At 41.6% G+C, this 57,671-nt stretch carries 50 protein-coding genes (1 of these 50 running past the window's edge); 28 read left to right on the top strand and 22 right to left on the bottom strand.

Annotated elements, in window-relative coordinates; all coding sequences use genetic code 11:
• Both KVT11_RS09810 and KVT11_RS09805 read right to left on the bottom strand, forming a co-directional pair.
• Window positions 1-220: the beginning of a DUF4188 domain-containing protein gene (locus tag KVT11_RS09810; RefSeq protein WP_116306554.1), read on the bottom strand. Its footprint begins 269 nt before the window's first position; the window shows 220 of its 489 coding nt (coding positions 1-220); its start codon is at window positions 218-220; its stop codon lies off the left edge, out of view.
• 4 nt (window positions 221-224) lie between these two features.
• A complete protein-coding gene (locus KVT11_RS09805; RefSeq protein WP_060832788.1) occupies window positions 225-776 on the bottom strand; it encodes a PadR family transcriptional regulator in 552 nt (183 codons plus the stop codon).
• A gap of 182 nt (window positions 777-958) precedes the next feature.
• On the opposite strand from KVT11_RS09805, the gene KVT11_RS09800 reads away from it, so the two are divergent.
• The 5 genes from KVT11_RS09800 (at window position 959) to KVT11_RS09780 (ending at window position 7,387) form a co-directional block, all read left to right on the top strand.
• Entirely contained in the window at window positions 959-1,852 is an 894-nt protein-coding gene (locus tag KVT11_RS09800) for a hypothetical protein (protein ID WP_116306552.1), read from the top strand.
• A gap of 101 nt (window positions 1,853-1,953) precedes the next feature.
• Window positions 1,954-2,832 (top strand): hypothetical protein, encoded by an 879-nt coding sequence (locus tag KVT11_RS09795; protein WP_116306550.1) that lies wholly within the window; start codon window positions 1,954-1,956, stop codon window positions 2,830-2,832.
• Between the two features lie 344 nt (window positions 2,833-3,176).
• The gene (locus KVT11_RS09790) at window positions 3,177-5,036 is read left to right on the top strand and encodes a beta-glucoside-specific PTS transporter subunit IIABC (RefSeq protein ID WP_116306548.1); all 1,860 of its coding nucleotides are present in this window, start codon (window positions 3,177-3,179) and stop codon (window positions 5,034-5,036) included.
• A gap of 4 nt (window positions 5,037-5,040) precedes the next feature.
• Window positions 5,041-6,507 (top strand): glycoside hydrolase family 1 protein, encoded by a 1,467-nt coding sequence (locus KVT11_RS09785; protein ID WP_116306546.1) that lies wholly within the window; start codon window positions 5,041-5,043, stop codon window positions 6,505-6,507.
• A 31-nt stretch (window positions 6,508-6,538) separates the two neighbouring features.
• Window positions 6,539-7,387, top strand: a complete 849-nt coding sequence (locus KVT11_RS09780) for a PRD domain-containing protein (protein WP_008347382.1) — start codon at window positions 6,539-6,541, stop codon at window positions 7,385-7,387.
• Between the two features lie 92 nt (window positions 7,388-7,479).
• Here the strand turns inward: KVT11_RS09780 and KVT11_RS09775 are convergent, their stop codons facing one another.
• Window positions 7,480-8,658 (bottom strand): response regulator aspartate phosphatase, encoded by a 1,179-nt coding sequence (locus KVT11_RS09775; RefSeq protein ID WP_008347380.1) that lies wholly within the window; start codon window positions 8,656-8,658, stop codon window positions 7,480-7,482.
• A gap of 416 nt (window positions 8,659-9,074) precedes the next feature.
• On the opposite strand from KVT11_RS09775, the gene KVT11_RS09770 reads away from it, so the two are divergent.
• On the top strand, window positions 9,075-9,287 hold the full coding sequence (locus KVT11_RS09770; RefSeq protein WP_019743644.1) for a hypothetical protein: 213 nt from the start codon (window positions 9,075-9,077) through the stop codon (window positions 9,285-9,287).
• A gap of 31 nt (window positions 9,288-9,318) precedes the next feature.
• Here the strand turns inward: KVT11_RS09770 and KVT11_RS09765 are convergent, their stop codons facing one another.
• The 4 genes from KVT11_RS09765 to KVT11_RS09750 form a co-directional block, all read right to left on the bottom strand.
• Window positions 9,319-10,080, bottom strand: a complete 762-nt coding sequence (locus tag KVT11_RS09765; protein ID WP_008347378.1) for an ABC transporter ATP-binding protein — start codon at window positions 10,078-10,080, stop codon at window positions 9,319-9,321.
• Between the two features lie 13 nt (window positions 10,081-10,093).
• Window positions 10,094-12,421 carry an FtsX-like permease family protein gene (locus tag KVT11_RS09760; RefSeq protein ID WP_116306544.1) on the bottom strand — a complete coding sequence of 776 codons (2,328 nt, stop codon included), beginning with the start codon at window positions 12,419-12,421 and terminating at the stop codon, window positions 10,094-10,096.
• Complete coding sequence (locus KVT11_RS09755) at window positions 12,418-13,671, bottom strand: MFS transporter (protein WP_217609002.1); 1,254 nt, start codon at window positions 13,669-13,671, stop codon at window positions 12,418-12,420. Before KVT11_RS09755 ends, KVT11_RS09760 begins: the two co-directional genes overlap by 4 nt.
• Before the next feature lie 69 nt (window positions 13,672-13,740).
• Entirely contained in the window at window positions 13,741-14,391 is a 651-nt protein-coding gene (locus KVT11_RS09750; protein WP_008347371.1) for a TetR/AcrR family transcriptional regulator, read from the bottom strand.
• Between the two features lie 160 nt (window positions 14,392-14,551).
• Between KVT11_RS09750 and KVT11_RS09745 the strand changes: the two genes are divergently transcribed.
• From KVT11_RS09745 to KVT11_RS09715, 7 genes are all read left to right on the top strand, one after another.
• Window positions 14,552-15,664 (top strand): CdaR family transcriptional regulator, encoded by a 1,113-nt coding sequence (locus KVT11_RS09745; RefSeq protein WP_116306542.1) that lies wholly within the window; start codon window positions 14,552-14,554, stop codon window positions 15,662-15,664.
• Window positions 15,665-15,781: 117 nt separating this feature from the next.
• Window positions 15,782-17,053: a GntP family permease gene (locus KVT11_RS09740; RefSeq protein ID WP_116306540.1), complete on the top strand. Its 1,272-nt coding sequence runs from the start codon at window positions 15,782-15,784 to the stop codon at window positions 17,051-17,053.
• 29 nt (window positions 17,054-17,082) lie between these two features.
• Window positions 17,083-18,222, top strand: a complete 1,140-nt coding sequence (locus KVT11_RS09735) for a glycerate kinase (protein ID WP_116306539.1) — start codon at window positions 17,083-17,085, stop codon at window positions 18,220-18,222.
• A 93-nt stretch (window positions 18,223-18,315) separates the two neighbouring features.
• Window positions 18,316-18,654, top strand: coding sequence for a zinc ribbon domain-containing protein YjdM (locus KVT11_RS09730; protein ID WP_017359922.1), 339 nt, complete (start codon window positions 18,316-18,318; stop codon window positions 18,652-18,654).
• A gap of 294 nt (window positions 18,655-18,948) precedes the next feature.
• Complete coding sequence (locus KVT11_RS09725; RefSeq protein WP_223255600.1) at window positions 18,949-19,908, top strand: ABC transporter ATP-binding protein; 960 nt, start codon at window positions 18,949-18,951, stop codon at window positions 19,906-19,908.
• Window positions 19,905-20,855, top strand: coding sequence for an ABC transporter permease subunit (locus tag KVT11_RS09720; protein WP_008347358.1), 951 nt, complete (start codon window positions 19,905-19,907; stop codon window positions 20,853-20,855). Before KVT11_RS09725 ends, KVT11_RS09720 begins: the two co-directional genes overlap by 4 nt.
• Before the next feature lie 26 nt (window positions 20,856-20,881).
• A complete protein-coding gene (locus tag KVT11_RS09715) occupies window positions 20,882-21,310 on the top strand; it encodes a DUF4064 domain-containing protein (RefSeq protein ID WP_007497283.1) in 429 nt (142 codons plus the stop codon).
• 45 nt (window positions 21,311-21,355) lie between these two features.
• Here KVT11_RS09715 and KVT11_RS09710 read toward each other — a convergent pair whose 3' ends face one another.
• The 7 genes from KVT11_RS09710 to KVT11_RS09680 all read right to left on the bottom strand — a co-directional run bounded on the left by KVT11_RS09710 (window position 21,356) and on the right by KVT11_RS09680 (window position 30,950).
• Window positions 21,356-22,684, bottom strand: coding sequence for a CitMHS family transporter (locus KVT11_RS09710; RefSeq protein WP_017359919.1), 1,329 nt, complete (start codon window positions 22,682-22,684; stop codon window positions 21,356-21,358).
• 294 nt (window positions 22,685-22,978) lie between these two features.
• The gene (locus KVT11_RS09705; RefSeq protein WP_116306534.1) at window positions 22,979-25,045 is read right to left on the bottom strand and encodes a beta-galactosidase; all 2,067 of its coding nucleotides are present in this window, start codon (window positions 25,043-25,045) and stop codon (window positions 22,979-22,981) included.
• 23 nt (window positions 25,046-25,068) lie between these two features.
• Window positions 25,069-26,277: a glycoside hydrolase family 53 protein gene (locus KVT11_RS09700; RefSeq protein ID WP_039962843.1), complete on the bottom strand. Its 1,209-nt coding sequence runs from the start codon at window positions 26,275-26,277 to the stop codon at window positions 25,069-25,071.
• An 11-nt stretch (window positions 26,278-26,288) separates the two neighbouring features.
• Window positions 26,289-27,131, bottom strand: a complete 843-nt coding sequence (gene ganQ, locus KVT11_RS09695; RefSeq protein WP_007497274.1) for a galactooligosaccharide ABC transporter permease GanQ — start codon at window positions 27,129-27,131, stop codon at window positions 26,289-26,291.
• A 1-nt stretch (window position 27,132) separates the two neighbouring features.
• Complete coding sequence (locus KVT11_RS09690; protein ID WP_116306532.1) at window positions 27,133-28,371, bottom strand: carbohydrate ABC transporter permease; 1,239 nt, start codon at window positions 28,369-28,371, stop codon at window positions 27,133-27,135.
• Between the two features lie 145 nt (window positions 28,372-28,516).
• Window positions 28,517-29,782 (bottom strand): galactooligosaccharide ABC transporter substrate-binding protein GanS, encoded by a 1,266-nt coding sequence (ganS, locus tag KVT11_RS09685; protein ID WP_116306530.1) that lies wholly within the window; start codon window positions 29,780-29,782, stop codon window positions 28,517-28,519.
• A 172-nt stretch (window positions 29,783-29,954) separates the two neighbouring features.
• On the bottom strand, window positions 29,955-30,950 hold the full coding sequence (locus tag KVT11_RS09680) for a LacI family DNA-binding transcriptional regulator (RefSeq protein WP_025208261.1): 996 nt from the start codon (window positions 30,948-30,950) through the stop codon (window positions 29,955-29,957).
• 172 nt (window positions 30,951-31,122) lie between these two features.
• Here KVT11_RS09680 and KVT11_RS09675 point away from each other — a divergent pair, with 172 nt between their 5' ends.
• Window positions 31,123-32,022 (top strand): LysR family transcriptional regulator, encoded by a 900-nt coding sequence (locus KVT11_RS09675; RefSeq protein ID WP_017359912.1) that lies wholly within the window; start codon window positions 31,123-31,125, stop codon window positions 32,020-32,022.
• Window positions 32,023-32,037: 15 nt separating this feature from the next.
• Here KVT11_RS09675 and KVT11_RS09670 read toward each other — a convergent pair whose 3' ends face one another.
• The 3 genes from KVT11_RS09670 to KVT11_RS09660 form a co-directional block, all read right to left on the bottom strand.
• A complete protein-coding gene (locus KVT11_RS09670) occupies window positions 32,038-33,714 on the bottom strand; it encodes a hypothetical protein (protein ID WP_210552270.1) in 1,677 nt (558 codons plus the stop codon).
• Window positions 33,715-33,796: 82 nt separating this feature from the next.
• Complete coding sequence (locus KVT11_RS09665) at window positions 33,797-34,207, bottom strand: hypothetical protein (RefSeq protein WP_210552269.1); 411 nt, start codon at window positions 34,205-34,207, stop codon at window positions 33,797-33,799.
• Window positions 34,208-34,219: 12 nt separating this feature from the next.
• Entirely contained in the window at window positions 34,220-35,731 is a 1,512-nt protein-coding gene (locus KVT11_RS09660; protein ID WP_411231025.1) for a lipase family protein, read from the bottom strand.
• A gap of 86 nt (window positions 35,732-35,817) precedes the next feature.
• Here KVT11_RS09660 and KVT11_RS09655 point away from each other — a divergent pair, with 86 nt between their 5' ends.
• The 6 genes from KVT11_RS09655 to KVT11_RS09630 all read left to right on the top strand — a co-directional run bounded on the left by KVT11_RS09655 (window position 35,818) and on the right by KVT11_RS09630 (window position 42,593).
• Window positions 35,818-36,318 (top strand): DUF1433 domain-containing protein, encoded by a 501-nt coding sequence (locus KVT11_RS09655; protein ID WP_210552267.1) that lies wholly within the window; start codon window positions 35,818-35,820, stop codon window positions 36,316-36,318.
• A gap of 97 nt (window positions 36,319-36,415) precedes the next feature.
• Window positions 36,416-37,351: a nucleoside hydrolase gene (locus KVT11_RS09650; RefSeq protein WP_050826769.1), complete on the top strand. Its 936-nt coding sequence runs from the start codon at window positions 36,416-36,418 to the stop codon at window positions 37,349-37,351.
• 116 nt (window positions 37,352-37,467) lie between these two features.
• The gene (locus KVT11_RS09645; protein WP_038475582.1) at window positions 37,468-38,301 is read left to right on the top strand and encodes a MurR/RpiR family transcriptional regulator; all 834 of its coding nucleotides are present in this window, start codon (window positions 37,468-37,470) and stop codon (window positions 38,299-38,301) included.
• 185 nt (window positions 38,302-38,486) lie between these two features.
• Window positions 38,487-40,031 (top strand): gluconokinase, encoded by a 1,545-nt coding sequence (gntK, locus tag KVT11_RS09640; protein WP_017359904.1) that lies wholly within the window; start codon window positions 38,487-38,489, stop codon window positions 40,029-40,031.
• A 24-nt stretch (window positions 40,032-40,055) separates the two neighbouring features.
• Window positions 40,056-41,384: a GntP family permease gene (locus KVT11_RS09635; protein ID WP_017359903.1), complete on the top strand. Its 1,329-nt coding sequence runs from the start codon at window positions 40,056-40,058 to the stop codon at window positions 41,382-41,384.
• Between the two features lie 108 nt (window positions 41,385-41,492).
• Entirely contained in the window at window positions 41,493-42,593 is a 1,101-nt protein-coding gene (locus KVT11_RS09630; protein ID WP_411266121.1) for a DNA alkylation repair protein, read from the top strand.
• 21 nt (window positions 42,594-42,614) lie between these two features.
• Here the strand turns inward: KVT11_RS09630 and KVT11_RS09625 are convergent, their stop codons facing one another.
• The gene (locus KVT11_RS09625) at window positions 42,615-43,952 is read right to left on the bottom strand and encodes an amino acid permease (protein WP_116306522.1); all 1,338 of its coding nucleotides are present in this window, start codon (window positions 43,950-43,952) and stop codon (window positions 42,615-42,617) included.
• A gap of 318 nt (window positions 43,953-44,270) precedes the next feature.
• On the opposite strand from KVT11_RS09625, the gene KVT11_RS09620 reads away from it, so the two are divergent.
• Entirely contained in the window at window positions 44,271-45,785 is a 1,515-nt protein-coding gene (locus KVT11_RS09620) for a methyl-accepting chemotaxis protein (protein ID WP_116306520.1), read from the top strand.
• A 36-nt stretch (window positions 45,786-45,821) separates the two neighbouring features.
• Here the strand turns inward: KVT11_RS09620 and KVT11_RS09615 are convergent, their stop codons facing one another.
• Window positions 45,822-46,805, bottom strand: coding sequence for a Gfo/Idh/MocA family protein (locus KVT11_RS09615; RefSeq protein ID WP_116306518.1), 984 nt, complete (start codon window positions 46,803-46,805; stop codon window positions 45,822-45,824).
• A gap of 144 nt (window positions 46,806-46,949) precedes the next feature.
• Complete coding sequence (locus KVT11_RS09610; protein WP_007498034.1) at window positions 46,950-47,309, bottom strand: MerR family transcriptional regulator; 360 nt, start codon at window positions 47,307-47,309, stop codon at window positions 46,950-46,952.
• A 311-nt stretch (window positions 47,310-47,620) separates the two neighbouring features.
• Between KVT11_RS09610 and yidA the strand changes: the two genes are divergently transcribed.
• On the top strand, window positions 47,621-48,433 hold the full coding sequence (yidA, locus tag KVT11_RS09605; protein WP_008345739.1) for a sugar-phosphatase: 813 nt from the start codon (window positions 47,621-47,623) through the stop codon (window positions 48,431-48,433).
• Window positions 48,434-48,468: 35 nt separating this feature from the next.
• Here the strand turns inward: yidA and KVT11_RS09600 are convergent, their stop codons facing one another.
• On the bottom strand, window positions 48,469-49,476 hold the full coding sequence (locus tag KVT11_RS09600; RefSeq protein ID WP_008345737.1) for a helix-turn-helix transcriptional regulator: 1,008 nt from the start codon (window positions 49,474-49,476) through the stop codon (window positions 48,469-48,471).
• A gap of 125 nt (window positions 49,477-49,601) precedes the next feature.
• On the opposite strand from KVT11_RS09600, the gene KVT11_RS09595 reads away from it, so the two are divergent.
• The 3 genes from KVT11_RS09595 (at window position 49,602) to KVT11_RS09585 (ending at window position 52,856) form a co-directional block, all read left to right on the top strand.
• Window positions 49,602-50,309, top strand: a complete 708-nt coding sequence (locus tag KVT11_RS09595; protein ID WP_116306516.1) for a class I SAM-dependent methyltransferase — start codon at window positions 49,602-49,604, stop codon at window positions 50,307-50,309.
• Complete coding sequence (locus KVT11_RS09590) at window positions 50,306-51,403, top strand: saccharopine dehydrogenase family protein (RefSeq protein ID WP_116306514.1); 1,098 nt, start codon at window positions 50,306-50,308, stop codon at window positions 51,401-51,403. Before KVT11_RS09595 ends, KVT11_RS09590 begins: the two co-directional genes overlap by 4 nt.
• Window positions 51,404-51,584: 181 nt before the next feature.
• Window positions 51,585-52,856, top strand: a complete 1,272-nt coding sequence (locus KVT11_RS09585) for an MFS transporter (RefSeq protein WP_116306512.1) — start codon at window positions 51,585-51,587, stop codon at window positions 52,854-52,856.
• Window positions 52,857-52,954: 98 nt separating this feature from the next.
• Here the strand turns inward: KVT11_RS09585 and KVT11_RS09580 are convergent, their stop codons facing one another.
• Window positions 52,955-54,775 (bottom strand): acyltransferase family protein, encoded by a 1,821-nt coding sequence (locus KVT11_RS09580; protein WP_210552266.1) that lies wholly within the window; start codon window positions 54,773-54,775, stop codon window positions 52,955-52,957.
• 239 nt (window positions 54,776-55,014) lie between these two features.
• On the opposite strand from KVT11_RS09580, the gene KVT11_RS09575 reads away from it, so the two are divergent.
• The 3 genes from KVT11_RS09575 (at window position 55,015) to deoC (ending at window position 57,651) form a co-directional block, all read left to right on the top strand.
• A complete protein-coding gene (locus KVT11_RS09575; protein WP_168948360.1) occupies window positions 55,015-55,890 on the top strand; it encodes an aldose 1-epimerase family protein in 876 nt (291 codons plus the stop codon).
• Window positions 55,891-55,950: 60 nt separating this feature from the next.
• Window positions 55,951-56,895, top strand: a complete 945-nt coding sequence (locus tag KVT11_RS09570; RefSeq protein WP_007498020.1) for a DNA-binding transcriptional repressor DeoR — start codon at window positions 55,951-55,953, stop codon at window positions 56,893-56,895.
• 84 nt (window positions 56,896-56,979) lie between these two features.
• Complete coding sequence (gene deoC / locus KVT11_RS09565) at window positions 56,980-57,651, top strand: deoxyribose-phosphate aldolase (RefSeq protein WP_007498018.1); 672 nt, start codon at window positions 56,980-56,982, stop codon at window positions 57,649-57,651.
• Window positions 57,652-57,671: the final 20 nt, after the last annotated feature.

The following is a 57,671-nucleotide window of genomic DNA, read 5'->3' as shown; positions in this document are numbered from 1 at the left end:
TCATGGTGGTGGTGCGTAAACCGAAGTAATTTTCTGTCCCGAGAAAACCAAGTTCTTCTTGATGTGTATAAAGTTCTTTGATCATCCCCGGCATCGCCTTAAATACTGGCAGCCATTGATGGACAGCCCAGCGTTTATTGATTCTCATTCCGATGATGAACACAACAATCGGCTCAGAATTGTCTGTTGTATACCTGCCAGCACGTATATTTTTTTTCATTTGTTCACCCTTCTTTCTTCATCGATTCACAGGTCTCCACGCACCAATCAATTCCAGCCTGCGCCACTTTCTTTCCGTAATCTAACGTATACAGCCAATACTTCGCATCAGCTTCATCTGGATATAGCTCTTGAATGTTTTGTTCAATCGCAACATATGTCTCATAACGGATACGGAGCTGCCTCTCATAATCCTGTAAAAGCACCAATTTTTTCTCAAACGAAAGATATTGACCAAAAAATAACTTTAATAACACCTCATTTCGTTCTGATGGTACTTGATCGAGCGGCTGTGCCAGCCATTGCCTCAACGTGTCCAGCCCTTTTTCAGTTAGGTGATATTCCCGCTTGTCTGAGCGGCCAGTTGTAGAAGTGGGTGAAACCTTCGCAAGCCCTTCCTCGACTATTAACTTTAAAGCTGGATAAATTTGTCCATAACTAATTTTCCAAAAGTGATGCAAGCTCCTATCAATTAATTGCTTCACTTCATACCCAGACTTACAATCTGTCGTTAAAATCCCCAAAATCGCATACGTCGTATCATTGTATTTTTTCATTGATCAACACACCTATCTAAAAGATATATCATTTAGATATATAATAAACGATGTATAACTGCAGATACAAGAGGTATGAGAAAAAAATAAATGCTAGAAAGGAGGTGAAGAGATCACTGATTTGTTAATCAATGAGATGAATCCTTCATATAGAATGAACGATCATAGTTTGGAGGGGACATATGAGTAAATCGAAAATCTGGATCATGACTATTCTGGCGGTACTACTGATTGGTGGAGGCGGCTGGATAGCCTATCAAGCAATCGCACAAAAGAGTGGTTTGAATCATCCCTACGCCTTTGCATATAAGACTCATGATCGTGTGAACTGGTTCAAGGTAACGGAGAGAAACGGAAAAGTAACAGGCCAGCTGAACGAAACCATTTTAGAGGAAAATCCGAAAAGGCATTATGATCCCAATCTATTTATCAACAAATATCAATTAACTGGGAAATCAATTGAAAACGGTTACGAATTTTATGTGAAGCAAGGGAAAGAAACGGTCACATATGAAGTTCACCTTGCCGAAAAAGATCTTTCTGTGAAAAAACAAGGTGAAAAGCACAGCATCACATACAAAGCAGTTGATCAAAAAAACCTACGTGCTGTTCAACAGGACATTCATACTCGATATGAGAAACTGATGGATGACACGGAAAATAGATTTCATGATTATGTACGAAACTTCATTAAGAAAGTAACAGGCGCTTATGGTTATCTGTATACAGCAGAGGATGGTTCATACCAACTATTTTTAAAAGTAAAACGAATGTATATGCAGTCTGAATGGGCAGGTTCTTTTCTAATGAGAAAGGTTCCAGGAGATGGTGGTGAACCATATAAAGAAACGAAACATACAGCCGGTGGAGTTTCAGATGGGATGATGTTTGATTTGAGTACTTATCCTGCAATTGAAAAGGGTTTTATTTTAGGGGAAACTGACCGAGACGCAACATACATTAAATTTCCTTTTAAAATGGCAGGCGGGACAATAGAATTTAAAGCGGTCACGAAAGAGGAATATCAAGAACAAACGGAAGCATTCAAAAAGAAGGCGAAAGAATGGCAAAAGTAGATCGTGTTGGAACAGATGATTGTTGTGAATGGCATTTCAGGACGATCAGAATAAATAGGGATCATGAAGGTTTTTCAAAACATATTTGAGTGGAGGTACCTATGAGTAAATTGAAAATGTGGGTCGTGTCTATCCTGGCAGTACTCGTCTTAGGTGGAGGCGGCTGGACAGCATATCAAGCAATCGCACAAAAGAATTCATTGAATCATGCCTATGCATTTGCGTATAAAACGAAGGATAAAATGAGCTGGTTTGAGATATCTGAGAATAAAGGCAAAGTAACGGGGCATTTGAATGAAAAGTATATAGAAGAAGTAAGGTGGGATCCGCAAATCTATAAAAAACAATTTGTCGTATCTGGCAGTTCAAAAGAAAATGGGTATGAATTCAAAGTCACACAAGGTAAAGAAACGATCGTATACGAAGTTCACTTTTCAGGAAAAGACCTTTCAGTAAAAAAACAAGGCGAAAAGAAAAGTATGATATATAAGGCAATCAATCAAAAAAAGCTAGATAAATATCATAAAGAGATTCAAAAACGATATGATTATCTATTCGATACCGCTGAAGATAGGTTTTATGATAGTATGAGAAACTTCAAGGAGAAAGTGGCAAAGGTATATGGCTTTCTCTATACGGCAAAGGACAAACAATTATTTTTACAGGTGAAAACCATGCATATTGAGATTGGATGGACCGGCTCCCTTCTAATCACAACTGTTCCTGAAGAAGATTGTAAGTCTTATAAAGAAATGAGATTAGAAGTCTCGGGTGAAACGGATGGAAGAACTTTTTTTATGGGCTATGAGCCTTCAATTGAAGATGGAATCATTATAGGTTCCACTGATCGAGATGTAAAATCAATCAAACTTCCATTTAAAATGACAGGCGGTACTGTAGAGTTAAAAGCAGTTACGAAACAGGAATACCAAAAACAAGCGAAAGCATTCAAAAAGCAGGCGGAAGAAAGAAAAAAATAGATGATAAGAAACCAGATGAGTGAACTTATCTGGTTTTTTATTAATAAAGAGTTCTTATTGATGATAAAAAATATTGGTGTATAAAAAAAGTGAGAAAGGTTGCTTCAACTAAATTAAAGAAAATTAATTTAGGTATATAGACCTTAATAATTTTTAGAAAAATAAATGTTGACGCTTTCATATAATCAATATATACTAAAAACAAATCCAATATAAATAAATTAGACATGTGACTGGTCATGCAGGCAGGATCTAAAAACGATGAATTTCTTTAATTTGTCGTTTTAGATCCTTTTTTTATTGCCAAAATATAGGTCTCATGTATGAGAAAAGGAGGAGAAAAAATGGATTACACACAAGTCGCCAAAGACGTTTTACAGCATGTAGGTGGTAAAGAAAACATTGCGCACCTTGAGCACTGCTCAACAAGACTTCGCTTCACACTAATTGATCAGAAAAAAGCAGATGTGCCAGCATTAGAAAAAACACCAGGTGTCATAGCTGTCAGAATGTCAGGACAATGCCAAGTGGTCATTGGAAATGACGTGATTGAAGTGTATCAACAGGTAACAAATTTAATGGGAGGCAGCTCGTCTGGGCAAGGCGTGCCATCCAATCAGCCAAAAGAAAAAAGAAAAGTAGGCACAGTTCTATTAGATTTCATTGTGGGTGTCTTCCAGCCGCTTGTTCCGGCTATCGCAGGCGGAGGGATTTTAAAATCATTTCTTCTCCTTTTCTCTTTATTAGGCTGGGTGGATGCAAAAGGCCAAACCTATCAAATACTGAACATGGTGGGTGACGCACCACTATACTTCCTGCCATTACTAGTCGCTGTCACAACGGCAAATAAACTAAAGGTAAACCCACTGGTCGCATTATCAGCAGTCGGTGCACTCCTTCTTCCGAACATGACAGCCATGCTTACTGAAGGTGCGCAATTAATGTCATTCGACGTAAAAAATATAGCTTATGCGTATCAAGTGTTTCCAGCAATCCTTTCTGTATTGCTTTACGCTCAAATGGAAAAATTCTTCACACGATTTTCACCAAAACCAATTCGGATTTTCTTTGTCCCAATGATGTCATTAGTCATTACTGTACCCGTTACGTTACTGTTATTAGGACCACTTGGTTTTACAGCAGGACAAGGGTTTTCATCCGTTATTCTTGCGATGTTTAATACAGTAGGCTGGGTAGCTGTCGCAATTTTAGCAGCGGTACTCCCGTTTATGGTTGCATCAGGCATGCACAAAGCAATGGTCCCTTATGCAGTGACAACGATGGGGAACCTCGGGAAAGAAGCACTTTATTTACCAGCATCACTTGCGCATAATATTGCGGAAAGTGGAGCATGTTTCGCAGTGGCACTACGCACGAAAGACAAGGTACTCAGATCAACAGCCATTTCGGCAGGAATTTCAGCATTTTTTGGCATCACAGAGCCTGCTTTGTATGGTGTGACACTTCAAAATAAACGCGTACTTGGAAGTGTCATGATTGGTTCATTTGTTGGTGGGATATTCATTGGATTAGTTGGTATACAAGCATTTGTACTTGTTGGCCCTGGGTTAGCCAGTATGTCGATGTTTATATCAGATGAGCTTCCACGAAATCTAATGTTTGCTGTCATTGGAGCTGTCATTTCCTTCGTTGTTGCTTTTATCGCTGCTTTTGTATTAGGTAAGGATAAAAAAGTAGAAGAAAAGACAAATGATCAAGAAGCATTTGCTGAACAAATTGGAGCAGGGGAAACTTTCAAAAGCCCTGTGATTGGTCAAATGATCTCTCTAGCTGAAGTAAAAGATGATATTTTCTCTTCAAAGGTCATGGGAGACGGAATTGCCATTGTTCCTTCAGAAGGAGCGTTATATGCACCAGTAGAAGGTGAGGTCACCTTGCTATTCGAAACAAACCATGCACTTGGTATGAAAACGGACAAAGGGGTGGAAGTATTATTCCACATTGGCATTGATACTGTACAGTTGGAAGGACAGTATTTTTATCCAAAAGTGCAGGCAGGAGATCGTGTACAAGCAGGGGATTTACTCATTGAATTTGATGTAGAAAAAATCATGGAAGCAGGATACGATCCAGTTACGCTTGCTGTCATCACGAATACAGATCAATATGATATTAAGGTACAGCCATTACAAGAGGTCAATCGCCAAGATACATTGATGGTTATCACCCAATTAGGAGGCTAAACATATGACGACAATAAAAGGTTTTCCAAAAGGATTTTTATGGGGCGGCGCCATTGCCGCCAACCAAGCAGAAGGCGCTTGGAATGTAGATGGAAAGGGCCCATCTGTTGCTGATATTGCGATGTACCGGTCTAATTTGAGTGTAGAAGATTATGAAGGGCATCTAGCTGTTACTTCTGAAAATATAGATCGAGCGATGAAAGACCCAGATGATAAAAAGTATCCAAAACGCAGAGGTGTTGATTTCTATCATCACTATAAAGAGGATTTGGCTCTATTTGCTGAAATGGGTTTTAAAACCCTTCGCATTTCTATTGCATGGAGCCGTATCTTCCCAACTGGAGAAGAGAACGAACCAAATGAAAAAGGACTCCAATTTTACGATCGTTTATTTGCAGAAATGAAAAAACACAACATAGAACCGATTGTGACGCTGTCACATTATGAAATGCCGTTAGCACTGAGCGTGAAATATAATGGCTGGGTTGAAAGAAAAGTCGTTGATCTCTTTGTTAAGTTCGCCAATGTATGTTTTGAACGCTATAAACATGATGTGAAATATTGGCTGACCTTTAATGAAATAGATAGTATTCACCGCCACTCTTTTATTACAGCAGGAATTATTCCTGATCGCTGCCCAGAAGGGAAAGAGGAAGAGACGGTTTATCAAGCACTCCATCATCAATTCATTGCCTCTGCACTCGTAACAGCAGATTGTCATCGCATCATACCAGGCAGTCAAGTAGGGTGTATGCTGACAAAATTAACAACGTATCCGCACACTTGTCATCCGAATGATGTGGAGCGGGCATTGAAACAAAACTTAGAAAACTATTTCTATTCAGATGTTCAGGTATTTGGTGAATACCCTCCGCTTATCAAGCGCATGCTTGAGAGAAAAAACATTCATATCCAAATGGAATCAGATGATCTTTCTATTTTAAAAGAAAATACAGTAGATTTTATCTCGTTCAGCTACTATATGTCTTTAACTGAATCAGCTGATGAAGGATTAGAAAAAACGGATGGAAATACCATCCGTGGGGTCAAAAATCCTTACCTTCCATCTACTGATTGGGGATGGCAAATTGATCCGGTTGGTCTGAAAATTTCTTTAATAGAATTATATGATCGTTATCAAAAACCACTGATCATTGTAGAAAACGGCATGGGTGCAAAAGATGTTGTTGAAAGTGATGGATCAATTCACGATGATTATCGTATTAACTATTTCAAAGAGCATTTCCGCCAAATGAGAGAAGCGGTGGAAGAAGGCGTTGACCTCTTCGGATATACGAGCTGGGGCTCAATTGATATTATTAGTGCAGGTACATCACAGATGTCAAAACGATACGGGTTCATTCATGTAGATCAAGATGACGATGGAAACGGTACATTAAAACGTTCTCGTAAAGACTCATTTTATTGGTATAAAAAGGTCATTGAAACAAATGGTGAATCGCTTGATTGAAAAACCACAATCATGAAAACAGGTGATGACGATGTTTAAAATCAAAAAAGTTTTAAACTCGAGTGTGGTTCTGGCTGAAGATCAGAACCAACAGGAGATGGTTCTATTCGGCCGGGGGATTGGTTATGGACAAAAACCAGGTCAAATGATTGAAGAAAAGAAGGCAGATCAAGTGTTTATGTCTGTCGATAACATGAGAGCGAAGGAGTTTCTCCAACTATTAGATTCAATGCCACAAGAGTTTATCGATTTAACTCAGCATATTGTTCAATATGCTGAAAAACGCTTAAACTCGAGTCTGAATTCTGGTGTCTATTTTACCTTGATGGACCACTTGAATTTTGCAGTAGAACGGCACAAGAAGAATATTAATATTACAAATCGAGTATACTGGGAAATCAAAAACTACTATACCGAAGAATTTGAAGTAGGTAATTATGCGCTTGAGTTAGTCAACAATACATTGGGCATACAATTACCAAAGGAAGAAGCGGCCAATATCGCCTTCCATTTAATTAATGCGTTAGGTGAAGAGTCCGATTCCAAAGATGGCATGAAGTATGCCAAGATGATCGGAAGTATTGTGAATCTCGTCCGCTATACGTTGAATATGAAAATGGATCAAGAGAATATTCATTACAGCCGATTTATTACACATGTGAAATTCTTTGTTGAAAGATTTTACGCAAATAAATTATTATCAGATCAAGAAAATGAGTTGTTTGAACAAATTGCACACTTGTATCCTCAAGCGATGGATGTGGCTTTCAAAATCAAAGATTATATTAAACAGGTGCACAGTATTGTTATTCCAAATGACGAACTTACGTATCTGGCGGTACATATTCACCGCCTCATTTCTTATCAAGAACTAAAATAAATGTGGACCACTTGCCTTGTAATGAGGCAAGTGGTTATTTGTATTGTACGGTTTATGTTCCAATAGGTCGTTCTGTTGGGTTAAGATTTGTATCATTTAACGAATTGTAAGACACCGTTTGTCCGAAAACAACGATGGCTAAAGCGAAAATGAGTAAACTCACTTTTTTCATCATAATTCCTCCAATTAAGTGTAGTGTGTTCCAATTGATAGGCATCCTTCAAAAAGAGATATGCTTGGTGAATTGAACCCAGCTCTTCAAAGTGTTTGGCAGCTAGTGCACTTAATTCACGGGCACCTTCAACATCCTTTAATTCTTTCAGAATACTGATGTCATCGAAACAGGTTTGAGCTTTTTTGGATATGTCTTCAGTGAAATATAGGTGATAGAGAAAATTCATTTTTGCTGTATAGATGGGGTTTCTGTCTATTTCTTGTTTTTGTTTGACTAATTCAAAATAATAGAGAGCTTGCGACTTTTCATCAATGGAGAGCAGCTCTTTTAGTAACATAAACATGGAGTGTTCGAAATAACAAGATGAAAGGTAGTCATCATCACTAAGAGCCTTTTCTAGGGCATCAATACATTTTTTTGATTCTCCAGCTTCGGCATATAGAATACTGATATTGTGATAAAGCTGTGATGCTAGAAAATGATCGTTTAATTGATTTGAGATGTGTAATGCTTTTGTGTAGTAATTCTCAGCTCTTTTGAAATCGCCAATATCCATGAAGTTGGTGGCTGCGATCACAAAAGCTGCTGCCAGTCTTCTTTCATAGCCATCATGACCTTTGAAAATATCGATGGCATTCTGAATATAATGAAGTGAAATCAGGCTTTGGCGAAGCATCATATATAGGTTTGCGACCTTCGTATGGAATTCTGCTACTTCTATTTCATCAGGAATGTTTTGCAGTTTTTTCTCAGCAATTTTAAACAGTCCGATGGCTGATGCATAGTCTCTGTTATATGAAGCGTAAAGGGCTTTATATAGGTAAAAATAGTATTCAATTAAGTCGTTTGTTTTAGAAGGGTATTCTAGCACTGTCGGTTCATTCAGTTTTTTACCCCTTCGTTCATATAACATGAGCTTAAACTTGCCTTCTAGCAATGAATAGTAGGTCAAGACCTCCTGATTCTCTTCCATCTCTTGAAGTAATTCCTTTAATTCTGTGTAGATTGTCTTTGCATTGTGTACATCATGCTTACGAATGGCAATTCGCCAATCATTTAAACGGTTCCCCACCTGTTCAGCTGAAATGATCGTCATGGAAATTTCACCTCTTTAACATCCTTTCGCCTGTTTCAATAAAAAACGATATCACAATTTTTGGTAAAATATAATCGTTTCAGAGAGGTGATTGACAGGAGGTAATAAAAAGGACCTTATGTCATGAGATGTACGTTATTGTAATGATCATTGATTGTTTATTCAAATGAGTAAAATCTTTTTTTTGGAAGTCTAAAAACGTGATAGATACTATTAGTTTTAAGTTTATGGTCGAAAATACCATCTGAATATATGAAATAAAGCTATTTTAGCTATGAGAGAAGAACAATGAAAGGTCGATCTAGAAGGGAAATTCAGTTATGATGTTGCTAGAATGATTTTGGGAAAGAAACTGGTAGTTACTGAGAAAGGTGAAAATCCGAGACAAGTGTTGACCTTTCAGAAAGGATGTTGAAATGAAAAAAAGATTTCAAATGTTAAACTGGCAAATGACAATTGTGATTACTACGCTTTTACTTGTTTTAGTCACTCTTTATATCTCAAAGAGATACTTTTATAGCAAAGAAATTGAGTTGCTGACAGAATCTTGTCAACAAGAAGACGGCAAAATCATACTAGAAACAAATAGTTTGACTATGGATTACTCCTTTGAGTGTAAGAAAAAATAAAACAGGCAGAAAGCTGCCTGTTTGACACCAATTAAAACCCTAAGTTTTGTAACCACTTGTTTAACAAGGCCTCTCGTTTCTCAGCGGTGAAGCGATCGTATTTTCCTAAATTTAAATGAGCTGAAATTTCACCGTCATTCATAAACAAAATTCTTTCAGAGCAAAGGGCCACTTTTGGATCATGGGTGACGAGAAGCAGAGTTGTTCCTTCAGAATTGATTTGTGAAAAAATATCCATGACTTCCTTTGTGGTTCTTGAATTAAGAGCACCTGTGGGCTCATCTGCAAAAAGAATGTTTGGTTCATTCATAAGAGCTCGACAGATAGAGGCTCTTTGGAGCTGTCCTCCTGATACTTCTGATAAATATCTATCAGCTAAATGATCAATATCAAGTTTCTCCATTAGATATTTTGCTCGTTCATTGACTTCTTTTCTCGGCATTTTCTTCGCTAAGTAAGCTGCAGCAATGATGTTATCAAATAGATTGAGGTTTTTTAGTAAGTGGCTGTGTTGAAAGACGAATCCCATCTCTGATAAGCGCAAAGCTGTTAACTGTTTGTCTGTCATTTCTGATAGCAGTTGACCTTTATATTTGATTTCCCCTCTGGAGGATGTCTCTATACCGCTAAGTTGATAAAGCAAAGAGGTTTTTCCACATCCTGAAGGTCCCATAATGGTGACAAATTCTCCACGTTTAATTGATAAGTGAATATTTCTAAGAATGGTCTGTTTTTGTCCTTTTAATGAATCAATTTGTAAAGACAATTGTTTCGCTTCAATTAATTGTTCCATGTGAAACATCTCCTTATGAAAGTGTATGACGGCTGATTTTACTAGAAAAAAAGGACTTCAATAACCACGAGATGACAGTTAAATTCACCATAAACAGCAGGAGAGGATACACGATCCAAACCCATTTCGGGGCTAACCACTGAAGGCTGGATGCTCCTAATGATGCTCCGCCTGCACTCATTAACGCCGGACCAATAGTATGAACAGCGATTGCTCCAATGAAGGCACCAATAGAGAGAACGACGATAAAACTTGTTAAGTATTGATAGGTTAAATCTTTTTGAGAAAAACCAATCGTCCTTAACAAGTGAGTACGATTTAAATCTTTCGCCCTTAACATGTGTAGAAACATCATTAACATGAGGCTGGCTGTTCCAAAAGCTGCGATGGTTGAAAATAATGCAATCACTTTTACTAGAGATGCGGTGCTTCCTATTGTTTGATGCACATATTCTTTCATATCTGTCACTTTTGCAGGAGACATATTTGTTTCAAGTGCTGCTTTTTTTCCTGCCATATCTATTCCTTGTTTTAATTGTATTTGAATGGTTTTCCAAAGGGATGATTGAGGAAAAGGCTGAGATAATGCTTTAGCAGTTTTCCCTCCGTTGGTGACGTCTTGATAAATGCCGGTAACCATTTTTTGAACTTGCTGCCCATTTGTGGCGAGAGTGACTTTTCCGCCTATCTTTTTCTGAAGTGAGTCAGCACTCAACACCGATAAAGCAATCTCTTCCTCCTTCAACGGTTCCCTTCCTTGTAAATAGGTGAGAGGGAATGCTGATAGATCACCTGTTTCTAAATAGAGCGTTTCTAATGTATTCTCCATTGTTTTGGCTTGTAGAGAAGTTGTTTCATAGACGGCAGATGTTTGAATGTCTTGGTCTTCGCTAATCATAGACTCTATTTTATTTGTACTTTTCTCTAAATGATTTCCCTGCCGAATATCAATTCGAAGGTCACTTTTTCCAGAGCCAAGATATGTGATGAAATCTGGTGATTGTAATGTGTACCATAACTGAATCGGCATCAACATTAAAAATGTACAAAGCGCGATAATACAAGTAATTGTTGAATACATCTTTATTCGCGAGAACAGATCTTTCAAACCAAACCAAAAATTTACTGGGAGGAATCTGTTTTTCTGGAGGTGCATAGGAATTTGTTTTTTATGGCTTGGTGAGCTTATGCCGCCTTGAATGGCTTGAGCGGCTGATATTTGTCCAAATCTCCTTAGGACAGCATAGCTGAATGAGATGACGATCATTGCCGTCAAAATTGACACCAAAAGCGGGATCACCTGATGAATAAAAGAGAGGCGATTCCCCATATATTGCTGAATATTGGCTGTAAACAAATCACCAAACATGAGCGTCATTAAATATCCTGCTATACACCCTATACAGGCAAGCACAGCATATTTCCCAACGTATAATTGTTTGATTTTTGATAAAGGGATTCCAAGTACTTTTAAGATTCCAATTTCACGTTCATCCTCTTCTATAGCGGCGGTCATAGCGAGACGAAGAGAGAGGAGAGAAATGCTAATGAGCAGAAAGCAGACAAGAAGGAGAATGGCGATCACCATACCATCTGTTAGGGCATTCAGCATGCGAAGCAGGGGTAATGTGACAGCAGGCCCCTGTTGTGGCAGCTCAGATGATTGATAGAGTGATTGAAAAGCATCTGCTTGACCAGCATCATGCAATAAAAATTCAATTAAGTACTCCTTTTTTTGAAACACTTGATTCAGTGTCGCCCAGTCCGCATCATGCAGAAGAAATCTCTTTGAACTGACAAGACTTGGATTCATTTGGGCATCTCGTAAGAACGTTTTGATTTGGAAAGAGAATTGATGAGAGCCTTTTGTAATGAGTAATCTTTCGCCAATCTTTAAATGGTATTTTTGTTGAAAATAAATAGGGACTGCTACTTCTCCTTTATTTACAGTGAGCTTTTCATTTCGTTCGTTTAAAAGAAAATCAAAATAGCGATTTTGTTTTACAAATAAATGATCCATCACACCCGCTTGAGCAGGCTCCTGCCCGAACTTGATGCTGACGTGTTCGATCGGAATCATTGGAACAATTTGATGTGCCTTTACCATCGACTGTTTACTTGAAAATATATCGACCGCTTTTTCATCTAAGCTCCCATCGTGCATTTGGACAAAGTCTGGTGCTTTGGCTGATTGGAGTAAATCAGAAATGGAACCATTCAACTGGACTGTCATTTGCGCAGCGCTTGTTGCTAAAAATGATGTCATCATGATGCAAAGGGTTAAGCCGATTGAAATGAGACGGTGGCGGGTTAGGTCTTTCTTGATAAACGTCAATCTCATGAGGCTGATTCTCCTTCATGTCGAAGCATATTTTTTGTAAGGAAGGCAAGTGCAAACATCAAGGCACTGACGATTAACACGGTCACATACATGCTGGCGGAAAAAGTGTTGAACAAGAACCCGTACATCATTTGACCGAGCGGTGCAGCACATTGAGAGACCATTGTCAGATTGGCCATGACTTTTCCTAATTGAGCATTGGGTGTTTTCTTTTGCACATGTGAGATGACAACGATCGAAATCATGGTGAGCAGCATGGCAATTGGGAGACACCCTGCTAAAAAGAGAAAATAAGCTGGAAATGTACCAAATTGAAGAGCCATCTTGGATGTTGAAAAAGCAACAGGCAGCAAAATGACTGCGATGACGAGCAGCCAGCGATACAAAGTAGGAATGCGCCAATGTTTCGCTACAAGCCCAACTAGTAGCGCGCCTGCGATGACGGCAAACTCAATGATGCCCATTCCTATTCCATACATGATGTCACTGCTTTTCATTGTGACCCTTAAAATAATGGGACCTCCAACGATAAAAAATGGTGTGAGGATGAAATTTAGCAGCGCTGCAAGCAGCATGGCTCTTTTTAAAAATGGCTGGCTTCCGATATAGGAAAATCCTTGTTTCATATCTTTCAAGAGTACTTTGGTCATCGGTTCTGCGAGTGGGCTAGGTGAGAAAGAGATATTTAACCGTAAAAGCATACATGCTGATAGAAAAAATACAATGCTACTAGCACCTATGATGACCTGGCTCCCAATGAGTCCGTATAAAACGCCGCCAATGATAGGAGCGACAACACCTGAAAGGGCCTGCACGCCATTCACGATGCCATTTGCTTGTTCTAATTTTTCTTCTTTCACTAGCTGAAGAATACTCGACATCACAGCAGGAGCATAAAATGTACTCATGACACCAAGGAGAATCATGACGGCTCCAATCATATAAAGCGAATCATGACCTGAAAATAACCAGAAATAAAAAGCCAGAATCATAATGCCAGTAAGAACATCAAATAAAATCATCAAATTTCTTCTGTTAAACCGGTCAGCAATTGCTCCTGCTAATGGCGAAAGGAGGAGCGGGATATTGGATAAAGCAAAAAGCAGGGCATATAAATCAACACGATGTGTCATATCCAAGACGTGTAAAGATAGAACAAAACGAATCAAGGAAGACCCGAAAACGGAAATAATTTGCCCGAGAACGAGGTAGATAAAGTGGGTGGAACCATTTTTGGCTGATGACGACATGAAAATCACTCTCCTTTTAGACCGACCGTCAGTCTATAATGTGTGCAGGATTGGTATTGAAGTGACCAATCACTGATTATTGTCTTCCGGTTCTCCAGTTAAACGTTGGAGAAGGAAGGAGAAACTTCCCTTTTCTGCATGTAAAGAGGCTTCAAGGATTGCGATAAATGCTAGCGCCCGTTGTATGCTTTCCGCTGTGGTCCATTGGAAAAGTCCCTCATCAAAGATAACCTGTGCAGAAGCGAGAAGAAATTCGACCGTCTCTTGCGGATAATCCGTTTGAAATATCCCTTCTTCTACCCCTTGCTGAATGACTTCTGCTAAAACGGGTGATAGCTCTGTAATGGCTTTGATCAAGCTTTTTTGATGCATCTCTGCATTAGCAGGCTGATGAAATTGTTCGATCATGCCTTCTTTATGGCTGCCCTGTTTAGGAGATTGTGCCATGATGATGCGAAATAATTTATCGACCACTGAGATATCTGGATCAGCGGCAATACGCTTTGCCTCGATGATATCTGCTTTTATGATCCGGTCAATGATTGCATCCATCACTTCTTCTTTGGAAGTAAAGTAATAATAGAATGTGCCTTTTGCAATGCCAACGGCTTTGAGGATGTCAATAATTGTGGTTTGCTGATAGCCTTTGGTTGAAAAAAGCTTCTCTGCTGCATTTAAGATGTCATTTTTGCGTTCCTCAGGATGTTTAACGGTTCTCATAAAGCCATCCTTTCTTTTGACTAGACTGTCGGTCGGTCCCTTGATTTGATTAAACACTTTTTGGCGTATCCTTGTCAATGGCTGTTTTTTTCAGCTTTGCATTTATTGTGCAATGACACTATGATACATTGAATGAAAACCCCTTCAGGAGAGATGCAGAATGCAATTTTTAACCAGTGAATTGGCGCAAGAGATGGTTGAACGTACGATGCATATTTTACATCAAAACATCAATGTCATGAATGCAGATGGTGTCATTATTGGGTCTGGTGAACGAAAAAGGATTGGACAAAAACATGATGGAGCACGTCTAGTGCTGTCAAGCGGAGATAGTGTGGAGATTGATCAGGAGACGTCCCGCCGCTTAAAAGGCGTGAGACCTGGAATCAATCTGCCTATTTGCTTTCACGAACAAGTCGTTGGTGTCATTGGGATTACGGGTGAGCCAGGGGACATTCGTCATCATGCCGAGCTGGTGAAAATGGCAGCTGAACTCGTATTAGAGCAGTCTTTTCTACTTGAACGCTTCCAGTGGCGGCAGCGAATAGAGAGTGAAATTGTGAATCAGCTCATCTCCGAGTCTGACATGGGTGATCATCAGCTGAAACACCGTGCTGACTGGCTTGGAATGGTTTTAGACAAGCGGCGAATGGCTATTGTTTTTCAGCCGATTCCATCGTCTGAGGACACTGTACACAAAATGATGCATGCCATTCAATACGATAAGAATGCGGATGATTTACTAGGCATGACCTTCCGTCATGAATTGATCCTGTTAAGACAGCCGATATGTGACCATCAATTCAAGCATGTGATCGAACAGCTGCAACAAACAATGGCAGGTGCAGTTGATGGACAAGTGCTCGTGGGTGTAGGAACTGTCGCTGAGGACATGAGTCAATTACCGTTGTCCTTTCAGCATGCGAGAGAGGCCCTGCGGTTAGGAAAGGTGCTCCATCCAGAGGAAAGCATATATGTCTTTGAATCTTATCAGCTTGAAAGCTTGTTTATAAAAGCGAGAGCCGCCAAAGAGGGCAAACGGTGGAGTGATTTTTATCATCCGCTGATACAAGAAATGGAGCTCGTTCAAACGTTAAAGGTTTACATTGAAGAGGGCGGGGATTTACAAAGAATCGTTGATCGTCTATTTATTCACCGTAATACACTGCGATATCGTTTAGATAAAATCCAGGCATTGACCGGAAAAGACCCTCGTCATGTGAAACAGTTGATGGAGCTGTACATAGCACAATTGGACCATCAACTGTCTTAATTGTGCATTTGCACAACTGGATGAAGTAATAAATAAAAGAAGTTCATTTAGATTCACAACTCGATCCCAATGAGTAAACGCTTACAATTAATAAAAGACAATCAGGAGGGATGGAGAATGGGTGGAGATGTGACAGTAAGTACATTGGGCGCATTGACTGCGCTTGTGATCGCTATTGTTCTCATTTTAAAAAAAGTATCACCTGCTTATGGCATGCTGGCAGGTGCATTTATTGGCGGTTTGGTTGGCGGTGTAGATGTTGTGCAGACCGTGAACGTCATGATGGAAGGCGCAAAGGACATGATTCCGGCTGTCCTTCGAATCATGGCGGCAGGTGTACTGGCAGGGGTTTTAATTGAGTCGGGAGCAGCGCTATCTATTGCGGAGGCCATCGTCAAAAAGCTTGGAGAGGCGAGGGCACTTTTAGCACTCGCACTTGCAACAATGATTTTAACAACGGTGGGTGTTTTTGTAGATGTAGCAGTCATTACAGTAGCACCAATCGCACTTGCCATTGCCAAGCGTGCAAAACTTTCTAAAACGGGGATTTTACTTGCGATGATTGGAGGAGGGAAGGCGGGGAATATCATGTCACCGAATCCGAATGCCATTGCAGCCTCTGATGCCTTTGGTGTACCGCTTACTTCCCTGATGGCGGCAGGTGTCATACCGGCTATTTTCGGGATAGCCGTCACATATGTATTAGCCAAAAAGCTTGCGAATAAAGGGACACCTGTTCTGGAAGAGGGAGCTGACCAAGGCCAGGTTCAAGTGCCTGGTTTTCTACAAGCGCTTGTAGGACCGCTTGTGACCATTCTCTTGTTAGCCTTGAGACCATTGTTTCAAATAAATATTGATCCAATGATTGCCTTACCAATAGGAGGAATTGTTGGCGCTCTTTTCATGAAAAAAGGGAAGTTTCTCAATGATTATGCGATGTCAGGGCTGCATAAAATGTCAGGTGTAGCGATCATGTTACTAGGGACAGGTACATTAGCTGGAATTGTATCGAATTCTTCCATGAAAGAGGTATTTATTCAGGCGCTTGACGCTTCGGGATTACCTCCTTACTTGCTTGCACCAACGTCTGGAATTTTTATGTCGGCTGCCACAGCTTCGACAACTGCAGGGACGGCAGTTGCAAGTGGTGTATTTAGCGGAACTCTTATTGGTCTTGGTGTATCTGCCCTTTCAGGCGCAGCTATGATTCACGCTGGCGCAACTGTGCTCGACCATATGCCGCACGGAAGCTTTTTCCATGCAACGGCAGGAAGTGTTCAAATGGAGATAAAAGAACGGTTGAAATTAATGCCCTTTGAATCGTTAATTGGTTTGACATTAACCGTTGTATCGACCATTATCTTTGGTATTTTCCAGCTGTTCGGCTGAGGATTTAATGAGAAACGAGGGGTTTTTGGATGAAGATTGTGATCGCACCAGATTCATTTAAAGAAAGTTTATCTGCTTATGAGACAGCATGTGCCATTGAACGAGGATTTCGTTCTATTTTGCCACACGCAGAATATATGAAAATCCCAATGGCAGATGGAGGAGAAGGCACAGTTCAATCGTTAGTGGATGCGACAGGCGGGAAGATTGTCCAGCAAGTGGTCACGGGCCCGCTTGGCAAACCTGTGGATGCCTTTTTTGGTATGTTGGGAGATGGTCAGACAGCTGTCATAGAGATGGCAGCAGCATCAGGATTACATCTTGTCCCGCCAGAAAAACGGAACCCCTTATTCACGACGTCTAGAGGGACAGGAGAATTAATGCTTGCAGCGCTGGATAAAGGAGCGAAGCATTTAATCATTGGGCTTGGCGGAAGCGCAACAAATGATGGCGGCGTTGGCATGATGCAAGGTTTAGGTGCTTCTTTTCTCGATAAAGCAGGCCAAGACCTCACGCCGGGCGGTGGATCACTGAATCAATTAGCTTCTATTGATCTATCTCGACTGGATCCAAGATTGCGATCAGTCCGTCTGGAAGTGGCGTGTGATGTGGATAATCCTTTAACGGGTGAAAGAGGAGCGTCTGCTGTGTTCGGTCCTCAAAAGGGAGCAGATACAGAAATGGTTCAACTGTTGGACAAGAATTTATCTCATTTTGCACAAGTGGCTAAGCAGCATTTTCATGTCTCCTTTGGTGAGGCGGCAGGTGCAGGAGCGGCAGGAGGAATGGGCGCGAGTTTATTAGGCTTTTTACAGGCTGATCTGCAAAAGGGAATCGATATTGTACTGAAAGCCGTACATTTTGCTGACGTACTAAAGGACGCTGACCTAGTCATTACAGGGGAAGGCCGGATTGATCAGCAGACCATTTACGGCAAAACGCCGATCGGTGTAGCCAAAGCTGCGAAACAATATCGACTCCCTGTGATTGGCATCGCTGGGTCCCTCTCAAAAGACAGTGCAGTCGTACATGATCATGGCATTGATGCACTTTTTAGTATTGTCCCTGGCGTCACGACTCTGGCTGAAGCCATGCATGATGCTAGTGTGCATGTAGAGAGAACAGCGCGGAATATTGCGGCCGTCATGACATTTGGAAGAGATAAGTAAATGATGAAAAATGTTTCCTTTTCTATCACATTTCTTTCTATAGAAATGTGGTAAAATGGTTCTAAATGAAAAAGAAAGTTGGAGGAAACACAAATGTCTAATCTACCGAATTGTCCATCGTGCAGTTCAACCTATACATACGAGGATGGCAGCATGCTTATTTGTCCAGAATGTGCGCATGAGTGGTCGCTAGAACAAGAACAAGCGGCAGAGGAACAGCTTGTTGTCAAAGATGCGAATGGAAATCTATTAAGTGATGGTGACACGGTCACTGTGATTAAAGATTTAAAAGTCAAAGGTTCTTCTTCGGTTTTAAAAATAGGGACGAAGGTCAAAGGGATTCGTTTAGTCGAAGGCGATCATAACATTGATTGTAAAATTCCTAGTTTTGGCGCAATGAAGTTAAAATCGGAGTTTGTGAAGAAAGTATAATGTATGAAAAGAGGCTGTCGACCATCAGCCTCTTTTTTCGATATTTATAGGTGAAAGGTATAATCTTAAACATCATTTCATACATATGTACCTGTTGAAAATGATTCTTTTTTTAAAAAATCAAGCCTCTTTTCTTATAAAAATTCACGCTTTTCTTAACCCTACCTTAAAAAAGGCAGATGATTCTCTAAATTTTGCCTAATCCCCTTCACAACTTTTGGGCATTGCTGTACCATATGGAAGTGTTCTTCTATTTTTGACGGATCATGGTGTTTATCAGGAAATAGATGATAGATGATACTTAGACAAAGAAGGAGAGGTAACGTGACGAACGTTTTAGAACTGCAAAATGTATCTAGGCATATTCGCGGGAAAAAGATTGTTCAAGACTTGAGTTTCTCTGTCCAAGCGGGCGAAGTCTTTGGCTTCTTAGGGCCGAATGGCGCAGGAAAAACGACAACCATTCGCATGATGGTCGGTCTTTCTCCCATTACATCCGGTGACATTCTGATTAATGGTCATAGTATTCAAGCCTCATATCAGCATGCCATCCAAGATGTCGGTGCGATTATTGAAAACCCAGAAATGTATAATCATTTAACGGCAAGACAAAACCTTGTTCATTTTGCCAGAATGAATGGAAAAGTGGATGAAGGTCGAATTGATGAACTGCTAGAACTAGTTAGTTTGCAGCATGTGAAACATAAGCGTGTCCGTACGTTTTCATTAGGAATGAAGCAGCGTTTGGGGATTGCTCAGGCATTGATACATAAACCGAAACTGCTAATCTTAGATGAGCCGACCAATGGACTAGATCCAGAGGGAATTCGTATGATACGAGATTACTTGAGAAGGCTGGCAAAGGAAGAAGGGCTTGCTGTCATTGTTTCAAGTCATCTCATGTCAGAAATGGAATTGATGTGTGATCGTTTCGCCATTATTCAAAAAGGAAAGCTGATTGCGATTGAGGATCAGCGTGCGGAGACGAAGCAGGATGATTTGGTCAATTATCGAATGAAAGTAGCATCAAGTGAGATTGAAGAAGCTCAAAAGCTCATTGAAGCATTTGAGGAAGGTATCACAGTTAGAGAAGAGGAGCAGTACTTATTCTTCTCCATCCTAGAAGAGAAGATGCCACAATTGATTCGTCATTTGAGCGAGGCTTCTATTCATTTGTACGAAATCAAAGTAGAAAAACAAACCTTAGAAGATAAGTTCTTAAGCTTAACAGGTAAAAAGGAGGCAGACGTATGATTCGCCTCATTCAAAACGAGTGGATGAAAATCAGTTATCGTGTGGGTACTTGGATTATGGTTGGGCTTCTTGTTTTAGGTATGATTGCGACGTTGATTTTTGCTGTTAAGACAAATGACGGAGATCAAGCATCCGGTGATTGGAAAACTGAGTTGCAAGAAATCAATAAAGCAAAGAAGCAAGAATTGAAAGAGGATAATATAAGATTTTATAAGAGATCCCTTGAAACCGATATAGCGATCAATGAGTATCGAATCAAACATGATTTACCTCCAGCCGATCAATTCGGTAAAAATGCATGGACTTATGTGAAAACAAATGCTAATTTGCTTCAGCTGGTAGGTGTATTTGTGATTATTATTGCAGCCACAATTGTCTCGGCTGAATATAAGCATGGTACAATTAAATTATTACTGATTCGTCCGCCATCCAGGTTGAAGGTTCTTTTGTCTAAATACTTTACCGTCCAACTATATTCACTTTTCCTGATCGCTGTCCTATTTATCTTATCCTTTATCTTAGGTGCGATATTCTTTGGACTAAACAATGATTATGTGTATTTGGCTTATCAAAATGGTGAAGTCATTGAACGGTCTCAGTTTGCAAATATGGTCTCTTATTATTTGGCGCATTGTGCTATGTTTGTTGTATTAGGGACACTTTCTTTTGCTATCTCAACGGTGTTTAGAAGCGAGGCCATTTCCATAGCGATTAGTGTATTAGCCTATGTTGTCGGAGCATCCATCACAAGCATTTTGATGTTCTTCTTTGATTGGGCGAAATACTTATTGTTTGCCAACGATCCTGTACAGTATTTCGCAGAAACACCTACTTATATCGAAGGCATGTCCCTAGGTTTCTCACTAACGGTCCTAGTCATTTATTGGGCCATCTTCTTGGCGGTTGCTTTAATCGTCTTCCAAAAGCGAGAAGTAAAAACAGGTTAATTTAACTTTTTAGGAGGTTTCTATCAATGATTAAGCGTAAAGGTGAAAAAATTATGGGGATTATCAGTATTGTCCTCAACGTAATTGGTGTTGGTTTTGGGGCATTGATGCTCTCTGTGGACCCAGCATTTTATGAAGAAATGAATGAAATTTTACAAGAGGAAGGCAGCGCCTTGCCAGTTGAAACACTTGAAGCTTCGGTTCATGCCTTTGGCGTTCAGTTTATGGTTGTTTCCGCAATTGCGGCTGTCTTAGCCCTTGTTGGTGTGATTGTCTTGAAAACAGACCGCCGTGCCGTGCTTTCTGGTATTCTTTTCTTGGTTTCGGCTGTGACTCTTTTAATTGGAACTGTTGGTCTTGCTTTCGTTCCGATGATCTTGTTGCTAATCGTTGGATTGATGTCACTGATTAGAAAACCGAAAACAGACATTCACACGAGTGAATATCCTTCATAATTCAAAGAAAAAGACATGCGCTGATTTTGCGCATGTCTTTCTTTTTTATATGATGCCAATCAGTTTGGCGACGATGAGTAAAACGATACTGAACCCCCACATCCAAAAGAAGGAGTAGCGGATATGTTTCCCCATATCGACCCCTGCAAGACCGATGGCGAGCCATACAGCAGGTGCAAGAGGGCTGACAAAGGTGCCGATGATATTTCCAATCATCATGGCGTATGCTGCAGATGTCCCTGACACGCCAACCTCTGATGTAATCGATTCGACAATCGGCAGAAGTGCATAATAATAGGCATCCGTACTTGTCAGCATATCAAGCGGAACCCCAAATATCCCCACAATGATATGTAAAAATGGCAGTAAGAAAGCTGGCAAAATGTGAATGCTGTCCACTGCAATCGCCTTTAGCATGCCCGTTCCTTCAAGAATCCCTAAAAAAGAACCTGCGGAGAAAATAACAGCCGCCATCATTAGTGCACTCGGGGCATGTGCCTTAATTCGCTCCATTTGTAAATTCACATTTGGAAAGTTAATCAGAAGTGCTAGTGAAAGACCAATCATAAACATATAGCTAGCAGGAATCACGTTCAGCACAAGAAGGACAACAACAGCTAAAAATAGAATGAGGTTGACCCACATTAAGTGATAACGCTTTAAAGACGCATCGCCTGTTTCGCTGATCGATTGAATGGCACGATCCCAATCGGCGCCTTCTAATTGGACAGCGGCTACTTCATTTGCGGCGATTTTCACCCGAATTCGTTTTTCTTCTCTTTTTCCTAAAATGAATGCCATTCCTAATACGAGCACGACCCCGATCAGCTGAATGGGAATAAGCGGTACCCACAGTTCAGATGGGTCCATATTTAGAACACTTGCTGCCCGTCCTGTGGGGCCAGCCCATGGAATCATATTGGTTAATCCAGCACTCGTCCCGATTAACAAAAGCAATAAATAAGGACTCATATGTAATTTTTTATAAAGCGGAAGCAGTGCAGGTACAGTTAATAAAAAGGTGGTAGCTCCTGCTCCGTCTAAGTGTGCGATGACCCCAATCAAGGCAGTTCCCATCGCAACTGTGACAACATTTCCTTTTGTCAGCTTGATTAATGCTTTAATTACAGGTTCAAAGAACCCTGTATCTTGTAAAATGCCAAAAAATAAAATGGCGAAGATAAACATGGTCGCCACTGGCAATACTTTGATAATCCCTTGTTCAAAGAAAGTTTGAATGTCATTGATACCAAACCCCGCGATGAGCGCCCCTATTAAAGGCACCATGACCATGGCGACAATTGGACTCGCTTTCCCCCAAATCAGCAAAACAACAATCGTTAAAATAATCAACAATCCAACAAACGTTAACATAAGCCCCTCCCCCTACAATAAACCGTTTACATTTGTTTGTTTTTATACCAATGCAGTCCCACATCTGCATTGAAAAAAAGAGTATCAAAAATATGAGTATTAGGCAACCGCTTTCATACCTATACAATGGTAAAAAAGGATGGTGAATCCAATCGTGGCGCGGTGTTCAATATGTCAAAAAATTTAGATAAAAAATAATGATTCTATTGGTAATCTACTACCGGAAGAGATTTTATAGGTATTTAGATTCACTTAAAAGTAAAAAGCGCCCTTTGGATGGACGCTTCTTTCACGCTATTTTTTCAAAATAACGTATTCGTAAGGATTCAGTTGTAACTGTTGAGATGTATGCTGTCCAGTCAGCATATTTTCATAGCTTTCCGCTGAATCTAGTGAAATGTTCTGTTGCTGTTCTGTAAAATTCATCATAAACACAAAGTCCTGCGATCCATCTGTTCGTTTCTGGACACTGACGCCCTCTGGAATCGAAGAGGATAGGATCGGTTGTATGCCTATTCCTGTGATAAGGTCTTCGTAAAAATCATCATAAAACGCCTGCTCATTTTCAGAAGCCATATAGTATGCTTTCCCTTTGCCAAATGGACGGACAGTAAGGGCGGGCTGTCCTTCATAGCAGCCATTCTCAAAATGCCCTAACACAGAGGCTGTTTCAGGATGAATGGACTCGCAATATTGCCCGACATGATAAGTGCGTCCATTTCCTGTGGTCATTAAAACGTGTTCATCTGGCATCAATGTGTTGATTTCCTCTGCCCAAACACCAAGTACATGGCGGAGAGGACCGGGGAAACCACCAAGGAAACAGAGGTCGTTTTCATCGACCATGCCGCTCCAGTATGTTGCCACAAAAATGCCGCCCTCTTTGACAAATGCTTCGATCTTTTCTGCCACGCCTGGTTTGATCATGTAGAGCATTGGTCCAACAAGCACTCGATAGGATGAGAAATCCTTTTCCATCCCGACAATATCAACAGGGATGCCCTTTTTCCAGAAGCTTCGATAATGAGTTTGGCAAGCCTCTACATAGCGTTTGTTGGTATTATTTAAGCCTTGCGCATCATCAATTGCCCAATGGTTTTCCCAATCATATATGATGGCGACTTCTGGTTGAACGGATGTACCCGCAATCGGCTGAAGCTGCTCCAGCTGTTTTCCTAAATCAGCAACTTCTTGAAACACACGCGTGTGTTCATGTCCTGAATGATCCACAACAGCGCCGTGGAATTTTTCAGAGGCGCCTCGACCTTGTCTCCACTGGAAATAAAGGACGGAGTCGGACCCGTGGGCAATCGCCTGCATGGCAGAGAGGTGTGCCATTCCTTTATGCTTCACCTTATTCACTTCATGCCAGTTCACGAGGCTTGGTGTGCTTTCCATCACAAGAAACGGCTGACCGCCCTTTAATGAACGATACAAATCGTGAACGAAGGCGACGTTTGACGCTAATTCTGCAGTGGTTTCTCTGCCGCTATGCCATGCTGGATAGCTATCCCATGAGATCACGTCGACTTCTTTTGCAAATTGATGATAATCCAGTCCAAGGAATGGACGCATATGCGGATAGTCGCCCATAAAATTGGTGGTTACTGGCACATGAGGTGTTAATTCTCTCAGCGGTTCAATCTCATTTTGATAAAAATTGATCGTTTGCGCTGTGACAAAACGCTTCCAATCTAGGTTCATGCCGTGAATCATATGCTCCCCGTGAGGTGCTGGTGACTCGATTTGCGACCAATCGGTAAAGGTGTGGCTCCAAAATCCCGTCCACCATGCTTGATTCAAAGCTTCAAGGTCATGGTTGTATTTGTCTTTCAAATAGTCTCTAAATGCTTCTTGGCAAAGATCACAATGACATTCACCGCCGTATTCATTTGAAATGTGCCACATGATCAGCGCTGGATGATCCTTGTAGCGTTCAGCGAGCAAACGATTGAGTGTATTCGTTTTTTCTCGATAAACCGGTGAGGTGAAGCAATGATTATGGCGAAGTCCGTGTAAGTTGCGCTGGCGGTTTGCTTCAACGCGTAAGACTTCTGGATATGTTTGCGAGAGCCAAGCAGGTCTTGCTCCGCTTGGCGTGGCGAGAATGGCGTGAGCTCCCTGCGCTGCCAAGCGGTCCATGATATCATCCAGCCAGGCAAAATCATATTCCCCTTCTTTTGGCTCGAGCTTGCTCCAAGCGAAAATATTGATAGAGAATGTTTGACAGTGTGCAAGCTTCATTAATCGAAAATCTTCGTCAATGATCTCCGGCATATGGAGCCATTGATCAGGATTATAGTCGCCACCATGCAAAAAGCCTTTCACATTTGGGTGGACGAGTGGGTAACGCTTTCCCATTTTGTCACGTCCTATCTGTTTAATTACGGTGTCATTTGTTTAAATACATCAAGAGAAGGCAGGGCTTTTCCGTTGAAATCGAACATGGCCTGATTTTCCCAAGCATTCCCGACTGTCCCGGTTGTTTGAATATAAGCGAGCCCGTATTGACTAGACCACGGAGCACCTTTTGCTGGAATCCAAAGCGGCTCCCAATAAAAGAACCCTTTCCCGCGATTGTTTTTTACTTGTGAAATTTTTTCTGATAGATCTCGTATAAAAGATGCCTGCCCTTGTGGTGATGCTGGATAACCGGCCGTATTGACTGAATCTTGGTTAAATGAGTTATCGAGGTTGTCACCATTTGCTGTTGTAAAGCCGTAGGCGGTTTCTACCACGATGACATCTTTGTTATAGCGGGCGCTAATATCATTCATATTGTTAGTAAGACCGCTAAATCCGCCGTCCCAATACGGGTAGTAAGATAAACCGATCGTATCGAACGAAACGCCTCGTTTGGTGATTTCATCAAACCACCAGCGAGATGCACCATTGTCTCCTCCATGTGCAAGGTGAAGCATGACTTTGATGTTTGAATCGACAGAGCGGACAGCATTTGTCCCCGCTTTTAGCAAAGCAGCGAGCCGGTCAAATTCACCGCCGCCTTCACCCCAGCTCTTTCCGTTCGGCCAAAGCATACCTGAATTCAATTCATTCCCGACCTGTACCATATTTGGCAGGGCATTTTGTGCTTTCATCGCTTTAAGTACATCGCTTGTGTAAGTGCCAACAGCTTTTTCTAAATCGCTTTGCGAGAGATTGGTCCAAGCTTTCGGTTTGAACTGTTTACCGGGATCGGTCCAGAAATCACTGTAGTGAAAATCAAGCAGCACTTTCATGTTTTGTGCTTTTGCACGTTTCGAGAGAGCAATGGCGGTATTTAAATCGTTTGTCCCGCCGTTATAGGCACGGCCTTGGTTGTCGTATGGATGGTTCCAGAGTCTGATGCGCACATAGTTGACACCTTTCTCTTTTAATAGCTTGAGCGGATCAACCTGCTGCCAGTTTTGGTTGTAGTATTTGCCGCCGCTTCGCTCCACTTCTGCGAGCATGGAGATATCGGCTCCTTTGATGAAATCACCTTGCAATCCATTGATCGGTTTCACCGAAATCGTATCAGCCTTTGCTTCAGGCAGAATACCTAACCCCATCAGAAAGAAAACGACAACAGTGACAAGCAACCATTTCTTCATCAAATCTCCCCTTATCCTTTTGTCCCGCCTTGTGTGAGGCCGGATACAAATTGTTTTTGTAAAACAAGAAACAATAAAGCAACTGGAATCGCAATGAGTAAAGCCCCGGCTGCAAAGGTCGTGTAGCTGGCACCCATTTTGTCTGATACAAGATTGTATAGACCGATTGGGAGCGTATACATTTCGGGTGAGCGGACAATGACACTGGAGATGATGAAATCACCGAGCGGTCCTGTAAATGAGTTGATGGCAACAACGGCTAAAATCGGCTTGGCAAGCGGCATAATAATTTGGATGAAAATCCGGAAATGCCCTGCGCCATCCATTCTGGCTGATTCATCGAGATCCTTTGGAATCGCATCAAGATAGCCTTTCATTAAATACGTATTCATCGGAATTTGTCCGCCTGCATAAATCAAAATCAATGCAAGGTGGCTGTTAATGAGTCCAAGCATTTGAGCCAATACAAATATGGCAATCAGTGCTGAAAATTGAGGAATCATTTGCAGCAGCAAAAAGAGCATCAGTCCATTCTTGCGTCCTTTGAATCGGAACCTAGAAAAGGCATAACCTGTAAAGCTGACAAGTATCAACGTTAAGAGCATAGTCGCAATACTGATTTTCATTGAGTTCCAATACCATTTCGCATAAAGTGCTCCCTGACCGAAGAAGAGTTCTGTAAAGTGGCTGAACGTTGGATTCTTCGGAAACATGCTTGTGCTCATCAGGCTGTTCCCAGGATTAAAGGAAGCGCCGATCGTCCAAAGGAGTGGATATAGAATACAAACGGAGGCAATGAAAAGGATGAAATAAGTGATACTCAGGCGAATGAGCTTATTTTGTTTTGATCCCATATCACATCATGTCCTCCTCTTTGAATGAATTCGTTCTCTTAAACTGCCAAAGTGCAATGGCAATGACGAAGATTGACAGTAAGATCGTAACAGCTGCAGCAAGTGCATATTGAGAAGACTGCATCGTCAGTTTGTAAATCCAAGACACCAAGATGTCTGTGCCCCCCGCTGTGGATCCAGCAACAGGCGGCCCCCCACCATTAAATAAGTAGATGATATTAAAGTTGTTAAAGTTAAACGTATATTGCGTGATTAATATTGGTGCAATTGAATAGAGGACAAGCGGTAATGTAATGGAACGGAATTTCTGAAAGAAATTTGCCCCATCAATGGTTGCAGCCTCGTATAAATCTTCAGGAATGGCCTGCAAAACGCCAGTTGTCATAATGAACACAAAAGGAAAACCAAGCCAAGTCTGCATCGCAATAAGAGCGATTTTGCTCCAAAATGGATCTGTCAGCCATGGTTTTGGATCAATTCCAATCGATGCAAAAAGGGTATTGTTGATCGCACCAAACGTGTCGTTAAACAATCCAGCAAACACCAAAATGGTCACAAATCCTGGAACAGCCCACGGCAGAATCAAAATCGTTCTGAAAAACCGTTTTCCTTTTAAATCTTTTTGATTGAGCAGAACCGCTAGAAAAATGCCGACAGCACATTGAAGGGTCGATGCAGCCAACGTCCATACGACCGTCCAGCCCAGTACATCAATGAATGTGTCTCTCCAAATATCGATTGAAAAGATATTTTGAAAGTTTTTGATGCCTACCCAATCAATGAGATTGGCAGGAGGCGAGTGGTATAAATCATAGTTTGTAAAGGCCAGCGCAAAGCTGAACATAATAGGAAAGACAACAGAGAATAGAAGTAAAAAGAAAGCAGGAGTGCTCATTAAGTAAGGAAAGCCTTGATCGATGAGCTGATGGTATTGAGCACGGATGGAATGAAGCGGACCCCCTTGATCACGTTTCTTTCCGTTCATAAATGCATCTCGTATCATGAGTACATAAAAACCGATGCCAAATCCAGCTGTTAAAAGTGCAATAATTCCTTTTGCTAAAAGGAAAACAGAGTTGTCACGAGGCAGCATCGTACCAAGTGTGAACAGCCCCCAGAAGCCAATATTGAATAAATCATAAAACACTACTAGAAAAGAAACGCCAAACAGGAAAAAGAGTGCCCCTTTGCCATACTGTTTGTTGTATATTTGCCCCATCCCGGGTATAAGAGAGAACATTAGCGCCCGTCTCCGGTGTGTCTTTGATTCCACTATGTGTGTGCGGTCTAGTTCAAGGTTACCCGTCACGTCTAACACCTACTTCATATGAAATTAGATCAAGTGCAGGCAGCATGATAGATGAACAGCTACCTGCGCTTGATGTTTATTTGGAGTGATTCGCTTTAATTTGTGAGTCGATTTGTTTGACCGCATCATCAAATGCTTTTTTCACATCGGTACGGCCAGTCGCAATCAGCCCTAATGCGCTGTCAATCGGCTTCCACACCTCTGCCATTTCTGGATTGTTCGGTGTCAGTGTGGCATATTTCGTTTGCTTTGAAACAGCATCCGCATTAGCGTTTTCAGTAATGACTGGGTCTTTCATCAGCTTTTTCACTGGTGGAATTTCCTCTGTGACTTCAAAGCGCTTTTTCGAATTTTTTTCGTTCGTGATAAACTCAACAAATTTTTCGGCAAGTTCTTTATTTTTAGAATAAGAGGAGACGTTGTAGCTCTTTACACCTAAGAACGAGCTCATATGTTTTCCGTTAGGGAGTGTTGGCAGTTCGGACACGCCATAGTCGATACCCGCTTCTTTATAAGGACCAAATGACCATGGACCAGAAATCACAGCCGCTGCCTTTTTCTCAGTGAATAAGGAATTGAGGACATTGATTCCTTGCTCACCAATGATGCCTTTCGGGAAAAGTCCTTCGCTAAAGAATGTCTGAATGTATTTTCCGCCTTCGATGGCACCATCGTTATTAAGACCAATATCATTGACGTCATAAGACCCATCGTTTTTCTGTTTGAAAATATAGCCGCCTGAACCGCCTAATACACTTTGTGCGTAATAAATTTCATCCCACTTCGCAACAAAACCGTATTTCCCGTCCTTTGTCAGCTTTTTCGAAAGGTCATACCAGCCATCGAGTGTCGTTGGTGCCTTTTTCACAAGGTCTTTGTTATAGAAAAGCACAGTGGTTTCAACGGATTTTGGCAGGCCATACAGCTTACCATCTACCGTTTGTGATTGAATCGATTCGTCTGTGAAGGAATTGATCACTTTTTGATCTGGTTTGATTTCTTGTAACAATCCCTCTGTGACAGCTGATCCAATTTGGTCGTGAGGCATGGTGATGACATCTGGACCAGTGCCGGCTGCGCCATCCAGACGGAGCGCTTCAATTTGGTCGGCATATGCTTTTTCGACCACTTTGACTTTCACGTCGTTTTGTTTTTCAAATTCTTTGACGGCGTCTTGAATCCCATCCGACTTTTTGACATCCTCCCACACTAGCAAGGTCTTTGTACCTGTAGATGCCGGCTGTGTACCGCTTGAATTGTCATCTCCTGGTCCGCATGCTGACAGCAGCAGCACAGCAGTACCAACGACTGCCGATAATGTCGCCCATTTTCCCTTTTTCATTCGTAATCCCCTCTCGTTCTTTTTTCACAGATGATAAGAAAACGCTTTCTTAATGTGAGAATATCAACTTGAGTAAAAAAAGTAAACACATTTTATTAAATTTATTAAGTAAAATTTTTTACTGAAATAAAGAGAAAAGAAGCCCACCATATACGGCAGGCCTTCCAGCTGTTTATATCGTGCTTTTCCGAAAGACAGGTTCTGAGGCAATCAGCACGGTTTTTGGTAATGTTCTGCCATCAACAAGTCTTTCTAAAAGTAAATCGACAGCTGTTTCGCAAAGTAAAGAGGTATGGATGTGATAAGTTGTGAGCGGTGGTGACACATATTGAGAGACGTGAATATCGTTGATACTAAAGACACTCACTCGATTTGGTAAAGAAAAACCGCGTTCATTTAATGCTTGTAAACAGCCTATCGCAAGAGGATCACTTGCGACACAAAAAGCGGTTGGCAGGTGATCACCGAGCTCGTCGATCGCCTTCATCATCAATGAATAGCCTTCATCTACAGAGAAGTGGTGACCGATATAGACCAATTGTTCATCCAGTTTGTTGTGTGCTGTCATGTACTGGCGGAAGGTCGTTTCACGAATATCTGGAATCCGCCTATTTGTATTGAGATCAAGATCTGTCCCGCCAATAAATCCGATGGATGTGTGCTGTTTTTCGATAAAAGAATCAATAATCTTTTCTACAATTCGTTTCAGGTTTGGTTTTACAGAATCAAAGCGGTCTTCATCTGGTGATGTATCAATAAAGACGATATGTTTTGTGATCGCATATAATTGATCCAGCTCAGTTTTTTTAAATCGACCGATGGCGATGATGCCTTCTGTAGAAGGATCAATAGAATGAAGACCATCAGATGGGTTGTAAGCGGTAACATTTAAGCTTCGGGTATTGGTGAGTTCCTCGATGCCTAGACGAATGGATTTAAAATAAATATCTTCAAGCTCTTCTTTTTCAGTCATCCAATAGAGAAAGGCAATTTTTTTTAGTGAATGTTTGAATGTCTTTTTTTGATAGGACAAAGCTTCTGCTGCCGCGTATACTCTCTCACGTGTTTGATTTGTAACAGATAGGTTGGGATCTTGGTTCAATACGCGAGACACGGTGGCGATGGATAATCCGGCTTTTTCCGCAATGTCCTTTATTTTAGCTGCCAAGTCAGCACCTCCTATAGAAAATATCTCCTTTCAGTATAGAGTCTTTAAAAAAATTAGTAAATATTTTTATTAAATTGATTGCGTTTAGACTGATCTTTACGATCCCGAAAGGAATTAGTAAGATATATGTATTGAAGATGTAGGATTAAGATTTCTGATAGGAGAGGGACAGATGTATTATGATGCACTGAAGACATTTGTGACAGTGGTAGAAGAGAAAAACTTTACAAAAGCAGCTCAGAAGCTACGGATTTCTCAACCGAGTGTCAGTCTTCACATTAAGAATTTGGAGCAGGAATTTCAGACGGTTCTGCTCAATCGTTCGCCAAAGCAATTAACGGTGACGCCAACTGGGGATATGCTGTACCATCGATCAAAACAAATCATTCGTTTATATGAACAGGCGAAGCAGGATATTTATGAGCATCATCATCTGGCACGAGGGAAGCTCACGATTGGAGCGAGTTTTACCATTGGGGAGTATGTGCTGCCGCAAATCTTGGCACAATTTCATCAGCTTTATCCGCATGTTGATATTGAGGTAGTCATTGATAATACAGAGGCGATCGCTAGACATGTTCGGTTGTTCCATGTCGACATCGGACTGATCGAAGGACAAACCAATGACAAAGAACTCTCTGTGGAAACGTTTCTAGAGGATGAACTGTATATCGTTGCCCCATTAGACCATCCGTTTGCAAAGAAAAAGGATGTCACCATTGATCAATTGCAAAATGAAACATGGATCACAAGAGAAGAAGGATCTGGGACAGGAGAATACTTACAGCACGTCTTGAAATCAAATGGACTGAAAGCGCGGACTTTTGTGACATTTAGCAGCAATCAAGCGATTAAAGAAGCTGTCATTCATGGAATGGGGCTGTCTGTTTTATCTAAATATGTGCTCCAGCGGGGCAGCATTGGCGGGGAATTGGCTGTCATTTCTGTGAGGGGAATGGACTTTAAACGGACATTTTCCTATGTTGAATCCCCGATGACAGGTGGGAATAAGAATAAGGAATTGCTTGTTGAGTTGTTGAGAAAAGAGAGAAAAGACGCTTCTCCGCAGTAGGAGAAACGTCTTTTTTTATAATCCTTTGATGTTGATTTCATCGACTGGTAGGAAAATCTCACCTGTATCTGTGTACTTCATGATGACTTGATCCCCTTCTTTTAAATAAATAATAAGAGGCTCTTTTTCAGAAGACATCGTGTAGTTTTTCCCATCGTCTAGTAAGAAGGTGACGGTTGTATAATCACCGGTCTTTTCCTTATACACCCTTTTCACTTTACCTGTTGACTCTTTCTTTTCTTGCTTCGATGAACTATTGACGGTACCGCCGCCTTTTTGAAGAGCTGTTTTATAGGCTCTTAGTGCTTCGTTTGGTGTAGAAGCATATGCGGCGATTTCAGGATTGGCTGCCGAAACAATAAAGTAGTTTTGCAGGAACCCATTTGAATCGAGAACAGGTGTAAGCCAGCTGGCTTCCCCATAGAAATTATAAAGAATCGGCATGCGGCCCTTCCATTTCTTCTCGATAAATCGTTTCTCAATAATTTGCAAAGCTCCCTGTGAATCCATGTAGGATTCTTCAAGATTACCCGTATAATACGTGGCTTTTCCTGTTCGGGCATTTGTTAGTGCATACCCGAGCATGGAATCAACGCCCTCTTTTGGACTCGTGAAATCTGTGAAGTAATACATATCCCCTTTTGAATCAAACACTGGACTTACATTGGCTTCCGTTCCCTCGTCTGAAGGCAGTTTCACATCTGATTTTCCAAACATACTGTTCCAGAAACCATGAACATAGTTGCCGAAGTAACTATTTTGCAGACTGACGGCCTCTGGCGAAACAGCGCCATCAATAAAGGCTGGTACTTTGTCTAAGGAATATTTCTTCGTTTCACCCGTTTTGGCATCCACAACAACCACACCTGAAGCTTTAAACCCGTTTCGTGCAGAGATGAAATCTCCAAATGTTTGGATGTAATAAGGCTTGCCATCATCATTGATCTCGAGCTGCGTATCTCCATAGAAAATCAAATCTGGATACTGAAGACGGATATGCCGCTCAATTTCCTTATTGAAATAGGAAGAAGGCGTATAGACCATCTCGGTTTTCACAAACTTTGGATTGGCAGATGAGTCGGTCGCACTTAATGTAAAGTAACCTGGTGTGCTACCAGAACGAATCCATTTAAAGAAATCGGAGAACTCGACGGGTGCGATATACACATACTCACCATTGACCTTCTGAATTTGCAAGCTGCCAAGCTCGTAGTAGCTCGTGTTTGGCACCTGTCCGAACGATTTCTTCATCTTATTGCGAGCAAATTGCGGTGGTACACTCGCAGGTGTTTCTGTCTCATCAAACGCTTTGATTTCGACTTTTTGATCCATCTTAGACACGTCGAATTTCTCATTTGCATTGAATAGAAAAGCGGTTGCCATATAAACACCGAGCAACAATAATATGAGAAATAAAACGCCCTTGATCTTCCGCTCCAATCCCACTGATAAAAAGGCACCTGCTGCTGTCACAACAAGTCCAATGAGCCACAGTGATGATGGGTTGCGGTCTAAATTGGTGATGTAGTAGAAGCCGAAAATCCCGATGATAAACAGCAGTGCCAGTCCCGCAATCCACATAAGCGGCACCTGTTGTTCAGTTCCTTTCTTTCTAACGATTAACCTGAGTGGTGTGAGCAAAAGGGTCAGGACAAGACCGATCACAACCGAAAATAACAACATATATCCCACAAACAGATCTCCTTTCAAATCAATCACTCTTTTAGTATATACGAGTGAGACGGGGAAAAGATTCACCGGATGACAGGTTCATTTAAATGCCGATCGAGTCGATGGCGGATTGAACATCTTCTTTCAGTTCAAAAAATGTGAGTCTTTGTTCGATTTTTTCGATTAAGGCGTCAATGGCTTCACCTGACATATGGGTTTGGATGTTCCTTTGATGTTTGTACACGTTAATCAGAAGGTCATCAATCAGATCTACTATTTTTTTGGCTTCTTGACGATCCTCTGCAAATTCATTTTGAAGCTGATGCCGGATGGCTCTGATCAGCGCTGTTTTCTGTTCTTCTTTGATCTTTGCTTTCAAAGCAGCCAGCTCTGCTGGTGTCATGTCTTCCGTGTCAAAGTTTGCTTTTGAGAAAATGGAGCTTGATGTATGCGTATCTGTCATTCTTTGCAAAAAACGATCTGCATCTGTTGGTTGTTTCTTTGAAAATTCCATTTATCGTTCTCCTTAAGAAATACCCATGTTCTTGGCTAGGGCCGTATCTGCATCGTGGTATTGTTTTCCTAGCTGGCTCATATCATCTGATACCGAGTCCAACCACCTTTTCATATTCATCGCATGATCAATCGCTGCATCATACTTTTTAACTGAATAGAACTCATTGTCAAGACCCTCTGTTTTTAAGTGGCGAATGACAGCATCCACATCTGAAGCCGTCAGCTGATCATACGAGCCAAAACCGACAATTTGTTTGTATCTTGAACGTACTCGTTCTACCGATTGATCCACTTTGTCATCGAGTTTCTCAATTTTGCGAATGATTTGCTGCATATGGTGCTCGGCATATGTGGAGAATTTACGACCTGTGTTCATGAGAACATGCGACTTGATTAAAATCGCTACCACACTTTGCGGATGAACATTTGATTGGCTCAATTGATGTAACATGGCGGTAGTGAGAGAAGGGTTTTTTCTCAACATATCATCAACGGTTTGAACGGAGCCATCTGACGAAAAGGAATACCGGTCTAAGCCATGGCTGCCGGCGAGGGCTTCAAGAAATAAATTCGCATCAAGTGAAGGATTCACACTCATTGCCCGATTGAGGAGATTTTTCATAAATTGGACGGCTTTTGAGGAGTCCTCAGTGTAATCGACGCCTTCAGGTAAAGCGGCATCATACATCACTTTCACACGACCGATTTCTGTCGTATGACGATTTAAGAGAGAAAGCCCGTCATTGAGATTGATATATTCTGTTAATCTACTACGGTAATCACCTTTTAATGCTTTGGCTTGCAGACCATCCGATAGATTTGGGTAAATATTCGGATTCTCAAAGGTGACCCCACCTTGAATAAAATCATTTTTGACAAGAACATAAGAAGCATTTGACCCGCCAAGTGAATGCCCTGTCACATATATCTTCGCATTCGGCATTTTCTTATGGATCTCTTTCGCATACCGGTCCGCTTGCACCATTTGATTCTCTGCACCGTGTTCAAAAGGGATATTTTTAATCAAATACTTCGTATCTGAAATCAACCAATCTTGTACAATCTCATTTGTATAGGTCGTTGTCCCTGTCGTCATCTTCGTCGTCACTTCCTTTGACGTCTCTGACTGGCTAAAAGGAGGCAGCTTTGTCAAAATGGTAGAAAGAAGATCATCTGACTCTTTTTTTCCATGTTTTTTAATGGTATCTTTATATTGGCCTGCGCCAATCGGTTCTGACCCGCGGTAGGCGATGACGGCGTTTTTAATTTTTGTGAGGTCTTTTCCTTTACCGGATCTAATATAGTCATCCGTTGAAACGAGAGTCAATGCGTTAAGTCCTTTTTCTGTTTCTTTATAGTCAATGACATACAATTTCCTGTCCTGGCTTATAGCTATGTCACTATATTTTTTATAATTATCTATTTTATAGGATGCATTCGAAATAAAATTATAGTCTTTGTCGCTAAGTTGAAAGTGTGATCTATTTTTAGACAAAATTGTCACTCCTGTAATATTTATCATGAATATTATAATTTAAAGTATATTAAATATCTATAATATGAGCGAGAAAATCTATTAATAAAAATATTTGAAGGTGGATATTTTTGATGAAAAGCACGTTGAAAATTGTATTTCTTTTGTTCACTATTGCAATCATTTTGGTAGTGACACTTATACTACAACAAGTTAAGGAAAAAAAATCAAGTGATTCTGGAGGTAATACTATCGTGGAAGAAAAAAGCGATCAAGTTAAGGCAGAAGAATTCGCAGAAAAGATGAAGCCAAAAATTGAAGAACGCCTACATAAAGAAGATATTCACAATTTTATTAAAACTATTACATTTAAAAAGAATGTATCTATAAGCCCTATGGGTTATGTCACAGTTGATGGATATATAAATAATGATGCAGAAAAATATCACTTTTCTGCATCATTAATATACAAAACTAACGAAATCGGTTCGATGAGTCATTCCCCTGATTTATCAGATCGTTTTATAGACTGGGATGAATATAAAGATGAACCTAAAGTGAAAGAAAATTTTTTGAATAGTCTCTCTGAAAAAGAACGTGAACAGTATCTCAAGGATATTGGAGAAAAAGAGTAAAAAACATTCGTTATCAGTTTGTTCCCTATAAATGATGACTAAAGTAATATGCTATTAATCAATAAAAACACTTTCATTTAAAGGAGAGATTTCATCCATGGCAAATAAAAAGAAATTGATCTTGGATGTAGACACTGGAATTGATGATGCGATTGGTATTTTGCTTGCAGTGAAAAGTAAGCGGTTTGATATGTTGGGGATCACAACGGTGTGCGGGAATGTGTCTGTTGAAGCGGCGACGTTGAATACGTGTAAAGTGCTTGAGCTGGTTGAGGCAGAGGAAATCCCTGTCATCAAAGGTGCAGTAACGCCTCTTTTAAGAGCCCCTCATTATGAACATCGGGTGCATGGGGAGGATGGAATTGGTGGCGCTTTAAAGGACGCCCGGCCTAAGAAGACCGCAGATGAAGGTTTTGCCCCTGATTTTATCATTGACCAAGTGCTGAAGTATTCGAAGCAGGTTACGCTCGTGTTGACAGGGCCGTTAACGAATTTAGCCCTTGCGGTAAAAAAATGCCCTGAGCTGATTCATCATGTGAAAGAAGTCATTTTTATGGGGGGTGTCGTGCAGGGACAGGGAAATGTCACACCGGTTGCGGAATTTAATACATATGCAGATCCAGAAGCGGCGAAATTGGTGCTGGAGGCTGGTTTCCCTTCACTGACTCAAGTAGGGCTGGATGTCACAAGACAGGTCTTGTTAACGGATGAGAGAATTGATGCCATTCAAAATGAAACGTTAGCCAGTTATATCAGAGAGAGCACAAGCATTTACCGCCAGCGCTATTTTGAGCGAAATGGGGTGTGGGCATGTGCCATGCATGATCCGCTTGCTGTAAGTCTTGCAATTGATAAACAACTTGTGAATACACAGGCTTTTCATGTAGAAGTGGAGACGAAGAGTGAGTTCTGCGATGGTCAAATGATATGTGATTTTCAGCACCAATGGGGAAAAGATCGCAATCTTCAAGTGTGTATGGATGTAGATGCTGAAGGGTTTTTTGATTTAATGATCAAAGTCTTGAATTCTTAAAAAAGAAGTCTGTGCAAACAGGCTTCTTTTTTATAAGATGGGAACATGAGGAAATGTATGCGCTCACATGAATGAGGAAGGAGTGAAGTCAATTGGCTTCTGTCAGTTTAAGTAGTATGGATAAGATAAGGGCAGCAAGCAGAGGATTGCCGCCAAAACTGAAAGCAATTGCTGAGCACATTACGAGTGAGCCCCGCGACATCATCCATTTGTCGATTGTCGAGCTTGCCAAAAAGACAGCGAGCTCAGAGGCAACGATTTTTCGTCTTTGTAAAAGGCTTGGATTTGAGGGGTATCAAGATTTGAAGATTGCTATTGCCCAGGAAATAGACCAAACGAAGCCTGATTATGTAGATGAAGAGATGAGTCTTGACGATGATACTGCCATTTTTATGCAAAAGGTATTTCAGGCAAACATCACTGCATTAAAGGATAGTTTTCAATTGTTGAATCCAGAAGATGTAGAAAAAGCCGTACAATTAATCCATGAAGCAGAGCGCTTAGAGTTTTATGGCAGCGGTGGGTCTGGCCTCATCGCCACAGATGCTTTTCACAAATTTATGAGAACAGGCATCAACTGTATTGTTCATACAGATTCTCACTTTCAAGCGATGTCGGCAGGTCTGCTTGATCAAAAGAGCACAGTGCTTGGTATATCTCATTCTGGTCGAAATAAGGATTTGCTGGATGCGATGAAAACAGCCAAGGAAAAAGGAGCGAAAACCATAGGCATTACAAGCTATCAGCGTTCTCCATTGAGTCAGCTTGCAGATGTCACGCTGTATACATCAACGCAAGAAACGGCTTTCCGAACGGAAGCGATGTCTGCTAGGCTTGCCCAGCTTACTGTGATTGATGTGCTATATTTTGCGCTTGCACATTTAAGGCAGCAGGAAACATTAACAAACTTAAAGCAAATGAGAGAAACCATTTCTCAAAAAAGAGTGTAATGGTTTCAAAAATAAATTTTTCTATTAGTGAAAAATGCTGTTGTGGTAACGATTCTAAGGTTTTAAATGAAAATTATTTTCTTTTTGATCGTTGAATGTCGAAAAAAATATTCCTATAATGGGATTTATCAGGTACACCAGCACCACGACACTTTATTTCAAATCAATGATTGGGCGTGATACAGATGAAGGGAAACCAGGCGGTAATTGGTTTGGATATTGGAACAACAAGTACAAAGGCGGTTCTATTTGGACCACAGGGGAAAGTCATATCAAAACATTCTGTTCCTTATGACCTCATTCACCCCCAGCCAGCATGGGTTGAGCAGAACCCTGAACATATTTTAGATGCTGTGATTGCGAGTGTAAGAGGCGCCTTGACGAAAGCAGCATTTGATGCAAAAAATCTCATAGGTGTGGGAATTAGTACGGCGATGCATTCCTTAATCGTCATGGATGAGAATGGAAAAGCATTAACAAACAGTATCATTTGGGCTGATAACAGAAGTGCAGAACAAGCGAAACGAATCATAACGGACTTAGATGGCTTTCAAATTTATAAAAGAACCGGAACACCGATCCATCCAATGTCACCGCTTTCAAAAATACGATGGATCAAGGAAGTGACACCTGACGTCTTCAATCAGGCAGCAAAATTCATTTCCATCAAAGAGTATGTTCTTTATCATTTCTTCGGTCAGTATGTGGTCGATTATTCAATCGCATCAGCAACAGGACTGTTCCGATTGGAAACGCTTCAATGGGACGAGAAGGCACTACGTATTGCAGGAATTCAGGTGAATCAGCTGTCTGAACTTGTTCCAACGACGCATCAGCTGCGTGGGCTTCAGCCAGAAATTGCGCTGCGAATGGGCATTGAAGAAGATACACCATTTGTTGTGGGTGCAAATGACGGTGTCCTAGCGAATCTTGGTGTTGGTGCAATTGGCAAAGGTGAGGTAGCAGTCACGATTGGGACAAGTGGTGCAGTACGTACAGTCGTAGATCATCCAATTACAGATGAGCAATCAAGAACATTTTGCTATGCATTGACAGACAAGCATTGGGTGGTCGGAGGACCGACCAATAACGGCGGAATTATGCTGAGATGGCTCAAGGATGAATTTGGGTCTTCCGAGGTGGAGGTAGCAAAGCGTCTAGGTGTAGACCCTTACGATCTGATGATTGATATTGCAGAGAAGGTTCCAGCTGGCTCAGAAGGACTGCTGTTTCTACCATTTTTAACAGGTGAGCGAGCACCTTATTGGAATCCAAACGCAAGAGGCACGTTCTTCGGGATCAGTCTTCAGCATAAGCGCGAGCACTTTATTAGAGCCGTGTTAGAAGGCGTCATTATGAGTGTTTTCTCGATCGGTGTGGCACTAAGAGATTTAACAGGTCCAGCGAAGGATGTCAGGGCTTCTGGTGGATTTGCGAGATCCCCGTTATGGCGGCAGATTTTAGCCGATACGATGGGCAGAGAAGTGCTCGTTCCAGAAAGCTACGAGGCTTCCGCACTTGGGGCGGCTGTCCTTGCACTTCATAGTTTAGGTCATATGGAAGAGATAGAAGAGGTGCAGGAATGGATTCGTATTTCTGCCCGCCATGAACCAAATATGAAGAACAACGAAACATACATAGAGCTGTTTTATTTATATGAGCGTCTCTATGACAAACTGAAGGATGAATTTGATGTCATTAGTGCGTTGCAATTAAAACAAAATCGTTAAACATCGGGGAAAAGGTGGGAGAACATGCTTTTATTCATTGTGATTGCGGCGATTGTCCTTTTACTCATTCTCATTACAGTCGCTAAGTTGAATCCGTTTGTGAGTTTGATCATTACCTCTATGCTAGTAGGCTTTGCTACAGGAATGGATTTACAGGAAATCATTCAATCGATTAAAACGGGATTAGGGAACACGTTATCGTTACTCGCGATAGTGCTAGCGCTTGGGACCATGCTTGGGAAAATGATGGCTGAGTCAGGGGGCGCTGAGCGGATCGCTCAAACACTCATCAGTCGTTTTGGGACGAAGAATGTGCATTGGGCGATGATGTTTGTAGCCTTTATCGTGGGGATACCTGTCTTTTTCCAGGTCGGATTTGTTCTTCTCATTCCCTTACTCTTTACCATTGCGATTGAAACGGGCATTTCGCTCGTGACAATTGGGATTTCATTAATCGCAGGCTTGTCTGTTGTGCATGGGTTAGTCCCGCCTCATCCAGCTGCAATGGCAGCAGTAGGCATCTATCATGCCAACGTGGGGAAAACGATTTTCTTTTCAATCATCGTCGGTTTGCCAACAGCTATTATCGCTGGACCGCTGTATGGTAAGTGGATTGGAAAACGGATACATAAACCAGTTCCAGAGATGCTCAGAAAGCAATTCACGGAACGACATGCTGATCGGAAGCTTCCTGGTTTTGCGAATACGATGTTTACCATTTTGGTGCCGGTCATTCTTATGTTGCTTGCCACGTTGGCGGACATTATTTTGCCAGAGGATAGTATGTGGTATCAGATGTTTAAGTACATTGGAGATCCCATAACAGCTTTATTGATTGCGACAGTGTATTCTTTCTTTAGTCTTGGCTTTATACAAGGGATGAGCCGTGACCGAGTGCTGTCATTCAGTAACGATTGTTTGGGACCGATCGCTTCCATTCTGCTTGTGATTGGTGCAGGCGGAGCGTTCAATAATGTATTGATCGATTCAGGCGTTGGGGATTATATTGCTGATTTAGCCAAACACTCCCCAATCTCACCGATTTTACTTAGCTGGTTGATTGCTGCGGTTATTCGTGTGGCAACAGGATCTGCTACAGTATCCATGATGACAGCGGCCGGAATTGTAGCCCCAATCGCTGCATCCATGCCGGATGTGAGCAGAGAGCTGCTTGTTTTAGCAACAGGAGCGGGTTCACTGATTTTGTCTCATGTCAATGATTCTGGTTTTTGGCTGATCAAAGAGTATTTTGGTATGACCATCAAAGAGACGTTCTTGACATGGACGGCTATGGAGACCATCATTTCCGTTAGCGCCATTGCATTTATTATGATTATTAATATGTTTATATAACGGGACAACAGCTCAATTCTTCGGGATTGGGCTGTTTTAGCTTGTTGTTATGCCGCTTTTGACAATTTAGGATAAAATAATGATATTGAGCTATGGGAGGCGGACACGATCGAACCTTTAAAACATGTATATAATGAACCATTTATTCAACATTTAGCAGAAAAACTTGCGCAAGGGTCAACTGTATTTGATGATGATCACTTTCAGCAGCTCGTGTTTCAAGAGGATTGGGAGCAGCTGGAGTTGAAAGGACGAATGAGAAGAGTAACTGAATCGATGCACGCCTGTCTGCCTATGGATTATGAGAAGGCAATCGATGTACTGCGTCAGACAGCACCGCATTTTACAGGGCTCAGTGCGCTCGTATTTCCAGACTACGTAGAGACATATGGTGTTGACCATTGGGATATCTCGATCAAAGCACTTGAATTCTTTACACCGTTTTCCACTGCTGAATTTGCCGTTCGACCTTTTCTCATACAAGATCAAGAGAAAATGCTGGCGCAGATGCTTGTGTGGTCACAGGATCAAAATGAACATATTCGCCGTCTCGCTAGTGAAGGGTGCAGGCCTCGTTTGCCGTGGGGATTATCCGTCCCTGCGCTGAAAAAGGACCCTTCTGTCACGCTGCCCATTTTAGAAAATTTGAAGTCTGATTCGGCCAAGTATGTGCAAAAAAGTGTAGCGAATCATTTAAATGATATTTCTGCAATTCAGCCAGACCTCATGAAGCAAATGGTCAAAAGCTGGTATGGAACCAACGAACATACGAACTGGATTGTCAAACATGCATCCCGTACGTTATTGAAAAAAGGCGATCCAGATATCATGGCTTTATTTGGCTATGGAGATGATCCGTCTATCCAAGTAACGGATTTGAAGGTGACGCAAGACCCCGTTCGTATTGGAGAGAAACTGACCTTTCATTTTATTCTTCAGGCAGATAAGCCATTAAAGCTGCGCGTAGAGTATGCCGTTGATTACGTGAAAGCTCGTGGTACACGCAATCAAAAGGTATTTAAAATCACAGAATTTGAAACAGGATCGGCGCTGCATAGAGAATTTGTCCGGTCACAGTCGTTTCAAAATATGACAACGAGAAAGCATTATGAGGGCATTCATACATTAACCATCATCATCAACGGCATCCCAAAAGCGTCTGTTGATTTCGAAGTCGCAGCAGCAGCTCATGAAAAAACCCGCCATTGAGGCGGGTTTTTGCTTGCGTTTCTAAGCTTTCTTTTTCATTAAAAATGAAGCAATGATGGCGGCTGCTAAGAAACCGATGCTGATAATCGAGCTAGGTAAGTTCTCTGGTCTGAATAGGAACAGAACAAAACTGACACTGAGTACAAGACCAGCAAATAAAGTGAAATACGGAAATAACCAAACTTTGAAATACGGCTCCTGTGGATATCTTGGACGCAGTTTCAAATGTGCCAGACAGATGCTGATCCAAATAAGAGAAACCGCAAAACCAGGAATAGCCAGCATATAGCTGAAAATTTGATCTGGGTACAAGTAAGCAAAGAATGTTCCGATTAAAAGAAACAGAACGGTCACCCATAAACTTAAAATAGGTACACCTCTTTTGTTGACCTGTGCCAGCTTTTTTGGACCGCCGTCTGATTTAGATAGAGAATGAATCATTCTCGTCGTACCGTAAATACCAGAGTTGGCGGCAGATAGAACAGCTGTAATTAAGACGAAATTAATGAAGTGAGAGGCACCCTGCATGCCAGCTGCTGAAAAGACTTGGACAAAAGGACTGTTATTCGGATCAATTTGATTCCAAGGAATGAGTCCACAAATAATCAAAATCGGCAGTGTGTAAAACAAGATGATGCGCCACATCATACTTTTGACAACACCAGGTAACACCTTTTCTGCATCCTTTGTTTCTGTAATGGTCAGCCCGATCAATTCAGAGCCTCCATACGAGAAGATCACCACTAATAATGAGGCAAAGACAGCACCCCATCCGTTCGGGACAAAGTTTTGGTAATTGGTGAGAACAGGCGTGCTTTGGTCGCTCGGAATGATTCCAAATAGTAATGCAGCACCGAGAATAATAAACACAATAATAACGAAAATCTTCATTCCAGCGAACCAAAACTCAATTTCACCAAAGTATTTTACATTATTTAAATTAATTCCGATGACTAAGAGTGAGCAAAGTAAACATAAAGACCATAAAGGTACGTTTGGCATCCAATATTGAAGTAAACTCCCCGCTGCAATGATTTCAATGACACATACAGTGAGCCACATAAAACAGTAAACCCATCCGACAACAAATGAAAAACGTTGACCAAGCGCAATCTGTATGAGGTCGCGAAGGTTATTCCCCGGGTAGACGATGGCCATTTCAGCTAAAGCCGCCATGACAATGAGAAGAAGCAATCCAGCAAATACATAGGAAAAGATGACTCCAGGACCTGCTAAGCCGATTGTATCGGCACTTCCTTTAAAGATTCCTGTACCAATGACCCCGCCCATCGCAATCATGCGAATATGACGCGGCGATAAAAGCTTTTTTAATTCGTGTTGTTCCTGATTCGCGCTCATGACGTTCTCCTTTTTTAAAATGCTTATGTTCCATTTTCTTTTTTCGAGCGGTCAGTGTCAATATAAAAAAAGAGATTTTTCAGACAAAATAGGCGGTTGATTCTATCAAATGAGCCGTTTTCTTCCATAAATCCTTTCCATGACCCATCCCCAAAATCTGAAACTTCGTGAAAAAATGAACTTTTGCCTTCATTCTGACATAAACAATTTTCAGTTTTTGTCGATATATCTTTTGTATTACTAAAGTCCTAATAAAGAATTATTTATAACTGTAAAATATTTCAAAAAAGTATGGAAGAATGAAAGGAGTTATTGAAGATGTTTATGAGAAAAGCAAGTGATTCATCGTCGGGGGCCCTTCTTAGTGAAAGCAGTCAATTAGTTGAACGAATTGAGAAGGGAGATTTTTCAGCCAGAATTGATACTGCTGCATTCTCTTCTAGTCAAACAATAGAAGCTGTGGCTCAAATAAATGAAGCGTTACAAAAGATGCAAGAAGCGCAAGAAGATATTCATATGCGTATGAATTTAGTGACAAAAGCGATTCAAGTGGGTCTATGGGATATGACGGTTGTAGCAGGAGATCCTGTGAATCCAAAAAACGAATTCACATGGACAGATGATTTCCGCAAAATGCTAGGTTTTCAAAATGAAAACGATTTTCCTAATGTCTTAGACAGCTGGGCATCTCGAATTCATCCAGATGAGCAGGAATACACTTTGAATGCATTCTCTACGCATTTATTGGATCATTCTGGCCGTACACCGTATGATATCGAGTATCGTCTGAAGTTGAAAAATGGCGAGTATCGCTGGTTCAAAGCAACTGGAACGACGATTCGAGATCGAAATGGGGTACCTCTTCGTGTGGCAGGGGCTCTTTTTGATATTCATGATCAGAAATTGAAAGAAGAAGAGCTGCAAGCATTCGTGACAAGGTATGACTTGATCAACCGTGCGCTTGTGGAAGCGCCTTGGGATATGGTTGTAGAGGCTGGCGATCCTGTCAATCCAAACAATGAATTCTGGTGGTCTCCGCAGTTTAGAAAAACGCTTGGTTTTACAGATGAAAAGGATTTCCCGAACGTGTTGAGCAGCTGGAGTGATCGTTTGCATCCTGAAGATAAAGAATCGGCTCTCCAGGCCTTTGCGGATCACTTAAATGACCATTCTGGCCGCACACCATTTGACATTGATTATAGATTGCAGAGTAAAAATGGCGAGTACCGCTGGTATCATGCGGGCGGTGAGACCATTCGTGATGAGAAGGGTGTCCCTTTACGTGTCGCAGGAACGATTCGTGATATTACGTTAGAAAAAAATAAAGAAAAAACAGCGAATGAAATGGCTTCTCAAGTAGAGCAGCTTTCAAGTTCTATTAGTGAAATGGTATCTGGCATCAGCTCTGTGACAAACCAAGCACAGGAGCTTGCTGTCGCTCAAGAGCAGTCAACGTCTGCTGCTAATCTGGCGAAAAACAGTGCAGATGAGACGAAGAACATTTCAGACTTGATCAAAGAAGTGGCAAACCAAACGAATCTGCTTGGTTTGAATGCCGCAATTGAAGCGGCAAGAGCAGGCGAGCAGGGACGCGGTTTCTCAGTTGTTGCCGATGAAGTGCGTAAGCTAGCGCTTCATAGTGCCAATGCGACAGAAAATATCGAATCTAGTTTAACTGAAATGAAAACACAAATCGATCAAATTCTTGAAAATATCTCCAATATGACAGCTCTTACGCAAACACAGGCTGCTTTAACAGAGCAAGTGAACGCTTCAGTTGATGAAGTGAATCATATGTCTCAGCGTCTGGTGGCATATTCAAAGAGTATCTAATGTCAAAAAACCGCCTTCAGAAGGCGGTTTTTTTATTTAAGCATGATCCGCTGGGAAAACAATACCGGCGTCTTTCCTAGCGGCTTCAAGAACCTTCATGACAGAAAGACTGTCATCAAGCCATTCATAACACTTTTCGACATTTCCGGTTTCAATGATATGCTGAAATGCTTCTGCTTCATAAAACAGGCGGTTTGAATTGGTTTGTGCATTGAGTGAAGTGACTTGGTCTCCTATATGCAGCAACACTTCCTCACAGCCATTCGCACCATTTTTCACATGTAGGAACCCTTTTTCCCCTTGAATCAAAGCGAAATTCATACTGCTTGTATCTTTGCTGCCAACACTTGTGGCGATGAAATCATTGTAAGTAAAAGTTAAAACACCAGATGTGTCGATGCCGTTTGGATGGCGGTTGGCCTGGTAACGAACGTCTTTCGGTGAACCAAATAGATTCATAATGAAATGAACATTGTAAATGTTAATATCCATTAGGGCACCGCCAGAAAACTCTGGGTTAAAGACATTCGGCGTTTCCCCGGCGAGCAGCTGATTATATTTACTTGAATATTGACTATAGTTACATTGAACGAGTTTGATTCTGCCTAATTGATGAAGGTGTTTTTTGATTAAATGATAGTTGGGCATATGAACGGTCGTAATGGCTTCAAATAGGAAGAGCTGCTTTTCCTTTGCGAGAGCGATTAAGGCTTCTAGCTCTTTCACATTAGAGGTAAAAGGCTTTTCGCAAATCACATGTTTTCCGTGTTTCAATGCAGCCGTGGCATGCTCGCTATGTAAACGATTGGGTGATGCGATATATACCGCTTCTATCTGGGGATCTTCTAACATAGCGGTTAAATCCGTATAAGTCGTTTGCACCCCAAATTGATCTGCGAGTTTCTTTGCCGTAGCGTCCTTTCTTGAATAGACAGCGTGGCAAGAAGCACCTTCAAGCTGTTCAATTGCCTGGAGGAAACCTTCCACAATCACACCTGTTCCAATGGTTGCTATTCTCATTCTATTCATAACCCCTTCCATACGATTGATGTCACGTCAAGCTGTCTCTAGTATACCTGATGTTTTCATCCAACGTGTACTTAACAGCTAGGCGCAGAGGGGTGCCAGTAAAAAATACCGGCACATCTTTGGCAGCCTCTACAATTAACTAATGTTAGCTAATGTTTGTTTCGTTAACAGTTGAATGGCCGCCTTCCTCTTTTTTAACTCTTGAATGGATTTTTGAATATCTTCTACTTTTTGTTCGAGCAGCTGTTCCGCTTCTGTTTTCGACTGTTTCTCGAATAGTGACGTGATAATTTCTCGAATTTCTTTGAGTGAGAAATCTAGCTTTCTTGCTTCAGTGATAAAGGATAGCATGAGTACATATTTTTTATCATATAAACGATAGCCGTTATGTGCTCTCTTAGGCTCGGGGAGCACACCCTCATTTTCATAAAAACGAATGGTTTCAATATGTACACCAGACATTTTTGACAATTTTCCTCTCGTAAATGTAATCATTCCCTGCACCTCCTTTCTTTGCTATCCATCATACAATTAGATTTGCTAGTTTCAAAATATTCTCCGATGAACATTTGTTCCTTTTCATACTGTTAAAATGACAGGTCTGTCCTATTCACAGCGGATTTCATAGAATAGGTTATAATAGATGAGGATGAAGTGATTTTTTGTTACAGATATGAACAAGTAGACAGTGTGAGAAAAAAACGATAGGCTAAAATAGGTACATAGTATGATGAACAGCATGTGATCATGTAGATGATCACTCAAAATAGTGACAGCATGTTTTGCTGAGAAAAGGGGAGCAGTGAATGTATAAATTAGTCGCAATTGATATGGATGGTACGTTATTAAATGATCAGCATATGGTGCCGGATGAGGTGTTTGAAGCCATTCAACAGGCGAAGGCAGAAGGCGTTAAAATTGTTTTATGTACAGGCCGGCCGATTGGCGGGGTGCATCGCTATTTAAAAGAGCTGCAGCTTGATCAAGAGGGGGATTATGTCATCGCCTATAATGGAGCGCTTGTACAAAACAGCCATACAAATGAAGTCGTATCAGAATTAACTTTATCCTATGATGATTTGACTTCTTTATATGAACTGAGCCGTCAGCTGGATACACCTATGCATTATTTCGATTCAGCTCATCTATACACACCAAATCGGGATATTAGTGAATACACGGTACTTGAATCGTACTTAACGAAATTGCCGCTTAAGTATTTACCTGTCGAAGAGGCAGACCCATCCATGAGACTTCCGAAGATGATGTATATTGATCAGCCAGAACGTTTGGAAAAGACGATACAAGCCATTCCATCTGAAGTGAAGGATCAGTACATGATGGTAAAAAGCACAGATTTCTTCCTAGAAATTCTTCATCCTGATGTGAGCAAAGGGAATGCTGTGAAGCTTCTAGCGCATGAACTGGGGATTTCTCGTGAAGAAGTGATGGCGATTGGTGACAATGGGAACGACGTGTCGATGCTAGAATTTGCGGGCTGTGGCGTTGCGATGGGAAATGCCATTGAAGATGTCAAAGCAGTTGCGGATGTTGTGACAAAATCCAATAACGAAGCAGGAGTCGCACATGTTCTGCATGAGCGAGTCATCGGAAAATAAAGAAAGAGCGGTCTACCAATGAGGTAGCCGCTTTTTTATATGTGTGAGAAAAAGTAAACAAGCATACGTCTGCTGTTCAAATTTGTTTTTTCGAGCATTGCCTTTACATGATCATGCACCGTATGAGGCGAGATAAATAACGTACTGGCAATTTCCTTTGTGGATTGTCCTTTGATTAAGCAGTCAAGGACGTTCATTTCTCTTTCTGTCAGCCGATATGTTTTCGCTATATAAGGAAGAATGTCACTTGTTTGAGCTCGTTTAATATGAATCATGACAGCCTCTTCCTGCCCGGCTGCCTGTGCTAAACGAAATGCTTGAAGAGAGAGAAAACGCCCTGTCGGCATTCTAGTGATGCTGACCGCTGTTTGGTCACCGCCTCCATATAAAAGCTTAGCACCTAATGCTCTAAACGGACGGGGCATGATGGCACCGTCATGAATTTGCTCAAAGGTTTGGAAGGTGTGGAGCCAATGAAGTCCGGTTTCATTTCCATAAAGAAGATGGTAATCGTGTGAAAGAATGAGGAAGCCTTGGTGTTCCGCCGTTTCATCTTCTTCCGTTTCTCTTCTTTTAAAAAGTTCATCTCTCAGCTTGGCAGCGAGTGCTGGTGTTTGGCGGCTAATCGCTTGTATATCTTGTTCATGAAAAGGTTCCTTCTCCTTTTTCCGATAAAGGCTGGCAATTCCCCAGCATTCACCTTGAATCACAAGGGCTGCCCGCAATTCATCTGCCCATCCGTTAGGTAACAAAATGTGCTGGTATCGACCACTATTGGTGTATTCTCCGCTTTGGACGAGACTGGCAGCGTGGACAGGACCTTTCGCTAGATCTTCATGCTGGTGCACATCTTTTTTTAAATATTCATTTTGAAACAGCTCGTTATGTATGGCTTCAATCGGCTCATCTGTAAAAGAACCCGTCGAGAGGAGAGTAGCTGGATCAATGGTTGTGATACAGGCAGCATCAAAATCACAGATAGCAGCAAGTTCATCTCGAATGTTTTTTCTCAGCTGCTGAAAATGAGCGGCTGGATTGTTCATTTGATCTCCTCCTCAATATCCCCACTTTTAGGGATCGTTTTTTTTCATCTATCTTCTTACAATGAAGATAACATACCGTTAGTGTAAAGGAAACGAAGCAAAGCGGAAACTGGAGGAGAAGACATATGAGTGTAAATCAACATTGGCATGATCCTGTTGCTGAATCCTATGCGGCGACAATTGCACATAAAGTACCGGGCTATCATCTTTTGCATGAGCTGACAGTGGATAGAGTAGAAATCGAATTAATGGGATCGGCTTCTCGCATGTTAACAGTCGGAGCAGGTGGGGGCGAAGAGATCATCAACATGCTTCAAAGAAATAAAGACTGGCATATCACAGGGGTTGATCCATCTCCAACCATGCTTGATATGGCCAAGCGCAGAGTGGCACAGCTTCATATGCAAGATCGCGTCACATGGTATGAAATGGCCTTAGACAAAGTGCCGGTTGAAAAGTTGTACGATGCAGCAGTAAGTTTGCTTGTCATTCATTTTGTAAAAGATCAGCTGACCTTTTTACAGGAGATCGCCCGCCGGCTTCAACCAGGGGCGCCTCTCGTGTTGGCGTTTATTCAAGGAGACCCGGAAACGCCGACATTTCAGCAGGAGCTTCATATGCTTTCTCGATTCATGAAGCGTCAAGGCTTGGGAAAGGAAGTGTTTACGTCCTTCCGAGAAAGGCTGGGTGTCACAACATATCCCGTGTCTGAAGAAAAGATGACAGCACAATTAACCGAAGCGGGATTTCAAGACATCAGACCTTATTTTCAAGCTGGCATGATCAAAGGGATTGTTTGTAAAAGAGGCAATAGAAAGGCGGTTGGAAAATGAGGTCAAAAGTGATGGTGATAGGTGGTTATGGACATGTGGGGCAGCAAATATGTCTTCAATTAAGTGACGTGTATCCTGGGCAAGTCTTTGCGGCTGGCCGAAGTTATGAGAAGGCTGAACAATTTGCACGCCAAACGAATGGGCGTGTACATCCATTTCAGATAGACGTCAGACAACCAATGGATACGGACTGGATGGATGAAACGAAACTCGTGATCATGTGTCTGGATCAAGATGACACGTCATTTGCTGAAACATGCTTACGATCAGGTATTGATTATCTCGATATTTCAGCAAAAGGAGCCTATATTGAGAAGCTAGCAAAGGTCCATCAACAGCAATTGAACGCAACGGCTGTGCTGAGCGTAGGTCTTGCACCTGGTCTCACCAATTTGCTTGCAGCGAAGGCGGCATCTATTCTGACCTCTGTGGAGCAAATTGATATTAGTATCATGCTTGGGCTAGGTGACCAGCATGGAAAAGCAGCTATTGAATGGACGCTTGATCATGTGCATACGGATTATGAGCTGACGAAGAATCATCAGCGAAAGAAAGTCAAAAGTTTTACTGGAGGGAAACGCATTGATTTTGGCAAAACGCTTGGAAAGCGGCAAGCCTATCAGTTCCCTTTCTCTGACCAGCAAACATTGCCTTCGACGCTCCATGTGCCTTCTGTGACAACAAGGCTCTGTTTTGATTCTGGTGTAGCGACACGTGCATTTGCTCTCACAAGGAAACTCGGAATGACGTCCCTTCTCACGATGCCGAAAATCAAGGAACGAGCCATTTCACTGATTCAATCTGCTCAAATGGGTACAGATCAATATGCAGTGAAAGTGGAAGCGGTAGGATTGAAGGGTAACGAAATTCATCAAGCAGCGCTTGGAATAAAAGGTCGCGATGAGTCTCAAGCAACGGCTCAAGTCGCCAGTGCTGTGGCACTGCATGTATTGAGCAAGCAGTTTCAGGCAGGTGTCTTTCATATCGAAGAATTATTTTCATTAGCGTATGAGAATGGTGATTTTGCGTTGGTGGATCAAAAAACGAAGGAAAAGCACGCATTAGCATTGAGTGCCAGTCTTTTAACGGCATAAAAGAAAACGACAAAAGATACGCATCAGCTCAAAAGTACAGGTCAGTCATGTGGCGCTTTATTCATGATCCGAAAACAACCGCTTGCTCTCCATGTAAATGGCCGAGAGGCAATCAAGGATGGTAGTCGGAACTGATATAATGGTTACATTGGGCAAATAAACCTCAAGTGGGTGTTTACAAGTGTTAGATACAGAACAAGATGTAGTGAAGAATTATATAGATTCACCCCAAAAATTGAAAAATTTATATAAACGAGTATTGTTCGTTGTCAGTCTATCGCAAATATTTGGAGGAGCTGGAATAGCTGCAGGAATTACAGTAGGTGCCATTTTAGCGCAACAAATGCTTGGAACTGAAGCCTATGCAGGAGTCCCAATCGCCTTATTTACTTTGGGGTCAGCTGGGTCAGCTTTCATTGTAGGAAAGCTTTCGCAACGTTATGGACGACGCATCGGTTTATCGACAGGTTTTGTTGCTGGAGGGCTCGGAGCAATTGGCGTTGTGCTGGCAGCTATGATGAATAGTGTCATTTTATTATTTGCATCGCTCTTCATTTACGGAGCAGGAACATCCACGAACTTACAAGCGCGTTATGCGGGGACGGACTTAGCGAATTCTAAACAGCGTGCAACTGCCATTAGTACAACAATGGTTATGACAACATTTGGAGCAGTAGCAGGTCCGAATTTAGTTGAAGTGATGGGTAAATTTGCAGTGTCCATTGGTGTTCCAGCACTTGCTGGTCCTTTTATTTTATCAGCAGCAGCATTTATTGTAGCTGGTCTTGTTCTTTTTATTCTGCTGCGTCCTGATCCATTAGACATTGCCCGAAGAATAGCAACTTACAAAGCAGAACATGGGCATGGAAATAAACGAGATGCTGCTGATAAAAAAATAGATAAAAAAGGGCTTACAGTAGGGGCCACAGTGATGATCTTAACTCAAATTGTCATGGTGGCACTCATGACCATGACACCGGTGCATATGCAGCATCATGGTCATGGATTAGCCGAAGTGGGCATTGTGATTGGTTTTCATATAGGGGCCATGTATCTTCCTTCACCTATCACGGGTGTACTTGTAGATAAACTAGGACGAACAGCTATGAGCATAGCGTCGGGCATCACACTGTTACTTGCTGGTTTATTAGCAGCATTCGCACCAAGTGATTCAATGATTCTATTAATCATTGCTTTATCTTTACTTGGATTGGGATGGAACTTTGGTTTAATTAGTGGTACTGCTCAAATAGTGGATGCTACAGAACCATCAACCCGGGCAAAAACCCAAGGAACACTCGATGTTTTTGTTGCGTTAGCAGGTGCTTCTGGCGGTGCCCTTTCAGGAATGGTCGTGGCGAATACGAGTTATGCTACATTATCTTTAAGCGGAGGAATTTTATCGTTAATTCTCATCCCTGTCATCGTTTGGTCTTTTAAAAGTAAAACATAATGCAGCTCCGTGCTCATCCATCACAAAAAAGACATGCCTCCAATCATAGGAAAGCATGTCTTTTTTGAATCTCTCTTCACAGGATGCTAGTCTTCTTATTATGACGAGGACACATCTCCTTTTTTCTTGATACTAGCTTTAATGAGCTCAGTCAATGTGTCAGAGCCTTTTGTGGAAAGATGAACACCATCTGGCTGAAAATAGGACGGCTGTCCGGTAGCGGCTGAATGCCAATCGACTAAGCTCACATTGTGATGTTGATTGGCCACACGCTCAATGACTGCATTCACATCATTTTCCCAAGATCTTGGAACACGAGTGTTCACAAGAAAAATATGTGCCTTCGAGAAATGTTGAATGAATGAGGTCAAAGTCCCCTCTGTAAAATAACCATTTGTGCCAAGCTCAATAATAACAGCGGCATTAGATTGATTAAATGAAGCATACTGAGGAGCGATGTTGACGGCTTCGTTCATTTGTCTGCCAACCTTTGCATCGATGGTGATTTGTGCATATGCTTTTTCAAGATTCGGCGCTATGTCTAGCATGACGGAATCACCAATAGCAAGAATTTGGCGAAACTGCTTCTGATCCGCTGCTTTTTTCTCATGTTTGTCTTTTTTTTTCTTCACTTTTGATTCTGTCTGACCGCCTGCCTTTTGGGGCGCTGTCTTAATTTGTGTGACTTCTTGCGCATGCGGGGATGTATGAGACGAGCTAGACATGCCAATGGTAAATAAAATCAAAAGGACTGCGGCAATCCCAAGAAACACTTTATTGGACATAGACCATTGCTTGATTCCTGTTTTCCAAATCGACCAAGAGGCAAAATAGTGTCTAAACCCGAGTTTACGAATCGGCTGTTCGATCAAACGATAGGAAGCCTCTGATATGAGTAGAATTGCGATGAGCTGCAATGTGACACGTCCCATGGAAGGCTGTCCAATCTCAATGACCGGTGTGGTCAGCACGATAATTGGATAATGCCATAAGTAGATGCCATAAGACCGCTTTCCGAGCCAAACGAGTGGTTGAAATGACAGCCATTTCCCAATAAGACTGGCAGGATGGCAGACACACGCAATTAAGATCGCTGCATTCAAACAGAATAAAAGCATACCGCCTTGGTAGAGAAAGCCGTCAAATTCGTCGACTGCATAAACACATAAGAGGAAAATGACCATCGAACCGAATCCGGCTATTTGTAACATACGTCTGCCGATAGGAAGTAATTTTCTGCTGGAAAGTCTGTGCATGGGCCAGACAAATGCAAGACTGCACCCGATGAGGAGTGCAAACGCACGTGTGTCTGTTCCATAATAGATCCTGCTCGGGTCAGTATCCGGTGAATAGAGAATGGCCATCCATAAAGCAGATACAAGTGCCAGACCAAAGGTGATCATAGGAAGATGGGATCTATTTTTCACCCATTTCAGTCCAGCAATCAACAGTACCGGCCAAATGAGATAAAATTGCTCTTCAATCGCCAAAGACCATAAATTTTTTAGTGGAGATACAGCATTGAAGCTGTCAAAGTAAGAGAGCTGATGAAAAATATACCACCAGTTACTCACATAAAAAAAGGACGATAAGGCATCGCCACGAATGGACATTAATGCATTTGAAGCAGCAATGGCGCACCAGCTGACGATTAAAAAAATCATGACGTAGGCAGCTGGAAGCAGCCTTCTGATGCGGCCCATCCAAAAAGGCAGAAGCTCTTGATAGCCCAAATCTTGCTTATGCAGCAAGATGGTTGTAATCAAGTAACCAGAAATCACAAAAAACAAATCAACGCCAAGAAACCCGCCGCTTGCGGGTTCAATATGTAAGTGATAAGCAATGACCGCCAATACGGCAACAGCTCTCAGCCCATCTAATCCTAATATGTAACGTAAACGGTTTTCCTTGCTGTTCATGAAAAAGAATCCCCCATCAATGTCAAACGCGTCTTTTTTGTTGTCACTCCAAAAGAACAACGATTCTTTTATTTTATATAAGATTAGACGAATCAGCATTACATTTTGTTGGCGAATTTCTGTCTTTTTTAAAATTTTTTTATATGAAGAATTATTCTAAGGCTTGAGGGATTCTTATTTTTATACTCAAACCGAAAATCCCTGTCATAATAAAAAAAGAAGGAAAGGGGATGTGTTGAATGAAAACGATTGAAAATGATCTGTTATTGGTTCAAATCAATGAGAGAGGTGCCGAGGTGAGAGAGGTGCTTCATAAAGAAAGTGGACGTCAATATATGTGGTCTGGTGACCCTGCTTATTGGGGCAGGGTGTCGCCCGTCTTATTTCCGATTGTCGGACGGTTGAAGGATGATCAATACAAGATAGACGATCAAACGTATCAACTCTCGCAGCATGGATTTTTGCGTGATGTTGATTTTGAACTATTTGAAGAAGCAAAAGATCAGGTGGTTTTTCAATATCAATCAAATGGCCGTCACACGTCACAATATCCGTATGAATTTACAGCGCGCATCAGTTATGCACTGTCGGAAAATGGACTAACGATTTCCTGGGAAATTGTTCATGAAGGAGATGGCACGATGTATTTCTCGATTGGTGGACATCCGGCATTTCATGTCCCGCTTGTTGAAGGCGAGCAGACAGCTGATTATTCACTCACATTGATACCTTCCACCGAACATGATCCAGTTCAATATGAACTTCATGATTCACTTGTGAGAGAGAAGGAGAAAGGTGTTGAGTTTGAGCCGATTCAACTTCGCCCAGAACTTTTTCAGAACGATGCAATGATCTTTAGTCATATTGATCAAGTATCATTGACTTCTCAAGCAGGTCACGGCGTTGAGGTCGATCTCAGTGGTTTTCCGTTCGTTGGTATTTGGTCTCCATATGATCAAGAAAAGGGAACAATGGCTCCTTTTGTTTGTATTGAGCCTTGGTATGGGATCGCTGATATGGAAGGGACAAACGGGCAGTATAAGGAGAAATTCGGCATTCAAACCTTAGAGAAGCAAGAGACCTTTCACGCAGCCTACACCATTTTCTTTAAATGAACATTTGTGCATGGTGAAGTGAACAATTTGTTATGATAGAGGAAAAAAGGAGGCGTACGAATGGATCGGGAGAAACAGCAATTAAGTATTGAAGCAGCAAGGCTCTATTACTTATCTGATTACAGTCAGCAGGAAATCGCCAAGCAGCTTGACCTGTCGAGGCCAACGGTGTCTCGTCTGCTTCAGTATGCGAAGGAAAAAGGGTACGTCCAAATTACAGTGATGGACCCATTTGAGGATTTAAATGAGCTGTCCTTATTGCTGAAAGAAAAATATGATCTGCTCGAGGCTCATGTGGTATTTTCACCAAAGGACGATTATCCAACGATTACGGATTACTTGAGCCGGTTTGGTGCAGATTATCTTCAAAATACGGTGAAAGACGGCGATATCGTTGGAGTGAGCTGGGGCACCACGATGTATCAAATTGCTCAAAAGATGCAACCTAAACAGGTAAAAGGGGTAGAAGTGGTTCAGCTGAAAGGTGGAATCAGCCATTCACATGTGAATACATATTCTGCAGAAACGATTCAGCTGTTTGCATCAGCTTTTCAAACGGCACCACGCTATTTGCCACTGCCTGTTGTGTTCGATAGTGCCGCCGTTAAAGAGATGGTCGAACAGGACAGACATATTCAGCGCATTATTGAAATGGGCAAACAGGCAAATATCGCTGTGTTTACTGTTGGGACGGTAAGAGATGAGGCGCTTTTGTTTAGGCTTGGTTATTTCCGTGAAGAAGAAAAGGCGCTGCTCAAGACATCCAGTGTTGGAGATATCTGTTCGCGTTTTTATGATCAAGAAGGACGCATTTGCAGTGAAGCGATTAACAATCGCACAATCGGTGTGGAGCTGGATGATTTGAGAACGAAAGAGCGCTCCATTCTTGTGGCTGGTGGACATCGAAAGGTTGCCTCTATCCATGGGGCGCTGAGAGGAAAATATGCGAACGTATTGATGATCGATCAGCACACAGCAAGAGCTCTTTTAAATGTCACAAAATAGATGAACAAAATTTCATAACTATATTTACAATTGTTCAATAGTCATTTAAGATGAAAGTATCATATTTAAAAGGAAGTGTGAATCATGACAATAGCAAAGCTCATTGATCATACAGCACTAAAACCAGATACATCTAAAGCTGCGATCATGCAGTTACTAGAAGAAGCAAAGACATACCAATTTGCTTCCGTTTGTGTGAACCCAACTTGGGTATCTCTTGCGGCGAAAGAACTAGAAGGGACAGGCGTTGATGTATGTACAGTCATCGGTTTCCCGTTAGGTGCAAACACCACAGCAGTGAAAGCATTTGAAACAAAGGATGCCATTGAAAACGGTGCAACTGAAGTGGACATGGTCATCAATATTGCGGCATTGAAAGATGGCGAATATGATGCAGTTGAACAAGATATTCGTGCCGTTGTAGACGCAGCAAAAGGCAAAGCCTTAGTGAAAGTCATCATTGAAACTTGTTTACTCACAGATGAAGAGAAAGTACGAGCTTGTGAACTTTCTGTAAAAGCTGGCGCTGATTTCGTCAAAACATCGACTGGATTTAGTACAGGCGGTGCAACAGCTGAGGACATCGCATTAATGCGTAAAACAGTTGGACCTGACATCGGTGTCAAAGCATCAGGCGGCGTGAGAACAAAAGAAGACGTAGAAGCGATGACAGCTGCAGGCGCAACCCGTATTGGTGCCAGTGCAGGCGTTTCCATTATTAAAGGGGATCAATCAGCTCCTTCTAAAGACTATTAATTCATACGATCCTATGGTAG

The sequence above is a fragment of the Bacillus sp. GbtcB10 genome (genome assembly GCF_019091365.1).
GTDB classification, from domain to species: Bacteria; Bacillota; Bacilli; order Bacillales; family Bacillaceae; genus Bacillus; species Bacillus altitudinis.
Note: the sequence above shows the minus strand (reverse complement) of the source record. Positions and strands in the feature narration are given on the sequence as shown.

Coding starts and splice junctions, on each gene's coding strand:
- KVT11_RS09805 (WP_060832788.1), bottom strand. CDS start 776: ATGAAAAAATACAATGATACGACGTATGCGATTTTGGGGATTTTAACG.
- KVT11_RS09800 (WP_116306552.1), top strand. CDS start 959: ATGAGTAAATCGAAAATCTGGATCATGACTATTCTGGCGGTACTACTG.
- KVT11_RS09795 (WP_116306550.1), top strand. CDS start 1,954: ATGAGTAAATTGAAAATGTGGGTCGTGTCTATCCTGGCAGTACTCGTC.
- KVT11_RS09790 (WP_116306548.1), top strand. CDS start 3,177: ATGGATTACACACAAGTCGCCAAAGACGTTTTACAGCATGTAGGTGGT.
- KVT11_RS09785 (WP_116306546.1), top strand. CDS start 5,041: ATGACGACAATAAAAGGTTTTCCAAAAGGATTTTTATGGGGCGGCGCC.
- KVT11_RS09780 (WP_008347382.1), top strand. CDS start 6,539: ATGTTTAAAATCAAAAAAGTTTTAAACTCGAGTGTGGTTCTGGCTGAA.
- KVT11_RS09775 (WP_008347380.1), bottom strand. CDS start 8,658: ATGACGATCATTTCAGCTGAACAGGTGGGGAACCGTTTAAATGATTGG.
- KVT11_RS09770 (WP_019743644.1), top strand. CDS start 9,075: ATGAAAAAAAGATTTCAAATGTTAAACTGGCAAATGACAATTGTGATT.
- KVT11_RS09765 (WP_008347378.1), bottom strand. CDS start 10,080: ATGGAACAATTAATTGAAGCGAAACAATTGTCTTTACAAATTGATTCA.
- KVT11_RS09760 (WP_116306544.1), bottom strand. CDS start 12,421: ATGAGATTGACGTTTATCAAGAAAGACCTAACCCGCCACCGTCTCATT.
- KVT11_RS09755 (WP_217609002.1), bottom strand. CDS start 13,671: ATGTCGTCATCAGCCAAAAATGGTTCCACCCACTTTATCTACCTCGTT.
- KVT11_RS09750 (WP_008347371.1), bottom strand. CDS start 14,391: ATGAGAACCGTTAAACATCCTGAGGAACGCAAAAATGACATCTTAAAT.
- KVT11_RS09745 (WP_116306542.1), top strand. CDS start 14,552: ATGCAATTTTTAACCAGTGAATTGGCGCAAGAGATGGTTGAACGTACG.
- KVT11_RS09740 (WP_116306540.1), top strand. CDS start 15,782: ATGGGTGGAGATGTGACAGTAAGTACATTGGGCGCATTGACTGCGCTT.
- KVT11_RS09735 (WP_116306539.1), top strand. CDS start 17,083: ATGAAGATTGTGATCGCACCAGATTCATTTAAAGAAAGTTTATCTGCT.
- KVT11_RS09730 (WP_017359922.1), top strand. CDS start 18,316: ATGTCTAATCTACCGAATTGTCCATCGTGCAGTTCAACCTATACATAC.
- KVT11_RS09725 (WP_223255600.1), top strand. CDS start 18,949: ATGATACTTAGACAAAGAAGGAGAGGTAACGTGACGAACGTTTTAGAA.
- KVT11_RS09720 (WP_008347358.1), top strand. CDS start 19,905: ATGATTCGCCTCATTCAAAACGAGTGGATGAAAATCAGTTATCGTGTG.
- KVT11_RS09715 (WP_007497283.1), top strand. CDS start 20,882: ATGATTAAGCGTAAAGGTGAAAAAATTATGGGGATTATCAGTATTGTC.
- KVT11_RS09710 (WP_017359919.1), bottom strand. CDS start 22,684: ATGTTAACGTTTGTTGGATTGTTGATTATTTTAACGATTGTTGTTTTG.
- KVT11_RS09705 (WP_116306534.1), bottom strand. CDS start 25,045: ATGGGAAAGCGTTACCCACTCGTCCACCCAAATGTGAAAGGCTTTTTG.
- KVT11_RS09700 (WP_039962843.1), bottom strand. CDS start 26,277: ATGAAGAAATGGTTGCTTGTCACTGTTGTCGTTTTCTTTCTGATGGGG.
- ganQ (WP_007497274.1), bottom strand. CDS start 27,131: ATGGGATCAAAACAAAATAAGCTCATTCGCCTGAGTATCACTTATTTC.
- KVT11_RS09690 (WP_116306532.1), bottom strand. CDS start 28,371: ATGTTCTCTCTTATACCCGGGATGGGGCAAATATACAACAAACAGTAT.
- ganS (WP_116306530.1), bottom strand. CDS start 29,782: ATGAAAAAGGGAAAATGGGCGACATTATCGGCAGTCGTTGGTACTGCT.
- KVT11_RS09675 (WP_017359912.1), top strand. CDS start 31,123: ATGTATTATGATGCACTGAAGACATTTGTGACAGTGGTAGAAGAGAAA.
- KVT11_RS09665 (WP_210552269.1), bottom strand. CDS start 34,207: ATGGAATTTTCAAAGAAACAACCAACAGATGCAGATCGTTTTTTGCAA.
- KVT11_RS09660 (WP_411231025.1), bottom strand. CDS start 35,731: ATGATAAATATTACAGGAGTGACAATTTTGTCTAAAAATAGATCACAC.
- KVT11_RS09655 (WP_210552267.1), top strand. CDS start 35,818: ATGAAAAGCACGTTGAAAATTGTATTTCTTTTGTTCACTATTGCAATC.
- KVT11_RS09650 (WP_050826769.1), top strand. CDS start 36,416: ATGGCAAATAAAAAGAAATTGATCTTGGATGTAGACACTGGAATTGAT.
- KVT11_RS09645 (WP_038475582.1), top strand. CDS start 37,468: ATGGATAAGATAAGGGCAGCAAGCAGAGGATTGCCGCCAAAACTGAAA.
- gntK (WP_017359904.1), top strand. CDS start 38,487: ATGAAGGGAAACCAGGCGGTAATTGGTTTGGATATTGGAACAACAAGT.
- KVT11_RS09635 (WP_017359903.1), top strand. CDS start 40,056: ATGCTTTTATTCATTGTGATTGCGGCGATTGTCCTTTTACTCATTCTC.
- KVT11_RS09625 (WP_116306522.1), bottom strand. CDS start 43,952: ATGAGCGCGAATCAGGAACAACACGAATTAAAAAAGCTTTTATCGCCG.
- KVT11_RS09620 (WP_116306520.1), top strand. CDS start 44,271: ATGTTTATGAGAAAAGCAAGTGATTCATCGTCGGGGGCCCTTCTTAGT.
- KVT11_RS09615 (WP_116306518.1), bottom strand. CDS start 46,805: ATGAGAATAGCAACCATTGGAACAGGTGTGATTGTGGAAGGTTTCCTC.
- KVT11_RS09610 (WP_007498034.1), bottom strand. CDS start 47,309: ATGATTACATTTACGAGAGGAAAATTGTCAAAAATGTCTGGTGTACAT.
- yidA (WP_008345739.1), top strand. CDS start 47,621: ATGTATAAATTAGTCGCAATTGATATGGATGGTACGTTATTAAATGAT.
- KVT11_RS09600 (WP_008345737.1), bottom strand. CDS start 49,476: ATGAACAATCCAGCCGCTCATTTTCAGCAGCTGAGAAAAAACATTCGA.
- KVT11_RS09595 (WP_116306516.1), top strand. CDS start 49,602: ATGAGTGTAAATCAACATTGGCATGATCCTGTTGCTGAATCCTATGCG.
- KVT11_RS09590 (WP_116306514.1), top strand. CDS start 50,306: ATGAGGTCAAAAGTGATGGTGATAGGTGGTTATGGACATGTGGGGCAG.
- KVT11_RS09580 (WP_210552266.1), bottom strand. CDS start 54,775: ATGAACAGCAAGGAAAACCGTTTACGTTACATATTAGGATTAGATGGG.
- KVT11_RS09575 (WP_168948360.1), top strand. CDS start 55,015: ATGAAAACGATTGAAAATGATCTGTTATTGGTTCAAATCAATGAGAGA.
- KVT11_RS09570 (WP_007498020.1), top strand. CDS start 55,951: ATGGATCGGGAGAAACAGCAATTAAGTATTGAAGCAGCAAGGCTCTAT.
- deoC (WP_007498018.1), top strand. CDS start 56,980: ATGACAATAGCAAAGCTCATTGATCATACAGCACTAAAACCAGATACA.